This is a genomic window from Staphylococcus caeli, assembly GCF_900097965.1.
GTDB classification, from domain to species: domain Bacteria; phylum Bacillota; class Bacilli; order Staphylococcales; family Staphylococcaceae; genus Staphylococcus; species Staphylococcus caeli.
Genome location: NZ_FMPG01000006.1, coordinates 1 through 57,671, shown reverse-complemented (window position 1 = coordinate 57,671; position 57,671 = coordinate 1). Strand labels below are relative to the sequence as shown.

General features: G+C 33.2%; 54 protein-coding genes, 2 pseudogenes and 1 riboswitch (1 of these 57 running past the window's edge). Of the genes and pseudogenes, 10 read left to right on the top strand and 46 right to left on the bottom strand.

The window, feature by feature from the left end:
- On the top strand, positions 1-275 hold the 3' end of the coding sequence (gene recU, locus BJS11_RS08045) for a Holliday junction resolvase RecU (RefSeq protein WP_069996070.1). The gene continues 352 nt to the left of window position 1, outside the view; only the last 275 of its 627 coding nucleotides appear in the window; the start codon falls outside the window, past its left edge; the stop codon is at positions 273-275.
- Positions 272-2,401, top strand: coding sequence for a transglycosylase domain-containing protein (locus tag BJS11_RS08040; protein WP_069996069.1), 2,130 nt, complete (start codon positions 272-274; stop codon positions 2,399-2,401). Before recU ends, BJS11_RS08040 begins: the two co-directional genes overlap by 4 nt.
- A 339-nt stretch (positions 2,402-2,740) precedes the next feature.
- On the opposite strand, the gene BJS11_RS08035 is transcribed toward BJS11_RS08040, so the two are convergent.
- The 25 genes from BJS11_RS08035 to cmk all read right to left on the bottom strand — a co-directional run bounded on the left by BJS11_RS08035 (position 2,741) and on the right by cmk (position 27,745).
- Positions 2,741-3,070, bottom strand: coding sequence for a YpoC family protein (locus BJS11_RS08035; protein WP_069996079.1), 330 nt, complete (start codon positions 3,068-3,070; stop codon positions 2,741-2,743).
- Between the two features lie 6 nt (positions 3,071-3,076).
- Positions 3,077-3,736, bottom strand: a complete 660-nt coding sequence (gene nth, locus BJS11_RS08030) for an endonuclease III (RefSeq protein ID WP_069996068.1) — start codon at positions 3,734-3,736, stop codon at positions 3,077-3,079.
- On the bottom strand, positions 3,726-4,412 hold the full coding sequence (locus BJS11_RS08025) for a DnaD domain-containing protein (RefSeq protein ID WP_069996067.1): 687 nt from the start codon (positions 4,410-4,412) through the stop codon (positions 3,726-3,728). Before BJS11_RS08025 ends, nth begins: the two co-directional genes overlap by 11 nt.
- A 97-nt stretch (positions 4,413-4,509) precedes the next feature.
- The gene (gene asnS / locus BJS11_RS08020) at positions 4,510-5,802 is read right to left on the bottom strand and encodes an asparagine--tRNA ligase (RefSeq protein ID WP_069996066.1); all 1,293 of its coding nucleotides are present in this window, start codon (positions 5,800-5,802) and stop codon (positions 4,510-4,512) included.
- Positions 5,803-5,887: 85 nt separating this feature from the next.
- On the bottom strand, positions 5,888-8,596 hold the full coding sequence (locus BJS11_RS08015; RefSeq protein ID WP_069996065.1) for an ATP-dependent DNA helicase DinG, 3'-5' exoribonuclease type: 2,709 nt from the start codon (positions 8,594-8,596) through the stop codon (positions 5,888-5,890).
- A 27-nt stretch (positions 8,597-8,623) separates the two neighbouring features.
- Positions 8,624-9,595, bottom strand: coding sequence for a biotin--[acetyl-CoA-carboxylase] ligase (locus BJS11_RS08010; protein ID WP_069996064.1), 972 nt, complete (start codon positions 9,593-9,595; stop codon positions 8,624-8,626).
- The gene (locus tag BJS11_RS08005) at positions 9,582-10,787 is read right to left on the bottom strand and encodes a CCA tRNA nucleotidyltransferase (protein WP_069996063.1); all 1,206 of its coding nucleotides are present in this window, start codon (positions 10,785-10,787) and stop codon (positions 9,582-9,584) included. The genes BJS11_RS08010 and BJS11_RS08005 overlap by 14 nt, the downstream gene beginning before the upstream one ends.
- On the bottom strand, positions 10,780-11,928 hold the full coding sequence (gene bshA, locus BJS11_RS08000; protein ID WP_069996062.1) for an N-acetyl-alpha-D-glucosaminyl L-malate synthase BshA: 1,149 nt from the start codon (positions 11,926-11,928) through the stop codon (positions 10,780-10,782). The genes BJS11_RS08005 and bshA overlap by 8 nt, the downstream gene beginning before the upstream one ends.
- Positions 11,929-11,961: 33 nt before the next feature.
- The gene (locus BJS11_RS07995) at positions 11,962-12,279 is read right to left on the bottom strand and encodes a nucleotide pyrophosphohydrolase (protein WP_069996061.1); all 318 of its coding nucleotides are present in this window, start codon (positions 12,277-12,279) and stop codon (positions 11,962-11,964) included.
- A gap of 210 nt (positions 12,280-12,489) precedes the next feature.
- Entirely contained in the window at positions 12,490-13,185 is a 696-nt protein-coding gene (locus tag BJS11_RS07990) for a zinc metallopeptidase (RefSeq protein ID WP_069996060.1), read from the bottom strand.
- Between the two features lie 39 nt (positions 13,186-13,224).
- The gene (locus BJS11_RS07985) at positions 13,225-13,824 is read right to left on the bottom strand and encodes a DUF1405 domain-containing protein (protein ID WP_069996059.1); all 600 of its coding nucleotides are present in this window, start codon (positions 13,822-13,824) and stop codon (positions 13,225-13,227) included.
- Between the two features lie 4 nt (positions 13,825-13,828).
- Positions 13,829-14,389, bottom strand: a complete 561-nt coding sequence (locus tag BJS11_RS07980) for a YpiB family protein (protein ID WP_069996058.1) — start codon at positions 14,387-14,389, stop codon at positions 13,829-13,831.
- Positions 14,390-14,407: 18 nt separating this feature from the next.
- Positions 14,408-15,655: a tetratricopeptide repeat protein gene (locus BJS11_RS07975; protein ID WP_069996057.1), complete on the bottom strand. Its 1,248-nt coding sequence runs from the start codon at positions 15,653-15,655 to the stop codon at positions 14,408-14,410.
- Positions 15,656-15,659: 4 nt separating this feature from the next.
- Positions 15,660-16,958, bottom strand: a complete 1,299-nt coding sequence (gene aroA / locus BJS11_RS07970) for a 3-phosphoshikimate 1-carboxyvinyltransferase (RefSeq protein ID WP_069996056.1) — start codon at positions 16,956-16,958, stop codon at positions 15,660-15,662.
- A gap of 12 nt (positions 16,959-16,970) precedes the next feature.
- On the bottom strand, positions 16,971-18,038 hold the full coding sequence (gene aroB, locus BJS11_RS07965) for a 3-dehydroquinate synthase (protein WP_069996055.1): 1,068 nt from the start codon (positions 18,036-18,038) through the stop codon (positions 16,971-16,973).
- Positions 18,039-18,074: 36 nt separating this feature from the next.
- A complete protein-coding gene (aroC, locus tag BJS11_RS07960; RefSeq protein WP_069996054.1) occupies positions 18,075-19,241 on the bottom strand; it encodes a chorismate synthase in 1,167 nt (388 codons plus the stop codon).
- Between the two features lie 285 nt (positions 19,242-19,526).
- Complete coding sequence (gene ndk, locus BJS11_RS07955; RefSeq protein WP_069996053.1) at positions 19,527-19,976, bottom strand: nucleoside-diphosphate kinase; 450 nt, start codon at positions 19,974-19,976, stop codon at positions 19,527-19,529.
- A 153-nt stretch (positions 19,977-20,129) separates the two neighbouring features.
- Entirely contained in the window at positions 20,130-21,083 is a 954-nt protein-coding gene (locus BJS11_RS07950; RefSeq protein WP_180365221.1) for a polyprenyl synthetase family protein, read from the bottom strand.
- 25 nt (positions 21,084-21,108) lie between these two features.
- Positions 21,109-21,810 carry a demethylmenaquinone methyltransferase gene (locus BJS11_RS07945; RefSeq protein ID WP_069996051.1) on the bottom strand — a complete coding sequence of 234 codons (702 nt, stop codon included), beginning with the start codon at positions 21,808-21,810 and terminating at the stop codon, positions 21,109-21,111.
- Positions 21,800-22,384: a heptaprenyl pyrophosphate synthase subunit A gene (locus tag BJS11_RS07940; RefSeq protein WP_069996050.1), complete on the bottom strand. Its 585-nt coding sequence runs from the start codon at positions 22,382-22,384 to the stop codon at positions 21,800-21,802. The genes BJS11_RS07945 and BJS11_RS07940 overlap by 11 nt, the downstream gene beginning before the upstream one ends.
- A 291-nt stretch (positions 22,385-22,675) precedes the next feature.
- Positions 22,676-22,948 (bottom strand): non-specific DNA-binding protein Hbs, encoded by a 273-nt coding sequence (gene hbs / locus BJS11_RS07935; RefSeq protein ID WP_002483248.1) that lies wholly within the window; start codon positions 22,946-22,948, stop codon positions 22,676-22,678.
- A 167-nt stretch (positions 22,949-23,115) separates the two neighbouring features.
- On the bottom strand, positions 23,116-24,114 hold the full coding sequence (locus tag BJS11_RS07930) for an NAD(P)H-dependent glycerol-3-phosphate dehydrogenase (RefSeq protein WP_069996049.1): 999 nt from the start codon (positions 24,112-24,114) through the stop codon (positions 23,116-23,118).
- Positions 24,115-24,131: 17 nt separating this feature from the next.
- Complete coding sequence (der, locus tag BJS11_RS07925) at positions 24,132-25,442, bottom strand: ribosome biogenesis GTPase Der (RefSeq protein ID WP_069996048.1); 1,311 nt, start codon at positions 25,440-25,442, stop codon at positions 24,132-24,134.
- A gap of 180 nt (positions 25,443-25,622) precedes the next feature.
- The gene (gene rpsA, locus BJS11_RS07920) at positions 25,623-26,804 is read right to left on the bottom strand and encodes a 30S ribosomal protein S1 (protein WP_069996047.1); all 1,182 of its coding nucleotides are present in this window, start codon (positions 26,802-26,804) and stop codon (positions 25,623-25,625) included.
- A gap of 281 nt (positions 26,805-27,085) precedes the next feature.
- Positions 27,086-27,745, bottom strand: coding sequence for a (d)CMP kinase (gene cmk / locus BJS11_RS07915; RefSeq protein ID WP_069996046.1), 660 nt, complete (start codon positions 27,743-27,745; stop codon positions 27,086-27,088).
- Between the two features lie 78 nt (positions 27,746-27,823).
- Here cmk and BJS11_RS07910 point away from each other — a divergent pair.
- Positions 27,824-28,792 (top strand): annotated as a pseudogene (locus BJS11_RS07910) (asparaginase).
- A gap of 119 nt (positions 28,793-28,911) precedes the next feature.
- Here BJS11_RS07910 and ypdA read toward each other — a convergent pair.
- The 4 genes from ypdA to BJS11_RS07890 form a co-directional block, all read right to left on the bottom strand.
- Entirely contained in the window at positions 28,912-29,898 is a 987-nt protein-coding gene (gene ypdA, locus BJS11_RS07905; RefSeq protein WP_069996045.1) for a bacillithiol disulfide reductase YpdA, read from the bottom strand.
- A 201-nt stretch (positions 29,899-30,099) separates the two neighbouring features.
- Positions 30,100-31,617 carry an elastin-binding protein EbpS gene (gene ebpS / locus BJS11_RS07900; protein WP_245167113.1) on the bottom strand — a complete coding sequence of 506 codons (1,518 nt, stop codon included), beginning with the start codon at positions 31,615-31,617 and terminating at the stop codon, positions 30,100-30,102.
- Between the two features lie 144 nt (positions 31,618-31,761).
- Positions 31,762-33,141: a RecQ family ATP-dependent DNA helicase gene (locus BJS11_RS07895; RefSeq protein ID WP_069996044.1), complete on the bottom strand. Its 1,380-nt coding sequence runs from the start codon at positions 33,139-33,141 to the stop codon at positions 31,762-31,764.
- Entirely contained in the window at positions 33,128-34,099 is a 972-nt protein-coding gene (locus BJS11_RS07890) for a helix-turn-helix domain-containing protein (RefSeq protein WP_069996043.1), read from the bottom strand. Before BJS11_RS07890 ends, BJS11_RS07895 begins: the two co-directional genes overlap by 14 nt.
- Positions 34,100-34,208: 109 nt before the next feature.
- Here BJS11_RS07890 and BJS11_RS07885 point away from each other — a divergent pair, with 109 nt between their 5' ends.
- Entirely contained in the window at positions 34,209-34,457 is a 249-nt protein-coding gene (locus BJS11_RS07885) for a ferredoxin (protein ID WP_069996042.1), read from the top strand.
- A 61-nt stretch (positions 34,458-34,518) separates the two neighbouring features.
- Here BJS11_RS07885 and BJS11_RS07880 read toward each other — a convergent pair whose 3' ends face one another.
- The 6 genes from BJS11_RS07880 to BJS11_RS07855 all read right to left on the bottom strand — a co-directional run bounded on the left by BJS11_RS07880 (position 34,519) and on the right by BJS11_RS07855 (position 40,050).
- Positions 34,519-35,064, bottom strand: a complete 546-nt coding sequence (locus BJS11_RS07880; protein WP_069996041.1) for an ECF transporter S component — start codon at positions 35,062-35,064, stop codon at positions 34,519-34,521.
- Positions 35,065-35,129: 65 nt separating this feature from the next.
- Positions 35,130-35,265, bottom strand: a riboswitch (FMN riboswitch).
- Positions 35,266-35,458: 193 nt separating this feature from the next.
- Complete coding sequence (locus tag BJS11_RS07875) at positions 35,459-37,216, bottom strand: ATP-binding protein (protein WP_069996040.1); 1,758 nt, start codon at positions 37,214-37,216, stop codon at positions 35,459-35,461.
- On the bottom strand, positions 37,200-37,925 hold the full coding sequence (locus BJS11_RS07870) for a response regulator (RefSeq protein ID WP_069996039.1): 726 nt from the start codon (positions 37,923-37,925) through the stop codon (positions 37,200-37,202). The genes BJS11_RS07875 and BJS11_RS07870 overlap by 17 nt, the downstream gene beginning before the upstream one ends.
- A gap of 128 nt (positions 37,926-38,053) precedes the next feature.
- On the bottom strand, positions 38,054-38,791 hold the full coding sequence (locus BJS11_RS07865) for a pseudouridine synthase (protein ID WP_069996038.1): 738 nt from the start codon (positions 38,789-38,791) through the stop codon (positions 38,054-38,056).
- Positions 38,784-39,332, bottom strand: coding sequence for an SMC-Scp complex subunit ScpB (scpB, locus tag BJS11_RS07860; protein ID WP_069996037.1), 549 nt, complete (start codon positions 39,330-39,332; stop codon positions 38,784-38,786). The genes BJS11_RS07865 and scpB overlap by 8 nt, the downstream gene beginning before the upstream one ends.
- Positions 39,316-40,050, bottom strand: a complete 735-nt coding sequence (locus BJS11_RS07855) for a segregation and condensation protein A (protein WP_069996036.1) — start codon at positions 40,048-40,050, stop codon at positions 39,316-39,318. Before BJS11_RS07855 ends, scpB begins: the two co-directional genes overlap by 17 nt.
- Before the next feature lie 92 nt (positions 40,051-40,142).
- Between BJS11_RS07855 and BJS11_RS07850 the strand changes: the two genes are divergently transcribed.
- Positions 40,143-40,649: a DUF309 domain-containing protein gene (locus BJS11_RS07850; protein WP_069996035.1), complete on the top strand. Its 507-nt coding sequence runs from the start codon at positions 40,143-40,145 to the stop codon at positions 40,647-40,649.
- Positions 40,650-40,715: 66 nt separating this feature from the next.
- Here BJS11_RS07850 and xerD read toward each other — a convergent pair whose 3' ends face one another.
- From xerD to BJS11_RS07835, 3 genes are all read right to left on the bottom strand, one after another.
- Entirely contained in the window at positions 40,716-41,603 is an 888-nt protein-coding gene (gene xerD / locus BJS11_RS07845) for a site-specific tyrosine recombinase XerD (protein ID WP_069996034.1), read from the bottom strand.
- 42 nt (positions 41,604-41,645) lie between these two features.
- Positions 41,646-42,092 carry a ferric iron uptake transcriptional regulator gene (gene fur / locus BJS11_RS07840; RefSeq protein WP_069996033.1) on the bottom strand — a complete coding sequence of 149 codons (447 nt, stop codon included), beginning with the start codon at positions 42,090-42,092 and terminating at the stop codon, positions 41,646-41,648.
- Positions 42,093-42,195: 103 nt separating this feature from the next.
- A complete protein-coding gene (locus tag BJS11_RS07835; RefSeq protein ID WP_069996032.1) occupies positions 42,196-42,738 on the bottom strand; it encodes an NUDIX hydrolase in 543 nt (180 codons plus the stop codon).
- A gap of 159 nt (positions 42,739-42,897) precedes the next feature.
- On the opposite strand from BJS11_RS07835, the gene BJS11_RS07830 reads away from it, so the two are divergent.
- Entirely contained in the window at positions 42,898-43,812 is a 915-nt protein-coding gene (locus tag BJS11_RS07830) for an aldo/keto reductase (RefSeq protein ID WP_069996031.1), read from the top strand.
- A gap of 118 nt (positions 43,813-43,930) precedes the next feature.
- Here the strand turns inward: BJS11_RS07830 and BJS11_RS07825 are convergent, their stop codons facing one another.
- The gene (locus BJS11_RS07825; protein WP_069996030.1) at positions 43,931-44,689 is read right to left on the bottom strand and encodes an SDR family NAD(P)-dependent oxidoreductase; all 759 of its coding nucleotides are present in this window, start codon (positions 44,687-44,689) and stop codon (positions 43,931-43,933) included.
- Positions 44,690-44,854: 165 nt separating this feature from the next.
- Between BJS11_RS07825 and proC the strand changes: the two genes are divergently transcribed.
- The gene (gene proC, locus BJS11_RS07820; protein ID WP_070014071.1) at positions 44,855-45,670 is read left to right on the top strand and encodes a pyrroline-5-carboxylate reductase; all 816 of its coding nucleotides are present in this window, start codon (positions 44,855-44,857) and stop codon (positions 45,668-45,670) included.
- A 64-nt stretch (positions 45,671-45,734) separates the two neighbouring features.
- On the opposite strand, the gene rnz is transcribed toward proC, so the two are convergent.
- Positions 45,735-46,655: a ribonuclease Z gene (gene rnz, locus BJS11_RS07815; RefSeq protein ID WP_069996029.1), complete on the bottom strand. Its 921-nt coding sequence runs from the start codon at positions 46,653-46,655 to the stop codon at positions 45,735-45,737.
- 151 nt (positions 46,656-46,806) lie between these two features.
- Here rnz and zwf point away from each other — a divergent pair, with 151 nt between their 5' ends.
- Together zwf and BJS11_RS07805 are read left to right on the top strand one after the other, a co-directional pair.
- Complete coding sequence (zwf, locus tag BJS11_RS07810; RefSeq protein WP_069996028.1) at positions 46,807-48,291, top strand: glucose-6-phosphate dehydrogenase; 1,485 nt, start codon at positions 46,807-46,809, stop codon at positions 48,289-48,291.
- Between the two features lie 644 nt (positions 48,292-48,935).
- Positions 48,936-49,802, top strand: a complete 867-nt coding sequence (locus tag BJS11_RS07805) for an AraC family transcriptional regulator (RefSeq protein WP_069996027.1) — start codon at positions 48,936-48,938, stop codon at positions 49,800-49,802.
- 86 nt (positions 49,803-49,888) lie between these two features.
- Here the strand turns inward: BJS11_RS07805 and BJS11_RS07800 are convergent, their stop codons facing one another.
- The 4 genes from BJS11_RS07800 to BJS11_RS07785 all read right to left on the bottom strand — a co-directional run bounded on the left by BJS11_RS07800 (position 49,889) and on the right by BJS11_RS07785 (position 55,381).
- Positions 49,889-51,541, bottom strand: coding sequence for a glycoside hydrolase family 13 protein (locus BJS11_RS07800; RefSeq protein ID WP_069996026.1), 1,653 nt, complete (start codon positions 51,539-51,541; stop codon positions 49,889-49,891).
- A gap of 12 nt (positions 51,542-51,553) precedes the next feature.
- Positions 51,554-52,558 carry a LacI family DNA-binding transcriptional regulator gene (locus tag BJS11_RS07795; RefSeq protein ID WP_069996025.1) on the bottom strand — a complete coding sequence of 335 codons (1,005 nt, stop codon included), beginning with the start codon at positions 52,556-52,558 and terminating at the stop codon, positions 51,554-51,556.
- A 207-nt stretch (positions 52,559-52,765) separates the two neighbouring features.
- A complete protein-coding gene (gnd, locus tag BJS11_RS07790) occupies positions 52,766-54,175 on the bottom strand; it encodes an NADP-dependent phosphogluconate dehydrogenase (RefSeq protein WP_069996024.1) in 1,410 nt (469 codons plus the stop codon).
- Positions 54,176-54,244: 69 nt separating this feature from the next.
- A complete protein-coding gene (locus BJS11_RS07785; RefSeq protein ID WP_069996023.1) occupies positions 54,245-55,381 on the bottom strand; it encodes a M20/M25/M40 family metallo-hydrolase in 1,137 nt (378 codons plus the stop codon).
- 191 nt (positions 55,382-55,572) lie between these two features.
- Here BJS11_RS07785 and BJS11_RS13705 point away from each other — a divergent pair.
- Positions 55,573-55,662: pseudogene (locus BJS11_RS13705) on the top strand (hypothetical protein); the annotation flags it as partial.
- 134 nt (positions 55,663-55,796) lie between these two features.
- Here BJS11_RS13705 and BJS11_RS07780 read toward each other — a convergent pair.
- Positions 55,797-56,771, bottom strand: a complete 975-nt coding sequence (locus tag BJS11_RS07780) for an aromatic acid exporter family protein (protein WP_069996022.1) — start codon at positions 56,769-56,771, stop codon at positions 55,797-55,799.
- Positions 56,772-56,786: 15 nt separating this feature from the next.
- Positions 56,787-57,221, bottom strand: a complete 435-nt coding sequence (brxB, locus tag BJS11_RS07775; RefSeq protein ID WP_069996021.1) for a bacilliredoxin BrxB — start codon at positions 57,219-57,221, stop codon at positions 56,787-56,789.
- Positions 57,222-57,671: the final 450 nt, after the last annotated feature.

The window sequence follows — 57,671 nt, the reverse complement described above, 5'->3', positions numbered from 1 at the left end:
ATGAACATCAAGTAAAGCATATGGAAGCATGTTATCAACAACACGGCATTGTTTTTTTATTGATTCGCTTTAAAACACTCGATGAAGTGTACTTACTTCCCTATTCAAATTTTAAAAAATTCTGGGAAAGACACATTAAAGAGATTAAAAAGTCGATAACGGTTGAAGAAATGAGAAAAAATGGTTACTATATTCCTTATCAGTATCAACCACGATTGAATTACCTCAAAACAGTTGATAAGTTGATATTAGATGAAAGTGAGGACCGCGTATGACGGAAAAAAAGAAGACTTCCCAAGCGAAAAGCAATAATGGAAAGTCTGAACAAAAACAGAATAGGAATATAAAGCGAACGATAATTAAAATCTTTGGTTTTCTCATCATTGCATTTATCGTTCTAGCACTAATAGGTATTTTGTTATTTGCGTATTATGCATGGAAAGCTCCTGCATTTACGGAATCAAAATTACAAGACCCAATCCCAGCTAAGATTTATGATAAAGATGGTGATTTGGTTAAAACGCTAGATAATGGTCAACGTCGTGAACATGTCGATTTAAAAGACGTACCAAAAACAATGAGAGAAGCTGTATTAGCTACTGAAGATAATCGCTTCTATGATCACGGTGCGTTGGATTATAAACGTCTATTTGGTGCAGTTGCGAAGAACGTAACAGGTGGCTTTGGATCTCAAGGTGCATCTACATTAACACAACAAGTTGTTAAACGTTCATTCTTAACAGACCAGAAGTCAATTGCGCGTAAAGCACAAGAAGCATATCTATCATATAGATTAGAACAAGAGTACAGTAAAGATGAAATATTCGAAATGTACTTAAACAAAATCTATTATTCTGATGGTGTATATGGCGTAAAAGCCGCAGCTAAATATTACTTCGATAAAGATTTGAAGGACTTAAATTTAGCAGAATCTGCTTACCTTGCTGGTTTACCACAGGTTCCAAATACGTATAACATCTATGATCACCCTAAAGAAGCTGAATCTCGTAAAGATACTGTGCTTTATTTAATGGAATATCATAATAGAATTTCCAAAGCACAAAAAGAAGAGGCGCAAAAAACTTCATTAGAAGATAATTTAGTTCAACGTTCTTCTAAAGAGCGTGAAGTAAGTAAAGATAATTCAGGTGAAGAATATGATTCATATGTAAACTTTGTAAAATCTGAACTTATGAACAACAAAGCGTTTAAAAACGATGATTTAGGATCTGTTTTAAATAGCGGTATCAAGATTTATACAAATATGGATAAAGATGTTCAACAAACATTGCAAGATCGTGTGAATAATGGTAGCTATTATAAGAATGAAGATCAACAAGTTGGATCTTCAATTGTAGATAGTGAAAGTGGCGCCTTAGTCGCAATTTCTGGTGGTAGAAATTATAAAGACATCGTAGATAGAAACTTAGCTACAGATGTTCACCCTACCGGATCTTCATTAAAACCTTTCTTAGCGTATGGTCCAGCAATTGAGAATATGTCATGGGCAACTAATCATGCTATTCAAGATGAGTCAGCTTATCAAGTTGATGGTGTTACATTTAGAAACTATGATACGAAGAGTCATGGTACTGTAAAACTTTATGATGCTTTACGTCAAAGTTTCAATATTCCAGCACTTAAAGCTTGGGAATCTACAAGAGAATATGCTGGCAACGATGCACCGAAAGATTTTGCTGAAAATGTTGGATTAGATTATGACGGTGATATTGGACCTTCTGAAGTATTAGGTGGTTCAGCATCTGAATTCTCACCTACCCAATTAGCTTCAGCATTTGCTGCAATTGCTAATGGTGGTGAATACAACAATGCCCACTCTATTAAGAAAGTTGTTAAACAAGACGGCGAAACAATAGAGTATGATCACACAAGTAAAAAAGCTATGAAAGCTTCTACATCTTATATGTTAGCTGAAGTATTGAAAGGTACATTCGAAGCATATGGTTCTGCATATGGACATGGTGTTTCAGGTGTTAACCTTGCTGCTAAGACTGGTACAGGTACTTATGGTGAACAAACTTACCAACAATATGGCTTACCAGATAATGCGGCAAAAGATGTGTGGATTAATGGCTTTACACCGAAATACAGTATGTCTGTATGGATGGGCTTCAGTGAAGTTAAACAAGGTGGTGTTAATTCATTCGTCGGACATAGCGAACAAGAATATCCACAATATCTTTTAGAAGATGTAATGAGTAGTATTTCACCAAGAGATGGTCAAGACTTCTCTAAACCTGATTCGGTTTCTGGAAACTCTAAAGATAGTCTCTCAGTGAGTGGTCACCCAGATAACAATACAACAAGTAAGAGTCCACAAAATCAAGGTGGCGGAGATAGTTCTAGTGGCGCTAGTAGCCAACAAAGTTCATCTCGTTAATATTTAAAAGGTTTTAAATGCTGCATTTTACCCGGTATCCAGTAATGGATATCGGTTTTTTTGAGCCTGGGACACAAATAGATGCCTCAGGCTCTTCAAATTAAGCTAAGCAGTAGATGACTGAATTGAATCACTGCTTTAATTTATTAAGTTAGTGAGACTTATGCATGAGCTTCAGCTCAGGTAAACATTTTAACCTTAGTCATCCTTGCCGGGGTGGGACTACGAAATCTTTATTAGAGTAATGGATTTCTGTCCCACTCCCTTTTTTGCGCCCTTTCATATAAAAAAACTGAGAAGGCAAGATTTGCTTTCTCAGTTTCTAAAAGGAAATGGATATTAAAATTTATTTTTTTGCATAATTTGATAAGCAGCATTCATCTTAATGAGTTCAGTTTTAAGTGTTTTCATTTGACTGAATCCCATGAAATGATATTTACGTGCAACCATATATTCATATCGTTCTTCAAAATTCATAGGTACAACTGGATACGTTTCAAGCGCATTAAAATCTATCGTATCTATTTCATTGATTTGCTTAAAATATTGTTCGATTAATGAAAAATAATCATCTAGCAATTTTTTTGCTTCTTTGGTATTTAACTTTTTTGCCTTTGCATATTCATCAAGGTGCACTTCAATTCTTATAAAATCTTCTTTTACTATCATATTCATTTAAACCTCTTTTAACTTTGCTTTATATCGTTTCTGTCCTTCACGACAATCTTCGAATAAAGGGCATACATCACATTTTGGATTTCTAGCTAGACAGTGATAACGGCCGAAAAATATGAGTTGATGATGTGTTTTATTCCAGCGCTCTTTTGGAACGACGCGGCATAGCTTATCTTCAACTTGCCTAACATTATCTTTCCATCTACAAATCCCTAGTCGTTTAGAAATACGTTCGACATGTGTATCTACAGCTAAAGATGGTTCACCAAATGCAACGCTCATGACCACGTTAGCTGTTTTTCTACCTACACCTGCTAGGCTTTCCAATTCTGCATGTGTTTGCGGTATATGTCCATCAAATTTGTCTAAAAGAGATTGTGATAGCTTTTGTATATTTTTAGCCTTATTTCTATATAATCCAATAGTACGTATATCATTTTCGAGTTCTGAAAGATTAACATTCAAATAATCTTCAGGTGTTTTATATTTTTGAAATAACTTTTGGGTTAATTTATTAACTGAAATATCTGTAGTTTGTGCTGACAATAGAACGGCTATGGTTAATTCAAATGCATTATCGTGTTTCAATTCACATTCTGCATTTGGAAACATTTTGGCAATGACATCTACCATTTCTAATGCTTTCTTATTACTTATCATCTGGATTCTCCCCATTTAACCAGTCGAATTTTGGTACTTTTTTAATTGTATGTTTCATTTTTGGTTGATTAAATTGGCGACTAATTTTTTTAGAGTCATCAATCGTTTTCACGTTATTTTTTTTCCAATTCAATAAAATACGGTCCATATACTTGAAACTTAATTTGTTTTGGCTCATTGCCTCATCTAATGCTGCTTGAATAACGCTTAAATCATGTTTATCTATATCTAACCATTGATTAAGTGTTTCAATTTCAAAGGGTGATAGTGGCCGACCAAATGCTTGCTCAATTTTCTGAAATAAAGTATTGAAAGCCAATTCTGTATGTTGTTCATCTTGTTGTAGATCAATATTCTCTAAGATTTCACTTAATTTAATATAAAATTGATCAAGATTCATATATTCAGTAAACTTGCCTTCTTCGTCTTTATTAACTTTGAGCTCGAGTAAGTCATGTTGAATCAGGCTTTGAATAATTGTTGTAACGTCCCTCGAAGTTAGTGTCGTACCTTGTTGCAATGATTCTATCGTTGGCTGCTTATTGGAAATTTCAGAGGCATGTATGAGTTTAATTAATATGACTAATTCAGCTTCATTGATACCGAGTTGATTGTAATAATTCAATAATTCTTGTCGTATTACAACTGGTCGCATTTTTAGTTGCTTAAAATTCAATGTTAAACTCCCCTCTCTGTATGGTAAATAATGTGTTATAAAAACGTCCAGTCCTATATTTTAGACTGGACGTTTGATGAAATTGGTACTGTTAATATTATGGGTATAAACGATTTAAGAGACGTGGGAATGGCGCAGTTTCACGAACGTGTTCTACACCTGATAGCCATGCTACAGTTCTTTCTAATCCTAAGCCGAAACCACTGTGTGGCACACTACCATAACGGCGTAAGTCTAAATAATAACTATAGCTTTCAGCATCTAGTTCAAATTCGCCTAAACGTTGTTCTAATAAATCAAGGTCATTAATACGTTCAGAACCACCGATGATTTCACCATAACCTTCAGGTGCAATCAAGTCTGCACATAATACTGTGTCTTCATTTTCAGGATTTGGTTGCATATAGAATGGTTTAATCTTCGTTGGGTAGTTAGTAATAAATACTGGTAAGTCGTAATGATTAGCGATTGCTGTTTCGTGTGGTGCTCCGAAATCTTCGCCCCATTCAATATCATCAAAGCCTTGTTCTTTTAAGAATACTACTGCATCATCATAAGTAATGCGTGGGAATGGTGTTGATACCTTTTCAAGTTTAGTTGTATCTCTATCAAGCGCATTTAGTTCTAATTTACAGTTGTTTAAAACGGATTTTACAACATGAGTTACATATTGTTCTTGAACCTCTAAACTTTGTGCATGCTCACAAAATGCCATTTCTGGTTCAATCATCCAAAATTCGATTAAGTGACGGCGTGTCTTAGATTTTTCAGCACGGAAAGTAGGTCCAAATGAAAATACTCTACCATGAGCCATAGCAGCTGCTTCCATATAAAGTTGACCACTTTGAGATAAAAATGCATCTTGATCAAAGTATTTAGTATGGAATAATTCGCTTGTGCCTTCAGGAGCACTTGCTGTTAGGATTGGTGGATCAATTTTTGTGAATCCGTTATCGTTAAAGAATTCATATGTCGCACGAATGATTTCATTTCTTATTTTCATTACTGCGTGTTGCTTTTTAGAACGCAACCATAAATGACGGTGATCCATTAGGAATTCTGTTCCGTGATTTTTAGGTGTAATTGGATAATCATGCGCTTCTGAAATAATATCGATAGATTTAACTTGCATTTCGTAACCAATATCAGAACGATTATCTTCACTAATGATACCTGTAACGTAAAGTGATGATTCTTGAGTGATTTCTTTTGCTTTTTGGAATGTTTCCTCTGCAACTTCTGCTTTTGCAACAACACCTTGCATAAAGCCAGTACCATCTCTTAATTGCAAGAAAGCAATCTTACCACTTGAACGTTTGTTTGTTAACCAAGCACCTATTGTTACTTCTTGGCCAATATACTGTTTTGCTTGTTTTATCGTTATATTCATAACCAGTCTCCTATTTTATTGATGTCTTCTTTGCTTATCCTTATATATTTTAACAAAATACATATATAACTTCTAGTTGCATGTGCTATGTTTCTTTATTCTTAGTTTCGTCATTTTTAAGTTTTTTAAGAATTGAAGAAAATTGTTTGATATCTCCTTTATTTTGACGATAACTTTCCAATGATTGTTCAAAAAATTGTTTATAATTACTTCGGATAAGTCGATCATCAAAGGATACAATTATTCCCTTATCATTCTCACTACGTATCAATCGACCTAATCCTTGTCTAAAGCGTGTCACCGCATCAGGTAGTACGTAATCTTTAAATGTTGAACTGAATTCTGATTCCATAAGCCAATATTTAGTATTATTTTGATTCATAAATGGTAGTTTAGCAATCATGACACATTTAATCCCATTAGATTGAAAATCGAAACCTTCAAAAAATGTGCCTGTTCCTAGTAAAATAGCTTTATTAAAACTATTAAATTGCTGTACTATTTTGTAATTTTGATTTTGTTGTTGTGTTAATATCACATAATCTTCAAATTCAGGTAATTCATTGATTAATTCTTGAACCATATGCATCATTCTATAGCTTGTAAATAAAATAAGACACTTAGATTCAACGATAGAAACATATTCAATGACATAATTAACAATTGAAGTTACATAGTCGTTTATATTTTTATAATTATAAGATGCCACATCATTAGGGATAAACACTGTAGTTTGGTTTGGTGACATGACATGAGTATCAATTTCATAAGTATTAAAAGTGATATCTTTGTTAAACCATTGTTTGAAATTTTCAAAAGAATGATTAAACGTCAGCGTACCTGAAATAAATGTTAAGGATTTAAATTTATCCAATACTTGTTGCGTTAAAATTTCTTTAACATCATAATCTTTGACATTAAGTCTGATCGTTGATTTTTGATTAATATTTTTGATAGATAAATAACTAGTATGGTTATTTTTTAGGCTTTGTTCAATCTCTTTAAAACGATCATTAATGTATAAGAATTGTTTGCGCACAGATTTAATAGACTTATGACTCATTCCGTTGAAGAATTCTAATGTCATATTAAGTTTGTGAATCATCGCATGTAAATCATTTAAAATTGGCGTTGTGTCAAAATGGTAAACGAAATGTAGTTTGTGCACCTCATCATCTTGAACCTCAGACGATTGAATAATATTGAACATAGTAGTAAATAATTGTTCATTTAATTCATGTAATTCGTTCACTGTAGTTTTTAAACCAAAGACGTCGATTGGTGGTATATCTAATTTTTCCAGTATACGTTGTTGTTCGAGATGGTCAATGGATTTAAGTAGTTTTTCATTTTCAGTCTTACCAATTAACCCCAATTGATATTTAATATCTGAATAACTAAGTTCATTGGTTACTTGATTCAATGCATAGTCTGGCAAACGGTGTGCTTCGTCAATAATACAATCATCAAATAATTGATAAATTGCATTGTCATGTGCCGCACGAATGAGATGTGCGTGATTTGTGATACCGATTTGGATATTTTGTGCATTACGCTTAATGAAATTGAAATAGTTAATATCGTTGCGAACAGGGACATAAGTTTCTAACTTTTGTTCGAAATACATTTTTTGTCCGCCTTTTAAATCTAACTCCTGTATATCACCTGTATCTGTTTCTGTTACCCAAATCAGTAGTTGCATTTTCAAAATGCTCACTTCATAATTACTTGATTCCTCTTTTAAAATTTGACTGATTAAGCCTAAAGAGATGTAATCTTTTTTACTTTTAATTAGAGTGGCATTAATTTTAAAATCGAGCGCTTGTTTGAGTGCTGGAATATCTTTTTCCAGTAATTGATTTTGCAATAATTTAGTATTTGTTGAAATCATCACATGCTTGCCAGTTTCAATATTATACATGAGCGATGCTAGTAAATATGCAAATGATTTTCCACTGCCTAACGGTGCTTCAATCATTGCCTTCTCACTATGCATGAGTTGTTCTAATATGATTTCAGCTAAATAGAGTTGTTGTGGGCGAAACGTTAAATCAAGTGATTCAGTAACTTTGGTATATAAATCTTTTAAAGTGCCTTCAAAATTAACGGTAGGTGCTTTAAAATCAGTTTGTTTTTTATATATGATTTGTTCGAATTGGTCATAACAATCTTCTAACAATGCTTGGTCATGATTACGTACCATTTCAAAAATAATATCATGTAAATCATATTTAAGGTTTTTACTTAAGTAATAAAGTTGTTTAAGTGTATCTAAGGGTAAGGTTTCAAATTTTTTGAAAGCCATAATCATCAATTGTGCAGTTGTTGCTGCATCTTCATCAGCTCGGTGTGCATTATTTAAAACAATATCATGTGCTTCTGCGAGTTCGCTTAATTGATAACTTTTATCTGTGGGAAATGCTACTTTAAATAATTCAAGCGTATCCATTACCTTTTTAGGGCGATATTTGATATTGCAATTTTTAAATGATTTTTTTATGAAATTCAAATCAAAGGCAACGTTATGTGCAACAAAAATACAACCATCTATTTGTTTGTATATGTCTTCCGCAATTTCATGAAAATATGGTGCTTGTTGCAGCATATCTTCCTCTATTGATGTTAAGGCTTGAATAAAAGGAGGAATTTCTAGGTCGGTTTTAATCATTGAGTGATACGTACCTATAATTTTGTTCTCGCGGACAAACGTTATACCTATTTGAATAATTTCATCGTAATCTAGTTGATTACCAGTGGTTTCTAAATCCATCACTGCGTAACATGGTTTAGCCATTTGGATTCCTCCTTTCATTTAAAATTTTTAAATTTCTATATCGGCACTCATTAACTGATGCTGTTGATTATGCTCATCTCGAACGATTAAAAAGCCATTTTGGTCAATATCCATGGCCTCACCTTTAAATTGGATTCCATTTTCAGTGAATTTTAATTGTTTATGCCATATGTTTGATGCTGCTATATATTCTTCTCGAATCGCCGAGAAAGGTTCGTTTAGAAATTGTGCATAACGATATTCAATATGCTGTAACAATGTTTTTAAAAACGCATATCGATCAACTTTGTCATTGTTATGTATACGAATACTTGTTGCTTTTTCAGCTAATTCACCACTGAAATCTTTAGCTGTTTGATTCATATTGATACCAATACCACAGATTACGGCTTCTATGCCATCGCTATTGGCAACCATTTCAGTTAAAAAACCACAGACTTTACGTTGATTGATATAAATGTCATTTGGCCATTTAACGCAAACTGTTTCTTTACTAAAGGTTTGGATGGCATCACGTATACCTAATGCCATAAATAAATTGAATTTTGTAATCATATCAAATGGCACATTTGGACGTAAAACGAGAGACATCCATAACCCTTTGCCTTTGATTGATGACCAAGGTCTGTTAAATCGACCTTTTCCTTTAGTTTGCTCGTCACTAAGTATTAAAAAGCTGTCATTGTTGCCCACCAATTTTTGTTTGGCATGTAATTGTGTAGAATCAATATTTTCAAATACTTCGATGTGATCAAACAATTTCTGTGATTGGAGTGTTGGCAATACAATACCACTGTACCATTTATCTGGCAATTGAATTAAGCGATGTCCTTTATGGTTAATAGAATCGATTTGACACCCTTCAGTTTTGAGCTGATCAATCACTTTTTTGACCGCTGTTCTTGAAATAGAAAGTTGTTCCGCAATAAATTGACCAGATATATATTCTGGTTCATACTGGTACAACATATAAACTACTGCTTTACTATATTTGGACATGCGCCTTCACCCACTTTATCAAATCCGGTTTTAAGTTTTGAACATCACCAGCTATAATTGCACATTCAATAGCACGTAACGTATCTTTCAACCATGGTCCGCTTTTTTTATTTGTTATTTCTAATATGTCTTTACCGTTAATGTCCATTTCACCACGACTTGAAATGGGTAATTGATCTGCTATATTTGATATGGCTATTTCGTTTAAAATGAGTGGCGATAATTGAGCGATATTATTTTCAGCTAATGTTTGCGTATAAGATAACATATTTAATATATCTTTTTTACCGTAATCATAAACAAATAATTTTAATTGTGCTTTTGTATAGATTTGCTTGCTATCATTTATCAACTGTTCTAGAGTTACCACTTCTTTTTTATCACGATTACTTATTTTTAGTGCAGTTATTTTTGCATCAACATCTGGTTGTTGTACTTTTAACATTGCTATGAATAATGTAAATGTCATAGGTATATCAATTGAAAAAGAATCCAAATCATAATCTCTGAAAAATGGTATATGTTCAAATGCTTTCAATTGCTTTAAAGTTATGAAGGCCTCATCAACATAATTTCCAGCTATTAGTTTTTCCAACTCTACCACGACGCGTTCTATGGATAAATGTTTAATATCGGCTATATGCGTTAACATTGCTTTATATGTATGTGGCTCTAGTTGGAAGCCTAGTTGTGATTGAAAACGCAATCCTCTAATGATACGCAATGCATCCTCGTTAAAGCGCTCATCTGGTTGCCCGACTGTGCGAATGATTTTATGCGAAATATCATTTTGACCGTCAAAATAATCATGGATTTGATAATTATCGTCCATAGCAATGGCGTTCATAGTAAAATCTCTGCGTTTAACATCTTCATACAAGTCTCTGACAAAATAAACTTCATTTGGTCTTCTATGATCATCATACTCACCTTCAGCTCTAAAGGTCGTGACTTCATATTGATCATGTTGATAAACAACATTGATTGTGCCATGTTCTCTACCAATGGGAATCGTCTTTTCAAAAATTGATTCTATTTCATCGGGTGTGGCACTGGTTGTAATATCTATGTCGTGAATAGACTTATTCATTAAATAGTCACGCACTGAACCACCCACGAAGTATGCTTGAAAGCCATGTATCTGTAATGTTTGTATTATAGGCTTTGCCTTTTCAAATAATGAATTAGTCATTGTTACCCTCTAACATTTGTTTGTAGTAGTATTCATATTCATCAGTGATTAAGTCTGAAGCAAAACGTTCAGCTACGTCTTCGAGCATGCGCGCTTGCATTTGTTTGTAACGTTCTGGATTTGTTAATAATAGAATTGCATAGTCACTTGCAGCATGACTATCACCTATGTCTACAATATATCCTGTTTCTTCATGTTTGATAACTTCTTTGATTCCACCTGCAGTTGATCCGATTGGCACTACTCCGGATTTCATTGCTTCAAGTAAAGTTAATCCAAAACTTTCTTTTTCACTTAGTAATAATACTAAATCTGAAATTTGATAAAACGCACTAACCCAATTTTGTTTACCTAAAAATAGTACATGGTCTTCTAAATCTAGTTGACGAGCCTTTTCCTTCATTGCCATTAATTCTGGTCCATCACCAAGTAGGATTAGCTTAGAAGGAATCGATTGATGTACTTTAGCAAATGTATCAATGATAGTGTCTATACGTTTAACAGTTCTAAAGTTAGAAACGTGGATGAGTACCTTTTCATCAGCTTTAATACCATAACAATCTTTAAGTTGTTGATCACTTTGTGTAGGCACTTCTGGTTTCGTTGGAAATTCTTTTTCTCTTACAAAATTATAAATTGGAACTATGGGTTTGTCAGTTTCTATAATATCGTATGTTTGCTGTGCAAGTGACTGACTCACGCTTGTAACAACATCACTACCATCAATACCAAATTTAATGGCATTTTTTAATGAATGATCGTAACCAAGTACAGTAATGTCAGTACCGTGTAATGTAGTCATGATTTTTATATCTTTTTTTGACATATGTTTTGCTAAAATTCCACAAACTGCATGTGGCACAGCATAATGCATATGTAATAAATCTAAATCATATTCATTGATGACTTCTGCAATTTTTGTACTTAAAGTAATATCATATGGTGGGTATTGAAATACTGCATATTGATTTACTTCGACTTGATGGAAAGTCATATTTGGTAATGGTTTACGTATTCTAAAAGGGATATTGGAAGTGATAAAATGAATATCATGTCCACGTTCTGCTAATTTAATCCCTAGCTCAGTAGCTATAATACCTGATCCACCCATCGATGGATAACAAGTGATGCCTATTTTCATAAGGTAGAACATCCTTTCTCTATCTTAAATCTTCTATTTACGTTCAAATCGATGTTTATCCCTTGTATTAAATTTTTGCATAGTTTCATCAAAACTTTCAGTTAAATCAATATCTAGTGAATTCGCTATACACATTAATACAAATAAATTGTCACCTAATTCTGCTTTGATTGTATTTTCAGCTTCAGAAGCTTTTTTCTTCTTTTCTCCATGGTAATGATTAATCTCTCTTGAAAGTTCGCCCACTTCTTCAGTTAAGCGTGCCAAGTTTGCTAAAGGTGAAAAGTAACCTGCTTTAAACTGACCAATATAGTTATCCACTTCTATTTGCATCTCTTTCATAGACTTCATCATATACGCCTCTCATTCTTAACGTTTTCTAATATAGTATAGACTAATTTTAGGTTTCATGCATTATTCCTGCAACAGTTAAGGCTTATAGTTATAACTAAATAAACTAAAATTTTTAAAAAGTATTATCACTAAAATAATCGGAATAAGTATATGCTTAATATAAAGAAAAACCCAAACTTCTATAGGAAGTTTGGGTTTTACAAATAATTAATCACTTGATCTTGCGATAAGAATAAATCTTGCAAGTTCTGCTAATGCAACTGCAGTTGATGCAACATATGTCATTGCAGCAGCTGTTAAGACTTTTTTAGCGTGTCTGTATTCTTTTTCGTTAACAATATTTAAATTCTGGATCTGTTTCATTGCTCTACTACTTGCATTAAATTCTACAGGAAGTGTAACAATTGAGAATAGTACTGCGAATGACATAAATGCAATACCTATCCATAATGCTGTAGAACCTAAAGTACTTTGTAAGCTCGTTAATATGATACCAGCAAATACTGCTAAGTAACCAATTGAGCTACCAATGTTTGCAAGAGGTACTAATGATGTTCTGAATCTCAAGAAGAAATAGCCTTGTGCATGTTGAATCGCGTGACCTACTTCGTGAGCAGCAATTGCAGTTCCTGCAACTGATGGTCTACTAAAGTTAGCTGGTGATAATACGAGCACTTTCTTTCTAGGGTCATAATGGTCTGTTAAGAAACCTTGTCCTTCTACTACATCAACATCATAAATGCCGTTTGCATGGAGTATTTCTAAGGCAACTTCTTGACCAGTCTTACCACTTGTGGATCTAACCTGTGAATACTTTTCATAATTTGATTTAACTTTATGCTGTGCCCAAAGCGGTAACACCATTAAAATAACAAAGTATATAATCATATAAATAAAAGACAAAAACCTCACTCCTTTATAAACATTTTACTGTGTACATCATTAGTGGTCAAATATTTTAGCCTTTTTAAATTGAGTTAAACTTAAATAAAGAATTAACGGAATCACACTTAGCCAAAAAGCTAAATATGCCACACCTGCAAGATGACTAGCAATGAAATCATAATATGGATACTGCATAAAAATATAGTCAATCACATCATTATGGAATACCCAAATCATCGCAATGACAAAACCAACAATAGATATTTTAAATCTAGGATAGAATACGAAAGCTTCAATCGCCATAATGCCATGTGAGAGAATCAGCATGCATCCCGCAATTGTTATCTGGTCATACTCAATAAAGAGCAAGATATTCATAATAACGGCCCATACACCATATTTTATAAGCGTAACAAAAGCGAGCGCTTCTATAATAGGTATTTGCTTTCCTATAATATAGGAAAGTAGTGCAATACATAAAAACAATGAAGCAGTTGGACTATCGGGTACAAAAATTTTAAATTGTAAATCTGTTGCATCTAATTGGCTTCCATACCAAAGATATCCATAAATAGTACCTATTAAATTACAAATAAGTAAAAAATATAACATACCTTTATGGTGAATCATTAAATGCCAAAGTGTTTTTATATTCATATCGTCAATCCTTCGATGGTGAATTCATATTTCTTAACTCAAATGTATTTAGTATTTGACTGAGTTGATAAAATAATGCCCTATCTTGCATTTGCAAACTCAAATCAATATTATCGCGTAAATGTGCAACAATAGATGATTCACTTTGCTTAGATAATGGCATGCTATAAATATCGTGCATATAAACAGCGTAGTAAGGTGATTGAAGTAATTGTTGTATCAGTAAATCATCTAATTTAGGCTCTCTATCAAGTGTGGTATCAAAATAGATTTTTATATCAATTGCTTGGTGGTGTTGTGCAATATAATTAAATATTTTGTTACTATTCACGAGTTGGCTATCAGATAACGTCAATTTAATTGCGGGTTGTTCAGTATTTGACGTAGCTAATTCTAGGGTGTTGTGTTGTGCGATAGGCTCATCGATAAAATGGACTTGTTGTAATAAATCTGGCGAGGACTTTAGTAAATTCAAAATCCACACACTAATTCTAGATTTAAAAGTATAGCGAAACAATAAATATTCAATAAAGGTAGCTTTTGACTGAACTAACGTTTCAGACATGCCGTGCACCATCCTTCATTAGAAAGATTGTAATCTTTCTGTCTCATCGTGCCAAATTTCATTTGTTGGTTCTAAAGTTAATAATTGGTTCAAAATAGATTGAGCTTGTTGAATTTCACCAATTTCGACTAAATAGAAATAATAATCACTTAAAAAAGCGGCTTGAGATTGTAATGTAGTATAGGCGAGTTCAAAGAAATGCTGAGCTTCTTTATCACGTTCTTGTTGACCTAATGCAAATGCAAGATGCCACATGAATACAGGATCTAGATCTTCTTCATCTACATATTGTAACAATCCAATGAGTGCTTCATAGTCTTCTTCTTGTCTATAAAAATCACTTAGTATGAGTAACGGTTCTTGGTATGCATTGTCTACTTCGAGCGCTTGTAGCAATAATTGTACCCCTTCATTAGCGTCACCATGTTCGATTTGAATTGCGCCTGTTGAAGCCATAAGTTCTTTATAAAATTGTGTGAGTCTAAGTCCCTCTTTACCAATTTCAATGGCGTCTGCATGATTGTGCTCATTTTCATATAATTGCTGTAGATAAAAATAAGCTTGAAGAAAATCTGGATCTTTAGATAATAAAGTTTGTACTAATTTTATTGCTTCTTGAGTTAACTCATTTTTCTCATATGCAATAGCTTTTTTGAAATAATCCTCAGAATCCATTTCATCTTCGCTGATTTCATCAAACATTTTTATTGCATCGCTATAATTTCCACTTTGTAAACTACAGTCAGCTAAGCGTGAAAATAGATTTACACCATTGACTTCATATTCACCAGTTTCTAATACCGTTTCGTATTCAGACGTAGCACGTAAATATTGACCGTCGAAGTATAATAACTCTGCTAATGCATAGTGTATGATTGGATCATTTGGCTCAATATCAATGGCTTCATCGAGTTTACTAATTGCTACTTCAAGCATATTAAGTTGTTGATATAAATCCGCTTCTAACATTAAGCGTTCAGTTGATATTTCAACCTCACTTAAATATTCTAGTGCTTCATCGGTATGGTTTTCAGCCATAAGTCCTTCAATGAAATATATTAATAATTCACTTTCATCTGGATACTTATGGTAAAGCGTACGGAACACTTCTAAACCTTGAGGCATTAAACCATAGTTATATAATGTTTCACCTAAAATAAATAATGCATCATCTTTTGGAGAACTCAATGCATCATTTACACGTGTGTCTAGGTTATCTAATTTTTGTAAGTTGATATCATCTATTAGTTTATAGATATCTTCCATACCTTTATCCCTCTTTTTCTAATTGTTTTAACTTGGATAAAAATCCAGGGAATGAAACATTGACTGCGTCGAATTGTTCAATCGTTAATGTATCGTTAGTCAGTAATGATGCGATTGCAAGCATCATACCGATACGGTGATCTGTAAAGCTATTTACAGTAGCTGTTTGTTCTAATGCAGAAGGATGTATAATCAACCCATCATTCGTCGGTTGTAACGTAAATCCTAATAAATTCAACATGTTTGCTGTTGTATCTATACGATTTGTTTCTTTTACTTTTAATTCTTCTGCATCTTTAACAATACTAGTACCGTTGGCTTGTGTACACAAAAGTGCAATAATTGGAATCTCATCAATTGCTTTAGGTACCAAATCTCCGCCAATATGAATCGGTTTCATATTAGGTGAATATTGCACACGAACTGACGCAGTTGGTTCAGGACCATCTGTTTCATTAAAAATTGTAATGTGGCCTTCCATCTGTTTTACGATATCAATAATACCTGAACGAGTATGGTTGATGCCAACATTGTGTATTGTAATATCGCTGTTCGGCGTAATCAAGCCTCCAACTATAAAATATGCAGCTGAAGAGATATCGCCTGGTACATGGAAATCAGTTGGTTGAATATGTTCAATACCACGTTGAGGCATTTCAATGGACTGATTGGTTGTTGTTATAGGAATATTAAAATGTTTAAACATCGTTTCAGTATGATTTCTGGTTGTATCTAACTCTTTAATATAAGTCGGCTCATTTGCAAATAAGCTAGCAAATAAAATCGCACTCTTGACTTGTGCGCTTGCGACTTCCATTTCATAAGTTATTCCTTTTACTTGTGCGGGTCTAATGATTAATGGTGTGTAATTGTTATTGATTCCACTAATATCTGCTTGCATTTGTGTTAAAGGTTTCATGATTCTGTCCATAGGTCTTTTACCTATAGATTTATCTCCAGATAATACAGTTTCTATACCAAGTCCGCATAATAAGCCGGCAACCAATCGCGTAGTTGTGCCTGAATTACCTGTATAAAGTACTTGGTGTGGCGTTTGGAAGTGTTTATATCCCGGTGAATCAATTTCTATTTTGTCTTCATATACATGAATTTGTACGCCTAACAATCTGAATATTTCTACAGTGCGTAGACAGTCTTCACCTAATAGTGGCTTATAAATTGTTGACTTACCAGTTGCTAAAGAACTCAGCATGATTGCTCTATGTGTCATAGATTTGTCGCCAGGAACTTCTATTTCTCCGATTAATGGACCATGTATGTCGATTGTTTTACTGTTTACCATGAGATTAGACACCTACTTTTCAAAATATGTGATAAATATATCAAAAGCTTGGACTAATGTAGCTTTTGATATATGTTGGACAGTTGCTTTACCTATTTCTTCTAACAATACCATTTGCACGCCGTCTTGATCGTTCTTTTTGTCTTTTAACATTAATTGGTATAAGGATTCAAAATTAAATTTTTGCACCACATCAAAGGGGTAATTTAATGCTTTTAGATATGACGTATAATGATTGATATCATAATTCGTATCCAACGTTAAATTAGATACGATGAATTGAAAAATAATTCCTAGCATAACGGCGTGACCGTGAGGGATTTTAAATTGATATTCAACAGCGTGACCAAAAGTATGTCCTAAATTAAGGAATTTTCGAATATTTGATTCTTTTTCATCTTGAACAATAATATTTAATTTCGTTTCTATGCCTTTATATAAATAATATTCTATATCTGTTAAATGCTTGAGTGTTTTTTCATTTGAATAATGTGCTTCAATGTTTGTAACGGATGATGGACCGTTTAGCAACGCATGTTTATATACTTCTGCATAGCCACTCAATATTTCTGAATAAGGTAATGTTTTTAAAAAGTTCAAATCGTAAATCACAGCTTTTGGTCGATGAAATGCACCAATTAAATTCTTACCATGTTTCGAATTTATACCTACTTTGCCACCAACACTGGAATCATGCGCAAGTATTGTTGTAGGAACTTGAATGAAATCTACACCTCTTAACAATGTAGCTGCTAGAAAGCCAGTGAAATCACCAGTCGCACCACCACCAATTGATATCAAGCAAGTGTTACGTGTTAGCTGCTTACTAAGTAGCAATTCTATCGTTTCTTCATAGAAAGATAATGTTTTCGTGGTTTCACCTGATGGTATGATAAATTTATAAGCATCATGTTCAGAAGTAATGAAATCAATCGTTTCATGCCATATTTGATTCACCTGAGCATCGACAAAAAGTACGATATCTTGATAATGATTGATATATTGATGTAAATGGTCTAGAGCCTGATGTTCTACAATGATGGGATAGTTATTCGCCCTATAAGTTGTTTCTAATTTCATTTAATCACCTAGCTATTTATAAATTTAAAATTATATTTAGTATTCTATGTTCAATAAGCGGCGTTCTTTAATTTGCGCTTGAAGTTGTTCGATATGGTTACATTGGAATTCTTCAAGTAATGCTTTCGCTAACTCAAATGCAACTACATTTTCAACTACAACACTTGCAGCAGGTACAGCACAACTATCAGAACGCTCAATAGACGCTTTGAATGGTTCTTTAGTGTTGATATCGACTGAGTTTAAAGGTTTATAAAGTGTCGGGATTGGTTTCATTACGCCATTAACTACAATTGGCATACCATTCGACATACCACCTTCAAAACCACCTAAATGATTTGAACCTCTATAATATCCTTGAGTTGAGTCATATAGAATTTCGTCTTGTATTTCGCTACCTGGTTTTTCTGCTGCCTTGAAACCTTCACCAAAGCTCACACCTTTAAAGGCATTAATGCTGACTACACCTTGTGCAATTCTGCCATCGAGTTTACGATCATAATGAACATAACTGCCAATACCAACCGGTACGCCTTCTATAATTGTTTGTACAACGCCACCAATAGTATCGCCTGCCTTTTTAGCTTCATCAATCTTATCACGCATAGCTTGTGCGATTTCATCATTAACAACACGCACATCATTTTTATCTATATTAGATTTAATTGTTTCAAGGTCATATTCGATATCATCTTTGATACCACCAATTTCTACTACTCTACTATAAAATTCAATGTCTAATTGTTTTAGTAAAATTTTTGAAACAGCACCAACTGCTACACGTGCAGCAGTTTCTCTTGCAGATGAACGCTCTAAAACATTTCTTAAATCTCTATGATTATATTTCATGCCTCCGACTAAGTCGGCATGACCAGGACGTGGTTTTGTTATAACACGTTTCATATTTTCTTGATCTTCATCACTGATTGGATCTGCACCCATAATATTTTTCCAATGAGTAAAATCATCATTCGTAACAATCAATGTAATTGGGCTACCTAAAGTATAACCATTTCTAACTCCCGAAACGATTTCTACAGCATCTTTTTCGATTTGCATACGTCTACCACGACCATAACCACCTTGACGTTTAAACATTTCTTCGTTGATATCAGCGACGTTAATCTCTAAATTTGCCGGAACACCTTCTATTATTACTGTTAGTTGTGGTCCATGTGACTCACCAGAAGTTAAATATCTCATACTTTATCCGCTCCATTCTTTAGCACTTTAAATTAATATATGTTCTATATCTTAACATATTCAATTGTTCAAATTAACAGAAAATTTAAAAATGAGTTATATATCTATCATTTTATGTTAGTTTACTATTTTATCAGTGTAACATTTGTACTTTTTTTATTATATTAAACTATTCGTTTTAGTGCTAAAATTCTTCTGTTTATTTGTTAGGTAAATGGAATAAAGCTAAAAAGCCGATTGAATGATCATCATTCAATCGGCTTTTTAATTTGAGTTTTCATATTATTATTCGTATAACCAAGCTTCGCGTGATTCTTTATAATCACTTAATTCTTCTGGTTTGAACCAAAGATTGATTTCTTTTTCAGCAGAAGCTACTGAATCAGAACCGTGTATAATATTTCTTCCTACTGTTAAACCGAGATCGCCTCTAATTGTACCTGGCGTAGCCTCAGATGGATTTGTTTTACCAATGATATGACGAGACACATGAACTGCATCTTCACCTTCAACTACCATTGCAAATACTGGTGCCGAAGTAATAAAGCTAATTAAATGCTTATAAAAAGGTTTATCTGTATGTTCTGCATAATGTGCTTCAGCAAGTGATTGTGGTACAGTCATAAATTTACCGCCAACTAATTTAAGACCTTTTCTTTCGATACGTGAAATAATTTCTCCAATTAAATTTCTTTGTACCGCATCTGGTTTAATCATTAGAAATGTTCTTTCCATCTTGTGTAAATCCCCCTGTTTGTTATGTATCGATGTACTTACCTTTACATCAGCAGATAAGTAATCAATTAAGATTCATAATAAAAAATATGTTTTGAATTACATTAATATATTAACAGGTTATTAAAGCGCTTTCAATGTTTTTCACACAACTTACACATTTCTTTTCCCAACTTTTTTTATCAACTTTTTAAAGAGAGGTTTGGAGTCCTCATTTTCCAATTTATCAATCAAACGTAATGCTTTTTCAAGGTATCTATCACTTATTTCTTGTGATTGTTGTATTGATTCTGAATTTTGAATTTGTCGGATACAGGATTCAAATGATTCTCTACTACTATTTGGATTAAGTTGCTCTATTTGCTTTTTAAATGACTCATTTTGACGCATTTCTAAAAGTACAGGTAAAGTTAAGTGCCCATTCATTAAGTCACTACCGACTGGTTTACCTAGTTTCTTTTCAGTACTTGTAAAATCTAAAATATCATCAACAATTTGGAAACTCATACCAATGTAATGTCCTATCATCTTTAAATTATGTACTGTTTTAGCATCGGCACCAGATGTAATTGCACCAACTTCAGTTGATAATTGAATAAGTAAGGCTGTTTTACGATTAATTCTGCGCAAATAATTTGTGATCGTTTGCGCAGAATTAAATTGATCTTGAAATTGATATAGTTCGCCGCGACATACTTCAACAATTGCACTAGAAATGACAGAATGTACATGGTTTGCCTCGATATTTGATATATGTTCCAAACCACGTGCCAATAAAAAATTACCAGTGAGTATCGCGGTATGCTGATCCCACTTTTTCGCAATTGTTAAACGACCTCTGCGTTTATCACTTTTATCAATAACATCATCATGTACTAAGGTCGCCATATGAATTAATTCAAGGGCAACTGCAACTCGATAAACATCGTCATTCATAGATTTACCAAACTGACTACTTAATATTACAAAGGCTGGTCTAACGCGTTTACCACCTGAAGAAAATAAATGATATGAAGCAGCTTCAAGTACACTATCGTTACTTTTTATAGACTGCTCTAATTGTTTTTCAATTTTTTTGATTTCACTATTCATATTTAACTTTGCCACGCTAATCACCTTTGGTTGATTCATTTTATTTATAGCCAAGGTGCATTGCTGCAACGCCACCTGTAAAGCTACGTACTTTGATATTACTGAAACCAGCTTGAGTAAATAATCGTTTTAATTTTTCTTTGTCCGGAAAATCAAATGTTGATTGTTGTAACCATTCATATTCATCTTTTGATTTAGCAAATATTTTACCGAAAATTGGCATAACAAACTTAAAATAAAGTTTATAACATTGTTTGAAAACAGGTGTAGTTGGTTGACTTGTTTCAAGACAAACGACCATGCCTCCTGGTTTCAGTACCCTATTTAATTCTTTGAGTGTTGCAAGGTAATCAGGTACATTTCTTAATCCGAAACCAATCGTAACATAATCAAATTCATTGTCTTCAAAAGGTAAGTTCATTGCATCGCCATGAACAAGTTGTATGTTATGCATGTCTGATGTCTTTTGCTTTCCAACTTCTAACATATTTTCACTGAAGTCTATACCTATTACTTCGCCTGTAGATCCAACAGCTTTGCTAAGTGAAATTGTCCAATCTGCTGTACCACAACATACATCTAAAGCTTTACTACCAGGTTTAACGTTCATTTCTTTCATTACACGTTTTCTCCAAGTTTTATGTTGCTCAAAACTAATGATGTTATTTAATCTATCATATTTTCCTGAAATATTTTGGAAAACGTTATGTACTTGTTCTTTTTTTGCATTATTATCTGCCATGTTCATTACCTCTTTTTAAGTGTATTTCAGTATTAACTTTGTTTGAAAATGAATTCAATTTTTCGTTAGAATAGTGTTTCAAATATGCAGGATGGTGCTCAGTTATATTTTTCAATAATGTAGCATTAATTTCTGTTTGATTTGAAACAGATGCAAAATGATTAATTGTAATCAGTGGAAAGGTATTTTCGATTTTTAATATATATTCGTCTAGTTTATCATCACTTAAAACACCTTGATGAATAGATGATTTCATTTCATTGATTGTCACAATGGCTGAACTTATCAATTGTTGATAAACTGGATCATTTAATTTGGCCAAAATTGTATAAAAATGTGCGCTCAACAAGTCGCCAATTAAAATAGATTTCTTTGACGAAAGAGAAGTTGTAACTTCATCTAAATGTCGCATCGCAGTATCTATAGTGAGGCAAGCTAATTTAGCTTCTTGAGGAATATCATAAGAATCAAGAATTTGTGCTAGCGCTTTATTGATATATATTGATTCATAATAATCCACATCGTGGAGTCGATCTATTATTTGTGTTTCTAATATGCTAAATGTCGTTTCCATGTTCACACCTCACGTTATTATCCATATACATATTAACATTATATGAGGAAAATTAAAATCAACGAAAATCAATGTTCTAAATATTTATGTAAAATGACTAAAAACAATGGATTGTATCGTATATATATGAATATCATTATATTTGTATGTTATTTTAGCTTGAATGCACATTACGCAAGTTTGATACATTAAACCTAGCTTTGCATACAGCTAATTGTAAATATATGTTTATGTAAAGTTTTTTATAAAAAGAAAAAGCCCCTATAAAAGGGCTTTACTGTAAGTAAAGAATTATTTTACTGCATCTTTTAAAGCTTTACCAGCTTTGAATGCTGGAACTTTGCTTGCAGGGATATCAATTTCTTTACCAGTTTGAGGGTTACGGCCTTTACGAGCAGCACGTTCGCGTACTTCGAAGTTACCGAATCCAATTAATTGTACTTTTTCACCTTTAGAAAGTGATGATTGAATTGATTCGAATACTGCATCTACAGCTAAACCAGCTTCTTTTTTAGTTAAGTCAGCTTGCTCTGCAACAGCATTGATTAAATCTGTTTTGTTCATTATGAATTCACCTCCCCTAGGGTTTATAATGATACTTTATATCATTATGCTATGACTTTAACACAACGAATACTGCTACTGCAATGATTTATGTGCAAAAAACGTTGAAATAATAGGATTTTAATTACAAATTGTTATTATTTCTTTGAAAAGTGTAATACTTCCTACTATTCTGCTTTTTTGCCACGTCCCATTAAATCTTTAACGCTTTCATCAACAGGTCTATTTTCAAATAAAACTTTATAGAGTGCTGACGTAATTGGCATATCCACATCAACTTCTTTTGCTAAATGATAAACAGATTTAGTAGTATATACACCTTCAACAACCATATTCATTTCATTCAATGCAGTATCTAACGATTTACCTTCGCCAAGTTTAAATCCTAATGTGTAATTTCTTGAGTGCGTAGACGTACACGTTACAATTAAATCGCCAATACCACCTAAACCTAAAAATGTAATAGGATCTGCACCTAATTTTTCACCTAAGCGGCTAATTTCTGCCAAACCTCTAGTCATTAATGCAGCTTTAGCATTATCTCCAAAGCCCATACCTGAAATCACACCACTCGCTACAGCAATAATATTTTTGAGTGCACCACCTAATTCAACACCTACTAAATCTTCATTTGTGTAGACGCGCAAATAATCATTCATAAATAAATCCTGAGTTAATTTACGAACATCTGCTGATATAGATGAAGCTGCTACTGTTGTAGGTTGTTTGATAACTACTTCTTCAGCGTGACTTGGTCCTGATAACACGCCGATACCTGCATTATGTTCAGGTGAAATAGAATCCTCTAGTAATTCTGATACACGTTTATAGGTCTCGTTCTCGATACCTTTTGCAACATGTATAAACGTTTTCGGAGATGTTAGTAATGCATCGATAGATGTTGATACTTCGCGCATGGCTTTTGTTGGGAGAGCCATTAAATAGATATCTGAGAATCTAGCTGCATTTTCTAAATCGAGTGTAGCTTCTATTGAAGTATGCAAATGAGCGTCTTTTAAATATTTACTATTCATATGCTGTTCGTTAATTTCATTAATGGTTTGTTCGTTTTTACCCCACATTAAAACTTGATGCCCGTTTTCGGCTAATACATTTGCTAATGCCGTACCGAAACTACCTGTTCCAAAGACAGTTATTTTAGACATTGTATCCCCTCCGTTAATTAATTTCTTTTTCTTGCTATGATATGCACGGGTGTACCTTCAAAGCCAAATGCCGCTCTAATTTGATTTTCGAGATAACGTTTATAAGAAAAATGCATTAATTCAACATCATTTACAAAGACAATAAATGTTGGTGGTTCGATAGCCACTTGAGTTGCATAGAATACGTTAAGACGTCGTCCTTTATCAGTTGGAGTCGGGTTCATAGATATTGCATCAGTAATAACTTCGTTTAAAGTAGAACTTTGAACACGTTTTTTATGATTTTCACTCGCTTCTTTAATATATGGAAAAAGTGTTCTAAGTCGTTGTTTTTCTTTGGCAGAAACAAAGGCAATTTCAGCATAATCTAAGAATTGGAACTCTTTACGTACTTCATCTTTGAATTTCTTCATTGTATTTGTTTCTTTATCTACAGTATCCCATTTATTTACAACAATAACGATTGCTTTACCTTCTTCATGTGCATAACCTGCAACACGTTTATCTTGTTCTATAATACCTTGTTCAGCATCAATGACAACTAAAATAACATTAGATCTTTCTATCGCTTTTAATGCACGTAATACAGAGTATTTTTCAGTGTTTTCATAGACTTTCCCCTTTTTACGCATACCGGCAGTATCTATTAAGACATAATCTTGATCATCATAACTATATTCTGTATCTACTGCATCACGTGTTGTTCCTGCTACATTAGATACAATTACACGGTCTTCTCCCAAGATTGCATTGACCAAACTGGATTTCCCAACATTTGGACGTCCAATAATAGATAAACGAATAGTGTCTTCATCGTATGGGTCTGGTTCTTCGGCTTTAAAATGTTTTACAACTGCATCTAATAAATCACCAAGTCCTAAACCATGTGAGCCAGAAATAGGATAAGGATCTCCAAATCCTAATGCATAAAAATCATAAATTTCATTTCTCATTTCCGGATTATCAACTTTGTTTACTGCTAAAACAACAGGCTTCTTAGATTTGTATAACATTTGGGCAACCATTTCGTCGCTTTGTGTTAGCCCTTCTCTTACATTTACCATGAAAATAATCACATCAGCTTCGTCTATTGCGACTTCTGCCTGCGCTCTAATTTGTGTTTGAAATGGTGCATCTCCTACTTCTATGCCACCTGTATCAATAATATTAAAATCATGTGTTAACCATTCGCCGGATGAATAAATTCTGTCACGAGTCACACCTGGTGTATCTTCGACAATTGATACACGTTCACCTACGACTCTATTAAAAATTGTGGATTTGCCTACATTTGGCCTACCTACAATCGCTACTATAGGTTTAGTCATAACTAACTTCCTCTCTTATATAATCTCTATAATTCTATCATAAGGTGTAGATAAATAAAAAGAAATATTAAATCATTATAGAGTACGTTTAGCGTGTAGACATATTGCTACACAAAAAAAGAAATCCTGCCCTATTTGGAAATTAGGACAAGATTTAAATTTGAGTCACACTATTGCAAATTAGAATTTAAAGTCTTTAAGTTTATCTCCGAAGACATCGCCTAAAGTAGGATTATCTTCATCATCTGCACTATTATCTAAATATGATTGTGTTGTTTCACTATCACTTTCGATAACATTTTCATTAGGAATCGTTGCTTTGATTGATAATGAAATACGTTCGTTATCAACATCAACACCTAATACTTTCACACTGACTTTATCGCCAGGTGTCAATGCTTCACTTGGTGAACCAATATGTGAATGGCTGATTTCTGAAATGTGAACTAAACCTTGAACGCCTGGCTTAATTTCAACAAACGCACCGAAATTTGCAAGTCTAACAACTGTACCCTCGATGACATCACCTTCATTAAATTCACCTTTGATAGATTCAAAAGGACTTGGCAATGTATCTTTAATTGATAAAGAAATACGTTCAGTGTCTTTATCGACAGATTTAATTTTCACTTTCACGCTTTCACCAATTGTCACAACGTCTTCAGGTGATTTAACGTGCTCATGAGACAATTCAGAAACATGCACTAGTCCGTCAACACCACCAATATCAACAAATGCACCAAAGTTAGTCAAACGTGCAATTTTACCTTCAATTACATCTCCTTCATTAAGTGATGATAACAATTCCTCTTTTTTTGCAGCATTTTCTACTGCTTCTACAGCTTTACGGCTAAGAATGACACGATTGTTTGCAGGGTCTAATTCTTCAACTTTTAGTTTGAGAACTTGCCCTTCAAAATCAGAGAAATCTTCAATGAAATCTGTAGAAATTAATGAAGCTGGTACAAAACCTCTTTGACCAACGTCCACTACTAATCCGCCCTTAACGACTTCCGTCACTTTGGCTTCGATTGTTTGGTTATTATCTAATTGTTCTTGTAAAAACTCATATGATTTTTCAGTTTCAAGTTGACGTTTAGATAAAATATAAGCACCAGTCTCATTTTCTTCGTCATATTCAACTTTTGTTACATATGCACCAATCTCGTCACCAACTTTGACAGCATCACTTGGATTTTCGATATGATGCGTAGAAAGTTGACTAATAGGGATAATGCCGTTAAATTTTGCACCATTAACAGCAACAATTACTTGTTTATCTTCAATTGTTTGAACTTCACCAGTAACTTTATCCCCTTCTTTAATATCATTAATCATTGATTCGTTGAATTCTTCAGTCATCTTGTCTGCCTCCTTATTACACTACATACTAATAACATCTTATAATCTGACAGAATTGTCAAGAAATTCCACTTTAATATAGAAGTTCACATTTTAATTGTTAAAAAGTTGTAAAATAGGCATTTTTAACTAACAATAACTTTAAAATTTTAACCTGAATTTTACAATCTTCTATATTTTACTATGTTATAAAACGACCATATGTCATATACCCATTTAGTAGCTCATGTAATCATTTTACACAAAACGGGTTTAAAGGAATTGGTTGCGATTATACAAAACTATGAGATATCAGACACTAAAGATAATATTTCTTCAGTAACTTCTTCTATACTTTTACCAGTTGTATCAATTGTAACTGCATCATCCGCTTTTTTTAATGGCGAAATTTCACGATTCATGTCGTAATGATCCCTATCAGCGATTTCTTGCTTAAGTTGTTCAACATTGGACTCGATACCACGTTCTTCATTATCTTTTTGCCTTCTAATAGCACGTTCTTCAACTGAAGCAATCATATATACTTTTAAATCTGCATCAGGTAGTACTACAGTTCCAATATCTCTACCATCCATAACAATACCTTTTTGCGCTGCTAATTCTTTTTGTTTTTTTACAGCAAAGGTACGCACAGGTTCTTTCGAAGCAACATAAGAAACATTACTTGTTACGTTGTTTTCTCTTAGATAGTCCGTTACATCTTGGTTATCTAAAATTACTCTTTGACCTTTAGTTTCGTCATAAGTGAGTGATAGCTCTGATGTGTCGATTAATTGGTTAAAGTCTTCTGTTTTTTGCTTTTGTAAATATTTATAAGTAATTGCACGATACATTGCGCCAGTATCTACATATATCATAGATAATTTTGCGGCAATTAATTTTGCGATAGTACTTTTACCTGCTGCAGCAGGTCCATCTAGTGCGATATTAATTCGTTTCATTTTGGTAACCCTTCCTTGTTGTTTTATGAATAATATTTTATCATAAATATGTATATTATAAATAGGAGGAATGCATACATGAAAAATGTTCTCGTGATACATACCGGTGGAACGATTAGTATGTCACAAGATGAATCTAATAAAGTGGTTACGAATTAGGATAATCCGATATCTAACCATCAAGATGTAATTGCGCGATATGCAAACGTGACTGAAATGACACCTTTTAATGTACCATCGCCACATATGAATATAGAATATGTGGAAAAATTGAAAGCTATTATAGAAAATGCTGCCACTACATATGATGGTTTTGTCATTACACATGGTACAGACACTTTAGAGGAAACTGCGTATTTATTAGATTTGACTTTAAGTATATCAAAGCCTGTAACAATAACTGGCGCGATGCGTTCCTCAAATGAAATTGGTTCAGATGGTTTATATAATTTTATTTCAGCAATTAGAGTAGCTACAAGCGATGAATCAAAAGATATGGGTGTCATGGTCGTATTTAACGATGAGATACATACTGCACGTAATGTCACAAAGACACATACTTCAAATACAAATACGTTCCAAAGCCCAAACCATGGTCCACTTGGTGTTGTCACTAAAAATAGCGTTCAATTTCACCACAAGCCATATGAACACTTGATTTTGGATAAAATTGACCATAATTTAAACATTCCATTAATCAAAGCATATATGGGTATGAATAGTGATGTATTAGCTTTCCATAGTGAAAATAATGTAGATGGAATTATTATTGAAGCATTGGGTCAGGGTAACCTACCACCTACTTGTCTTGAAGGTTTAGAAAAATGTTTGGATAAAAAGATACCAATTGTATTAGTATCAAGATCGTTTAATGGTATTGTTGGACCAATATATGCGTATGAAGGTGGCGGTGTAACATTAGCAGAACAAGGTGTTATATTCTCAAATGGATTGAATGGACCTAAAGCAAGATTAAAATTATTAGTTGGATTGAGTAATCAACTTTCTTCTGAACGATTAAAAAATTATTTTGAAGCACAATTGTAGAACTATTAATGTTATAAAAATTTTAATTGAAAATATGCAAAAGCGGCTGCGACACGTTTGTGTTGCAGCCGCTTTTGAATTTTGAATGCATTGTTCGTTTGTTTAAAATAGCAATGGAATTAAGATTCTAATGGTGTTTGCTTTTTAGAAAGAATATTTTGCGTAATAATTCCGCCATGATATTTACCATTTTCAATAAATATTGTATTTGCATCATTACCAGCAGCAATGACACCGGCGATATAACAGTTTTCTATATTTGTTTCGTACGTTTCTTTATTGTGAACTGGTGCTGTACCAAATTCATTTTGATTTATCTCAATACCAATTGATTGTAAAAAATCATAGTCAGGATGATAGCCAATCATTGCAAATACATAGTCATTTGGAATCTCATGGGTTTCTCCATTTTGTTCATAGTATACACTGTCTTCAGTGATTTTTGTTACATTGGCATTAAATGCCATATTTATTTTTTCGTGTCTAACTAAAGATTCGAAATTGGGTAATATCCATGGTTTAATTGCTTTCGGATAATCACTACCACGGTAAATTACAGTTACGTTTGCACCGGCTTTTTCTAATTCTAAAGCAGCATCTACCGCTGAGTTCTTCCCGCCGATAATTGTGATATTTTGATCAAAATACGGGTGTGCTTCTTTAAAATAATGCATAACTTTTGGTAGTTCTGCTCCTTCCACTTCAAGGTTATTATGTTGGCCATAATATCCTGTTGCCACTGTTAAAAATCGACATTGATAGACATCTTTTGTTGTTGTAATCGTAAAACGATTATTAATTTTTTTAACTGTGAGGACTTCTTCAAAGGCATTTATACGTAATTGATGATGTTTTACGACTGCTCTATAATACACTAAGGCTTGGTTTCTGTGCGGTTTACTCTCTTCTACTATAAATGGAATATCCCCAATACTTAATTTATCACTAGATGAAAAAAATGTTTGATGTGTAGGATAGTTAAAAATGGCATCGACAACATTACCTTTTTCAATAACTAATGTATCTATTCCTTTTTTCTTCTGCTCAATGGCAGCACTTAATCCACAAGGACCGCCACCGATAATTATACTTTCAACTGTTTGCATGTTTACTTCGTCCTCCTTTTACCACTCATACATTATACCAATAGTTTTTCAAAAACCAAGTGAAAGAATTTGAAATATTTATTACAAATTATGCTAAATCGAATTGAATAGATCTACCTTAGTTTTATAAATTAAAAACGCCTCTATCCATGATGTGGACAAAGGCGTTTTTAGCGTTTGTTTTGATTAAAATATTAATGCTTATTGTGGAATTACAAGGCGTTGACCATTATGAATGTCGTTTCCTTGAATATTATTTGCTTTTCTAATTTTTTCAACGTTTTCAGGTGTACCTTCACCATAGTATTGAATCGCAATTCTATATAAATTTTGACCATTTACTACATGTGTTTGTTGACCTGAATTATTGTTTGTTGATTGACCATTTTGTTGATTATTATTTGTTGTACCTTGTGATTGATCGGCAGTACCATTCTGACTATTGGCTTGGTTGCCTTGTTGTGTTTGGGCATTTTGTTGGTTTTGAGCATTTTGATCTTGATTACTGCTTGATTGATCTTGCTCATCGCTGTTAGATTGTTCAGAGTTAGCATTGTCAGAATTACTGTTCTCATCTGAAGATTTATCTTTATCTTCGTCTTTAGCTTTATCTTCTTTAGATTTGTCATCCGCTGCTTTTTTATCTTTGTCTGAGTTTTTGTCTTTATTGTCAGCTACTTGTTTATCATCATTTTGTTTACTGTCGTCGTTGTTGCCAGTTAGTGCCATACCACCGAAGATACCGATAGCAGCTAAGATAAGCACAGCAGCGATGATTGGTAGTAATTTACCTAATAAGCCACCTTTTTTCTTATTATTATGTTCATCATCATGATTGTGATGATTATTTGAGTGATTACCGTTACTATTTACATTGCTACCACTTGATTTAGCGTGGGCAGCAGCGCCCGTTCCTGCTGCAGCGGCACCACCAGCTACGGCAGCACCTTTTTTCTTACTACCTTTATTGTCTTGATGTTTATCTTTTATATTGTCGTTGTTGTTAGCGTGATCATCGTGTTTGTTGTCTTTATGTTTACCAGCAGCATATGCACCTGCACCAGCTGCGGCAGCACCTCCAGCAATAGCAGCACCTTTTTTCTTAGAGCCATGCTTTTTGTCATCATCATTATTATGTTTTGATTCTTCATGTTGTGAATGCTTATCATCTTTTAAGTCTGAGTCTGTATGCGTTTGGTCTTTACTGTTATGTTTACCAGCAGCATAAGCACCAGCGCCTGCTGCGGCAGTACCACCTGCAATAGCAGCACCTTTTTTCTTATTGCCATTGTCATGTTTAGATTCATGCTCTACATTGCTTTGTTGTTCATATTTGTTAGTGTTTGATTTAGAACCATCATGATTTATATTATTATTTTGTGAAGGATCCTTAGAATCACTCGTCTGTTGTGAGTCTAAGTCTGAATTGTCGTTATGACGTGAATCATGATCTAGCGCGTCGTCCTCGTTTCTTTCTTGATGTTGCGTTTGATTTGATGTTTCGTCTTCTCTTTGGTTTGTTGCAGTATCTCTTCTACGTTGTCTACGCTGTGCATTTCTTGGTGGGAATTGTTCGTCTGTTTTATCAGATACTTCCTCTTTCACATTGTCAACTGAATCGTTAACTGAATCCTTGGTATTGTCTTGATGTTCTTTTGGATCAATGGATTGACGATTTTTCTCAAAATCATCTTTAAAATTGTTGTTAGACAAATTCATCATCCTTCCTTTTTTATTTAAGTATATACTGTTTTACCCTAAAAGAATGTAAATATGTATATTTTTTTGAGAGAAATTACTCTCAATCAACTGTATACATCGTATTATAGCTTGATTGAAAATATTTAGTAAAGTAATTGTCTATTATTTGAATAAATTTTGTATTTTTTCATTAAAATTCATTTTTCGTTTAACTTTCTTTCTATTTAATATATTTATTTCAATTAATTCAGAATCATTATCACAACATTGCTCAGGTTTTTCTAATAAATTTTCATTAAAAAACTCAATCATATAGGCGCGACGACATTGATCTAAATTCTTATAACCTAACATTCTAATGTAACCTAGTTGTTTGCGTTTATATGCAGTTTTAAATATATGATGCAGTTGTGTGATTGAATAATAACTATGCAATGTTTTTATAATTTCATTTTTGTCAGGTGGTAAAAATTCACCTAATTCAAAAGCAGTAACATCTTCAGTTGTTACAATATCGGTGAATAATAGTGTTTCTAACAAGTAACTGTCATCAGGTTGATATAAACTTATAGCTTGGCTTTGTGCACCATCGCGTCCGGCTCTTCCTATTTCTTGCATATAATTAGAAGGACTTGTAGATAAATGAAAATGAATAATAGTACGAATATCTTTTTTATTTATACCCATGCCAAATGCGCTCGTGGCAACAATGATTGGAATTTCATTGTTTATAAATTGATGTTGAACTGTATGACGTTCTTGATAAGATAAATCACCATGATAGATACCAGTAAGGAATCCATAATTATAAATTTGCTGTGCCAGATATAGACACATTTTCTTAGATGAAACATATATGATTGTTGATCCTGAATGTGTTAATTTGGGCAATAGCCACGCAAGTTTTTCGTCATCATTTGCAAAGTTCTTATGTGCTAGTGCAATATTATTTCGATTCATTGTGGTTTTCACAATATGAAAAGATTGATCTAACATGTGTTCTAGATCTTCTGTTAAATATGAAGGTGCAGTTGCTGTTAATGCCAATACAGTTGCTTTTTTAAAATGATTCACTATTTTACCTACAAGTGCATAATGCGGTCTGAAATCATAGCCCCATTCAGATAAACAGTGTGCTTCGTCTAATACAATTAAACCAATATTTAAATGTTGAAATAATTTAAAATTGTGCTTTTGTAATAAAAATTCAGGGCTTAAAAAAATAAAACGGCTTTGGTTGATTTGTTGAATGTTCTGAGTGCGCTCATTTTCATCCATTCCAGAATGGATACAACAAACATGACGTTCTCCATGTAATTTAAGCTGCATAACTTGGTCATCCATTAGTGAAATTAATGGTGATATAATTAATGTTGGCTGTTGATTTATATAAGTTGGCAATTGATAGCAAAGGCTTTTACCACTTCCTGTCGGTAAAATGCCTAAAGTATTTGTGTGGTTCAAGACATGGTTGATAATTTCTTCTTGACCTGGTTTAAATGTGTCGAAACCAAACCATTCTTTTAAGCTATCTTGTAACATGTAAATCACCTCTTTCTAAACCGACAATCATTAATTTAATTTCGAAATAACTGAAATCAGAAAATTTATCTTTGTAATTACGCAACCGTTCACTGCGATTATCTATATAATAGTTCAGAAAGTCTATATAATTTGTGTTTGATAAATAGTCTTCATAATTAGTTAAGTATCCTTTAATAAATAACTCTAAAATATGATCTTCTATTGTATTGGGTTTAACGTTTTGCTGTAGTGCCAAATGTTCGAAATCCATGCCTTGTTTGATTCCGAGTAATGTTTGTTCAGTCTTATTTAATAATGTTGGTAAGATAATTAATTTATTTAGCAATGGGAATTGTTGCTCGTCTTCTATCGCATACATCATAGATACCATATCTCGAAGTTCTAATTCGAATAACTCAGTTTGTGGAATTGCTTCTATTAAGCCTACTTGTTGTCTTGTATACATGCTTTCTTCGAATCCTTGTAAATAGTAATGTAAGTATACATTGTCGTTATGATGTGATAGCAATTTAAACAACGACGTAAGTTCATTGATGAAAGATTCTTGTAGGTTTTCAGTTGAAATGTACTGATATAATTGTTTGACACATTTCTGAACTGTATTGGATTGTGTTACTGGTACGAATTGGTGTACGCCATGTTGAATGTTGGATAAGGTTTGAGTTAATAATTGTATTGCATTGAACGTGTTGGCAAGGCTATCATATGTATGGCGTGGATGGCTAATCATTATATTTGACTGATTCGCCTCAGTTTCAGTGTTCATACTTTTAGAATATCGCTCGAATGACGGATATTTTAATTGAGGGATACTATGATACAATGACATAAGTTGTTGGCTACAAGCATCAAAAAAGGTTTGATGTGACTTTTTGCCTGTGATAATATTAAATATACTTTTTTCGGTTTTATATGTATGTGCCTTTGTGTAAGCGAATTGAATTATATTATACATGGTTGCTCCTTCATTCTTTAAATCGAAAACATTTGAAAAAACGATAAACAGTGATTACAATATTATTTGTGTAATTATTGTAGCATTTTTGTCAAAGGAGGCGAAGAAATTGGCTAAATATACAATAGTAGATATGGATACATGCATTGCATGTGGTGCTTGTGGTGCCGCTGCCCCTGATATATATGACTATGATGATGAAGGTATTGCATACGTTATTCTTGACGATAATCAAGGTACTGCTGAAGTACCAGAAGAATTATATGAAGATATGGAAGATGCTTTGGACGGTTGTCCTACTGACTCAATTAAAATTGAGGAAGAACCATTTGACGGAGACGCATTGAAGTTTGAATAGGTATATTATAGTTATAAAATAAAAACGATTCGGAAACATAAATAATGTTCCCGAATCGTTTTTATTTAGGTAAGACATTTTTTAAACGATTGTATAAAAGTATAAATATGACTGAAATAACGATACCTTTAATAATATTAAAAGGTATGACGCCTGATACAATGACTATTTTTACATTTTCAACCACATTGGATAAGTTCATAATCATTCCATATAACGGTAATAGTACAAAGTAATTCAATATACTTAATACGACCGTCATTACTAATGTTGCAATACTAAGTCCAATGATTTGTGATTTTAATGTGTGTTTATTTTTAATAATCCAATAGGCTGTAAGTAAAAAGCTTGAAGCTGCTAAGAAATTTGCAACTGGCCCGACTGGATCGCCTATGTTGAATAGAAAATTAAGCAAGTTTTTGATGAATTCTACAATTAGACCTGCTACAGGTCCTAGTGTAAATGTCGCTAGTAAAGCGGGTACATCACTAAAATCTAACGTTAAATATGGAGGTAAAAACGGTATTGGAAATTTGATAAACATCAAAATAAATGCCACCGCACTTAACATACTGATTGTAATGAGCCTTTTTGTTTGTTGTTGCATATTAAATTGTCTCCTTCCATTCATCTTGCATAGAATAGGAGGATTTAATTGCGCAACAAATAACCCTCCATCTTCTCCCATCCAGACTATACTGTCGGCTCTAGATTCACACTAGATCAGCCACTTCATACTAAAGTACAAAGCAGGTCGCAGGCTTGATTTACTGCCGGTTGGGAATTGCACCCTACCCCGAAGATGAATTTCTTAAATTTTATAAATATATCATAGCTTATTGCTCAGTTAAAAACAATAGTATTGCTTGTATAAAGTTTATGTCAGTAGATTTTGAAAATAAACTACTAATACAAATAGCAAAAGGAGCGGGACTACGAAATCTCTATTAGAAATTTTGATTTCTGTCCCACTTCCATAAATAGTTATATGATTAGTGTTTTCAGTCGGGCTTAGGAAGTGAAATGATAAATGTTGTACCTTGACCGATTTGACTTTTAACTTCTATATGTCCACCATGTTCATCTATAATCATACGGCATATGAATAGCCCTAATCCTGTACCCTGTTTGCCGCGTTTACGTGACGCATCTACTTTGTAAAAACGGTCAAAGACTTGTTGAAGATGCTCAGGGGCAATACCAGAACCAGTATCAGTGATGTAGAGTATTTGTTCCGAAGATGTCTCGTCAAAATCAATTGAAATAGCATCACCCGGTTCTGTATAACGTGATGCATTATCGATTAAGTTGGTTAACACTTGTTCCATTCTATCAGAATCATAACTCCATAGCTGTTGATGTGTATCAGGATTCAGATGGATATTTAGTCCTAAATCTTTAGCTTGTTTTTGATATTTAAGCTGCATTTTATCTAATAACGGCGCTATTGGTTGCACGACTTTTTCAACAGTTAGTCCTTCTGCATCCATACGTGCTACATTTAGCAATTCATTAACTAATCGATTTAATCGCTTCGTTTCATCTAAGACGATTGACAGTGATTCATGTATTTCTTCAGGTTCGGTTACAATACCGTCAACAATAGATTCAGTATAACCTTGAAGTAATGAAATAGGTGTTCGTAACTCATGGGATACGTTAGCAATAAAGTCTTTTTTCATTTGATCCATATTATGTTCATTGGTCATATCACGTATAATGGCTACGATGCCACTTCGTCCATCTGGCTGAATTTGATCAATATAGCTTGTGATGATAACAAAGTAACGCATATTTATTTCATAAACTTCAAATTGTGTTTTCTTATTTTTAAAAGTAAGTTCATTTTGTGCATCCAGTTTTTCTAAATCTTGTTCATCTAGCATTTGCAATGTAGTATTTGCAACTTTATTTGAAATAATGATTTCTTTCCTGTCATTAAATCCTAAAACACCTTCAACCATGGAATTGATTAAGCTATCTCTTATATTTTTGGATGAAGATAAAGCATCAATATGTTGTTGGATTTCTGAACTCATTGTATTAAAGGCCCGTGATAATTCACCTATTTCATCTCGAGAATTAACAGGAACGACTTGAGCATAATCTCCTTTTGACACTTTAAGCGCTTGTGTACGTAAATTTCGTAATGGCTTTGTTATTCGAGAAGATAAGAAGAATGCAAATACTGTTGTGATTGCTAAGAAAATAATTGCGATGATTAAAATAATAACTGTAATCACATTATTTGTATCTTCAATAGTTTTTAAATCTTGATAGATAAATACACCGCTATAATTATTCTTTTCCCCATCATTAGTAGGAACGGCTTTTGTCGGATAACCAATTAGTACATAAGTACGTTGGGTTCCATCAATATTTACTGTGACATGTTCTGATATCTGCTTACCTTTATCAAAAACACGGTTATAATCTTTATTATGCTTAATTTCATTGAACATTTGCTTTTTCGTCTGATCATTGTCATTACTATCCATATGTTTGTGATTCATTATAATAAGGCCAACTGGACCTTCTATAAGTTGTCTACTGTGTTCAATGGCAGTGGCACGATTATCAGAGCTTTCAACAAGTTGGCTGATACGTTTGGCATCTTTTAGTAATGATTCTTCTGTTTCTTGCGTAAAATAAGATTGGATAAACGTTATAAGAGCTGCACTTAATAAAATTAAAACTGTAGTTACTATAAATATTATAGTTAACCACAGTTTAATTACGACGCTATTGAGCTGGTTCATGATTTGATTTGACCTCAAATTTATAACCAACACCCCATACGGTTTGTATCATATGCGCAGCATCTTCTGATACGCGATTTAACTTTTCTCTTAAACGTTTTACATGAGTGTCTACAGTACGCAAGTCTCCATAGAACTCGTAATGCCATACTTCTTTTAATAAATGTTCGCGGTCAAAGACCTTGTTAGGAGTTTTTGCTAAGAAGATTAATAACTCATATTCTTTTGGAGTTAAATTAACTTGACTTCCATCTGCCAACACTCTATGTGCATCATTATCAATAACTAAGTGATCAAATTCAATTAAATCTCTTGCATGTGGTTCGCTTTGTTCCGTTGTTGAAACTTGTGTCCGTCTCAATAATGCTTTGATACGTAGAACCACTTCTCTAGGTGAAAATGGCTTCACGATGTAATCATCTGCACCAGATTCAAACCCTTCTACGCGATTCGTCTCTTCACCTTTAGCTGTTAACATAATAATAGGTGTTTCTTTATATTCTCTTAATTTAGAAGCGACAGTAATACCATCCATTTCCGGTAACATTAAATCTAATAAGATGCAGGCATAATCGTGTTCCATTGCCATCTTATAAGCTTCGTTGCCGTCACTCGCTTCGTGTATTTCAAAAGATTCTCTTTCAAGATAAAGTTTTAATAATCTTCTGATACGATCTTCGTCATCTACAATTAGTATTTCGTTTGACATACGTGTATACCTCCCACACTAGTAGCTTTCTAACTCATCCACATTATAGCACAGGTTTAACTTAAAAAGTGATGACGAGCTGAAAGTTTGTGAAAAAATTATCATGCGTGTAATCAGTCGTAAAAAATCTAGTTACCATGCTCTGCCAATTGGCGAATTACTTTGACTTCATGTGGTGTTAGTACACGACCCTCACCGGCATTTAATCCTTTTAAGTTAAGTGGCCCGAATTCAATGCGTTGCAATTTGGTAACTTGATGACCGAAATGTTCAAACATACGACGAACTTGACGGTTGCGTCCTTCAGTTATCGTGATTTCTACAAGTGTTGTGTTTTTGTCTTTGTCTTGGTTTTTTACTTTTACTGTTGCTGGTTGAGTCATGCCATCTTCTAACTGTATACCATGTTCCAATCCTTTGACTTCTTCGCGCATTAAATACCCTTTTAATTTCACGACGTATTTTTTCTTGATTTTATAACGTGGATGCGTCATGAGATTGGTGAATTCGCCATCATTCGTTAATAACAATAGACCTGACGTATCATAGTCTAAACGTCCAACAGGATATATTCTTGTTTTAATTTGTTTGAAATAATCAGTGACAACTTTGCGCCCCCGGTCATCAGAGACACTTGTGATTACTTGAGCTGGTTTATAAAATAAAATATATAACTTATCTTCTTGTTCAAGCTTAATCCCTTCGACTTCAATTGTATCGGAAGATTTCACTTTAGTACCTAGTTCTGTTGCTACTGTGCCATTAACTTTTACTTTACCCTCAGTTATCAATGTTTCGGCTTTACGACGTGATGTATAACCACTATTTGCTATGCGCTTTTGTAATCTTTCTGTCTCGTTATTCATTATTATCTCCTTTTTGATTAACTAAATTGCTGAAAAATGCTTCTATTTCTTCCTCTTCTTCGTCCGTTGTCGGTAATTCATCTAAATGTTCTATACCAAATACATTTAAAAAGAGTTCGGTAGTATATAATTGATGACTTCTTGAATCCGCTTCATCTTTTGCTTCTACTAATCCACGTGCTATAAGTGTTTTGACAGCGCCATCAGAATTAATACCTCTAATCATTTCAATATCGCTACGTGATAATGGTTGATTGTATGCAATAATTGATAGTGATTCCATTGCCGCTTGAGACAATTTCATTTTTGATTTTTGTTCAATTAATTTTTCAATGTAATCTGCAGCGTCTTTTTTTGTAGTTAGGACGTAAGTTTTCCCATAATGCTGGATTGTTAATCCTTCAGACTCATAATCATCAACCAGTTTAGAAAGTGTTGCTTGGTCGATGTCTAAAATTTCTAGTAATTGTTTTTCTTCTAAACCCTCATCACCGGCTGTGTATAATAGTGCTTCTAAGATTCCTTTATCTTGCAACGCCATAGTTTACCCCTCTTAATATATTGATATCATCGAAACTTTGTGGCTGTTCAATATTGACAATGCCAGATTTTGACATTTCTAGAATTGCTAGGAAATGCGTAACAACCATCTCAATTGGTTCAGTAAAATTAAATAAACTGAAAAAATTAAACGATTCATGTTTTTTTAAACGATCTGTAACTTGTGTTGTAGCCTGTTGAATCGTGAAGGTTTCTTTACGAATTTCAACAGTTTTAGGTGTTTGAAATTCGACGCGATTTTTAACTTTTTGGTAAGCAATAATCAGTTCTGTTAAATCAATTGTGTTATTCGAATCCCATGTTTCATTGGTTTCTAAATGTGTTAAATCTGTTGGATGTTTCGAGTAATAATATGCACGCTCAGCTTTGCGCTCATTTAAAAACTCTGTATATTCTTTGTAATTCTGATATTCAATTAAACGGCCTACTAAATCATCACGTGGATCTTCTTCAATTGCATCTTCCTCATCTGCTTGAGGCAGTAGCATTTTACTTTTAATCATCAACAACTCTGATGCCATTACTAAATATTCACTTGCAACATTTATCTCCAATTGATTCATTGTATGTATATATTGCATGTATTGTTCAGTGAGTGCTTTCATTGGAATATCATATATATCGATTTCAATTTTTTGTATCAGATGTAATAATAAATCTAATGGCCCATTAAAAGCATCTAATTTTACTTCATACATTTTATCTACCTCATATCGCAAGTTAAGTGCGTAATTCACTAAAGTATTATAGCATGTTTAACGTAAACATTTAAATTTGGAGAGAATTTTTTATGGAAAAAGCATTACAAGATTTTTATTATCAATTTCATACAAAGCAACATTATTTTTTGTGCCATGATATTTTAGAAGAAGCGTGGAAATCAAACGCATCTTTTAGCAAAGACGATGCAATTGTTAGTTTGGTTCTAATGGCAACTGGCTGCTATCATTTTCGCAGGGACAATCATCGCGGTGCAATAAAGTCTTTTAACAAAGCACTGAAAGTCATTGAGTTACATGATAACATCACACATTTAGGCATGGATATTGATGCCTATAAGTACATGCTTAAATCATTAATAGCGCATGTCGATAATGGAAAGCCCTTTGCCCCTATAGAATTACCTTTAACGAATAGCATGGTGAAACGTATTATGAGAGCATATCCACACTTTGTAATGACCACAGATATGGTGACAGAAAGTTATATTGTAAATCATCATTTAGAAAGAGACCGTTCAGAGGTTAACGAAGCACGGCAAAATGCACTGCGTCAAAAGCAACAACGTCGTTTATAGATAGCTATTTAATTTAATATACTAAAAAACACAGGCAAGTTCTTCAATCAATGAACGAGTCTGTGTTTATGCACGTGGATGAAATTCATTATACATTTTTCTAATTTGAGACTTAGATACATGCGTATATAATTGTGTTGTTGATATATCAGAATGCCCTAACATTTCCTGTACGGCACGTAAATCTGCACCATTTTCCAGTAAATGTGTGGCAAATGAATGCCTCAATGTATGTGGTGTTAAAGTCTTAGTAATATGCGCTTTGATACCGTTTTGTTTAATCATTTTCCAAATAGCTTGTCTTGATAAAGGTTTACCATGCATATTTAAAAATAAAGCGTTGGTAACAGTATGCTTTAATAATTGAGGGCGAACAGTCTCCACATATGTACTTAAGTAATTTATGACAGTATCACCTAAAGGAACGATACGTTCTTTATTCCCCTTACCAAATACTTTAACGAAGCCCATAATCAAATTGACGTCTTCCATTTCAATTTGTATAAGCTCAGAAACACGCATGCCAGTAGCGTATAGTAACTCAAGCATTGTTCGGTCTCTGTAACCGTTATTTTTCGATAAATCTGGTGTTTCGAGTAATGCAATCACTTCATCAACTTCTAAAACATCAGGTAACTTACGATCGTATTTAGGCGTTTCAATTAACACTGTAGGGTCCTTTGCAGCATATTTTTCTCTTAAAGCAAATTGATGGAAACTACGAACAGTAGAAATGAAACGTGCAAGAGATTTTGATGATGCGCCTTGATCGTGTAAATAGCCGAGACATAATTGAATAGAAGCCCGGTCTATAAAATCAATATGACTAATTTTTTGTGATTCTAAATATTCATGATATTTCTTCAAATCTCTACGGTATGCACCAATTGTGTTTTTACTTAAACCTTTTTCCAATTGGATAAATTTTAAATATTCTTCGATAATTGTTTCCAAGATAATCACCTCTAATGATGCAATTCAGAGCATTGCATCAGTTTATTTACCTTGGGCTTGGCAATCAGAACAAACGCCATGAAATGTCAAACGATGATCTAAAATTCTAAAGTTGAAATCATTTTCTACACGTTCTTCAACTTGTGGTAGTAAATCTTCTTCGATTTCATCAACTTTGCCGCATTCCATACATACAAGATGATGGTGGAAATGCTTTGCCCCTTCTTTACGTAAATCAAAGCGCGCAACACCATCGCCGAAATTAATTTTATCGACAACTTTTAACTCAGAAAGTAATTCCAGCGTTCTATATACCGTAGCTAATCCTATTTCAGGTGCTCTATCTTTTACTTTTAAATAGACATCTTCCGCACTAAGATGGTCTTTCTCATTTTCAATTAATACACGTAGCGTAGCTTCACGCTGAGGTGTTAGTTTATATGAAGATTGTTGTAATTGTTGCTTCACGCGATTTAAACGTTCTTCCACGGAAGCCTCACTCCCCTACTAATAATTATAATCATTTTAATGTGCATAATGATTTATATATAAAATACCAATAATTGATAAAATACGCAAGTACGTGCGTTTCTTATTTATAATCATTATAATTAAGCAATAAATGTTGTAATGCAATGATTGTTTTTGCATCTTCAAATTCATGATTGCGAATCATAGATTCAATTTCGCTTAGAGAGTAATATGAAACTTCAAGGAATTCATCATCATCCAATTGCATCTGACCTTCTTTTAAATCTTTTGCTAAATAAATAGTGATTTTTTCATTTGAAAATCCAGGAGAACCATACATTTCTGTAATTACTTCTAAATCTTCAGCAATATAACCTGTTTCTTCTTCTAATTCTCGTTTTGCTGCTAATTCGCGTGCTTCACCTTTTTCTAATTTACCAGCTGGGATTTCAAGTAATGGCTTTTCTGCAGGTTTACGAAATTGTTCAACGAGAATGACTTTTTGTTCAGGTGTCAATGCACATACTGCGACAGCACCATTATGATAAACGAGTTCGCGTTTAGATGTTTTACCATCGGGTAACTCTACATCATGTACTTCTAAATCAATAATCGTACCTTTATATATGGATGATTGATTTATTGTTTTTTCATAAAAATTCATTATAATCACGTTCCTTTAATTTGATTTCAGTTATTGTTAAGATGAATACGTTAGTATATGGGGGTTAAATAGATGGTTTGATAGTTAACCAACTGTAAGTCGCGCTATCATATTTAATCTGTTACCTACTATTTTAAGTGTATCGGAAGGAGAAAAGACATGCAAAAAAATGTTTTAAGAAGTGGAATAGAACTTTCAGAGTTAGGTTTGGGATGTATGAGTTTAGGTACAGACCAACAACATGCACAACCTATCATTGAGCGTGCGATAGAACACGGTATCACTTATTTTGATACAGCAGATATTTATGATAAAGGTGTAAACGAGAGCATTGTTGGAGCATCATTAAAAAAATATCAAAACCGAGATGAAATTGTCATTGGAACTAAAGTTGGCAATCATTTAGCTGAAGATGGTTCTACTTTTTGGGATCCTTCTAAAAAATATATTAAAGAAGCGGTTAAAGGTTCGTTACAACGATTAGGTTTGGATCACTTAGACTTATATCAACTACATGGTGGTACAATTGATGATCCGTTAGACGAAACAATTAGTGCATTTGATGAATTGAAACAAGAAGGTATTGTACGTGCTTACGGTATTTCTTCTATTCGTCCTAATGTTATCGATTATTATTTAAAGCATAGTGATATTGAAACATTAATGTCTCAATTTAATATTATTGATAATAGACCGGAAATGTTACTTGACGATGTACATGTAAAAAAAGTTAAAATGTTGGCACGTGGTCCAGTATTCAAAGGATTGTTGACGTCAGAAAGCAATAAAGTTTTAGATGATAAATTTTCAGAAGGTATATTTGATTATAATTACCAAACGCTTGGAGAAACCGTTGCGTCTATTAAAGAAATTGAAAATAATCTGACTGCACTAACATTTAATTATTTAACATCACATGACGCATTAGGTGCGATTATTGTTGGTGCTAGTAATGTGTCACAATTAGATGAAAATGTGAAAAACTATGAGTTATCTAAATCAATTAGTTTAGAAAAATTAAAGGCTGCTAAAGAACGTGTTAAAGACTTACAGTATACGCAGCATTTAAAATAAGTATATATAAATAAAACAAGCGTGTTTATTGTATGACATTAGAGTAAAGGTCAATATAACCTTTTTAGTCATTTCAGTAAACACGCTCATTTTTTATACGTTAAATATTACAAATGGATTAAGCTTTATTTTTAAATAAAAATGTGAAATATTTTTCTATAAGCCTAGGTGATAATTGATAAAAGCGCAATAAAACATGCATCCACTTAGGAGCATTAATCTCGGTTTTACCTGTAATCATGCCATCAATAATTTGTTTTGCTAAATAATCTGGGTCTAACATTAAGTGTTTATATTTTTTGGCGAATGATAACGAAGGATCTGCTTTTTCGTGAAATGGAGTTGCTATAGGACCAGTGTTTACAGTTAATACATGATAATGAGGGCGTTCAATGCGCAATGCATTTAACACTTGATTAAAAGCAGCTTTACTTGCGCCATAATGTGCAGCATAAGCTTGAGTTAAAAATGCAGATTGACTGCCGATTCCTATAATTTTACATTGGCTTACTAAAAAAGGTTGCAATGTATTAAGTAATAAATTGAAGTTAATAACATTTAATGTATAAGTTTCAAGCATTTCAGAATTGGTATGTTGATCAATGGCTTTAAAGTAACCTAGTCCAGCGCTATAAATGATGCCATCAATAGATTGGCCCTGAAAAGTATGCTTGAGATTCAATATTTCAGATTGTGATTGTAAATCACAGGTTACGATTGTTAATCGTGTTTTATCTAAATATTGATGAAGTGATTTTAATTTCTCTGGGTGTCGTACAAGTACTGTTACGTAGGCTTGTTTTTCTAATAATAAAGTTAGTATGGATTTGCCTAATCCACTGGTTGCACCTGTTAGGATGTAATGTTTTCCTATCATTGCTAATCCCTACCCTTCAATTGCTTATACATAGTATAAATGATGCAAGCATCGGATGTCATTTTGAACGTATATTAAAAGAAGATTTATTAAGTATATGCTGAAACTATGTTACTATAGGAACAGATAAGAAACATAAAAACTAAGAGGAAGTGAAATGTTCACATGAAGTTAGTATTTTATGGTGCTGGTAACATGGCACATGCAATTTTTACGGGGATTATAAATTCAAATATTATGGATTCGAATGACATTTATTTAACAAATCGTTCGAATGAAGAAGCGCTCAAAGCATATGCGGATGAGCTAGGCGTTAATTATAGTTATGATGATGCAGCATTACTTAAAGATGCAGATTATGTGTTCTTAGGTACAAAACCTTATGATTTTGAATCATTAGCAGAGAGAATTAAACCATTTGTATCAGATAGCAATAAATTTATTTCAATTATGGCTGGGTTGCCTATTAGCTATATTAGAGAAAAATTAGAAGCGGATAACCCTATTGCGCGTATTATGCCAAATACAAATGCTCACGTGGGTCATTCAGTTACAGGAATTAGTTTTTCAAGTAACTTTGGACCGAAGTCTAAAGACGAAGTTGATGATTTGATTAATGCTTTTGGTTCTGCAATAGAAGTATCAGAAGATAACTTACATCAGGTAACTGCGATTACAGGAAGCGGTCCAGCCTTTTTATATCATGTATTTGAACAATATGTGACTGCAGGTACGCGTTTAGGTCTGGAAAAATCGCAAGTCGAAGAATCTATTCGTAATTTAATTATTGGTACGAGTAAAATGATTGAACGTTCAGAATTAAGTATGGAACAGTTGAGAAAGAATATAACTTCTAAAGGTGGCACTACGCAAGCAGGGTTGAATGCATTGTCAAAACATGATTTAGAAAGCATATTTGAGGACTGTTTGAGAGCAGCCGTTGATCGAAGTGTGGAATTATCTAGTCAAGATGATGACTAAAGGATAAAATAAAAAGCTGAAATCTACTACTTTGTGAATGTAGTGGATTTCAGCTTTTTTAAATTTAAAACGACCAAGTATCAAAATCTTTTACAAATTTAAATGGTGGCGTGGTAGGCTGTGATTTTAGGTGATTGCTGATTGATTCTATTTCTTCCAGGGTATAGCGATTACTCATATGTGTAATTAAACTATACTCAACATTTGCAGCTTCAATAAGTTTAAACACATCCTCAATATGGCTGTGATGATAATTATTAGCCAACGACTTATCTCCTTCAATATACGTACTTTCATGTACCATAACGTCTGCATTTTTGGCGATTATCACTTCATTTGCACAAGGCATTGTATCACCAAATATTGCTACAACGGGTCCTTTGATTGCATCGCCTTTAAAATCATTAGAATTATAAATGATACCTTTATATTCAAATGTTTCATTGTTTTTGACGTCTTGATATTTGGGTCCAGGTTCTAAACCAATTTGTTTTAGTGCAGCGACATCTATTTTACCAGAAGTATATGGTGCTTCAATTCTATAACCAAATGAAGGTATACCATGGTTCAACATATGTGCTTCCAAACTAAAACCGTTACTTTGATATGATAAGTGATCTTCAATTTCAATATATGTAATTGGATAGTTTAATCTTGATTCAGATAAACGTAACACAGTTTCTATAAATGCTTTAATACCTTTGGGGCCAACTAAAGTCAAAGGTTTCCCTTCTCCACCTTGGAATGAACGACTTGTTAGCAACCCTGGCAAACCAAAAATATGATCCCCATGCATATGCGTAATAAAGATATGATCTACTTTGCCCAATTTAATGGAGTGATGTAGTATTTGATGTTGTGTACCTTCTCCTACATCAAAGAGCCAAATGCTATTTGAGTATGGCTCAAGATTTAATGCTATTGCTTGTGTATTTCGTTCTTTGGTTGGCAGACCAGCACTCGTACCAAAAAATGTGATTTCCATGCATATGCCTCCTCTTCTTGTACACATTTTATCATAGAAAAGAATAAAAAATATATTAAAATTTGATGCATTCAAGCAAAATTGTATGAACTAAGTGTATGATTGTTCTATAATAATATAGAGATTTATAAAAAGAATTGAGGTTTTGATCTTGAATACTAAAAACAAAGACATTCCATGCTTAATAACAATTTTTGGAGCAACAGGTGATTTAAGTCACAGAAAATTATTTCCATCACTATTCCATTTATATCAACAAGAAAACTTAAATGAACAAGTTGCAATCATTGGTATTGGAAGAAGAGATTTAACAAATGATGATTTTCGTAATCAAGTGAAATCATCAATTCAAGAACATGTTAAAGATACAAAGCATCTTGATAAATTTATGACACATGTCTTCTATCACAAGCATGATGTAAGTGACGAAGCGAGCTATCAATCATTGTTAGAGGTGAGTAATCAGTTAGATGATGAATTTAAGTTGCAAGGCAACCGATTATTCTATTTAGCTATGGCACCAAAATTCTTTGGTGTAATTTCTGATTATCTAAAATCATCTGGCTTAACAGATACTACTGGTTTCAAACGTTTAGTCATTGAAAAACCATTTGGCTCAGATTTAGAATCTGCGGAAAGTTTAAATGAGCAATTACGTCGTTCATTTAAAGAAGAAGAAATTTACCGTATTGATCATTATCTAGGTAAAGATATGGTGCAAAATATAGAAGTATTACGCTTTGCTAATGCAATGTTTGAACCACTATGGAACAATAAATATATTTCCAATATACAAGTTACATCTTCAGAAATTTTGGGTGTTGAAGATAGAGGTGGCTACTATGAATCAAGTGGTGCTATGAAAGATATGGTGCAAAATCATATGTTACAAATGGTTGCCCTTCTTGCTATGGAGGCGCCAATCAGTCTAAATAGTGAAGATATTAGAGCAGAAAAAGTTAAAGCATTAAAATCTTTACGTAAATTAGAACCTGAAGAAGTAAGTCAGAACTTTGTACGAGGCCAGTATGATGAAGGTATCATCAACGGTCAACAAGTTCCAAAGTACCGAGACGAAGATCGTGTTGCAGAAGATTCAACGACGCCGACATTCGTTGCTGGTAAATTGACAATAGACAACTTTAGATGGGCTGGTGTGCCTTTCTACATTAGAACTGGTAAACGAATGAAAAGTAAGTCAATTCAAGTCGTTGTTGAATTTAAAGAAGTACCTATGAATTTATATTACAAAACTGATAAAAAATTAGACTCAAACTTGTTAGTCATTAATATACAACCAAATGAAGGGGTATCCTTACATTTAAATGCGAAGAAAAATGTTCAAGGCATTGAAACTGAACCAGTACAACTTTCTTATGCTATGAGTGCGCAAGATAAGATGAATACAGTTGATGCATATGAAAATTTATTGTTTGATTGTTTAAATGGTGATGCAACAAACTTCACTCATTGGGAAGAATTAAAATCTACTTGGAAATTTGTAGATGCAATTCAAGAAGAATGGAATCAAAGTGAACCTGAGTTCCCTAATTATGCATCTGGTTCCAATGGGCCACTTGAAAGTGATTTATTATTAAGTCGTGATGGTTTCCATTGGTGGGATGATATTCATTAAATGAATGATAATTTATAATAGTGGACGGAGTGGGACAGAAATCCATTTCTCTAATAAAGATTTCGTATTCCCACCCCGGTAAGGATGACTAGAGTTGAAAAGTTTACCTGAGCTGAAGCTCATGCATAAGTCTCACTAACTTAATAAATTAAAGCAGTTAGACTTTATATTTTCAATTCAATCATCTACTGCCTAAAATGATAGAGAGCCTGAGACATCTATTTATGTCCCAAGCTCTCTATCATTTTATTGTGATCCTTGTCAGAGAGGACAACGAACTCTTTTAGTAAAATTACTCTGCTACCCACTCTCTTTTTTATTTGTTTGATTTTTGTGTTATTATTTTATCTGTTGAACACATTTTAAAAGTATAGCGTATCTTCTTTACATTTTACCCTATTTAATATTTTAAAGATGTAACCTTTTGCAAAATGATGTAGAATATACTTAATTGGTTATCGTATTAAAATATAAGTTGCTTATATTCATTATCGAAATGAAAGAATGGTATATTGAACACCTTTTAAATATATTGTTATGCGAAAGTGTTTTATTTTTCATATAGCATAAAGTATTTGTATATTTGATAGGATTTAAATTAAGAAAATGAGTATTTAGTGAATTGAAAATTAGGAGTGGAAGTTTTGGACGTTATCAAGCAAATACAACAGGCAATCGTATATATTGAAGATCATTTGCTAGAGCCTTTTCATTTGCAAGCACTAAGTGATTACGTTGGCCTTTCACCGTACCATCTAGATCAATCATTTAAAATGATTGTTGGTCAATCCCCTACTGAATATGCGAGATCACGTAAAATGACATTGGCAGCCAATGAAATTATTAGTGGATCGAGCCGTTTAGTAGATGTTGCTAAAAAGTATAATTATAATGATGCAAATACGTTTGCGAATGATTTTAGTGATTTTCATGGTGTATCACCAATCCAAGTAAATACAAAGCGCGATGATTTAAAAATGCAGCCACGACTATATATCAAATTAACGACAACTGACAAGCCACCTAATCAATATCGCTTAGAAGATACGCAGGGTATCTCATTGGTTGGATATGCAAAGTTTGTCGATGCTGATCATTTAGAAAACCCATTTAAAGTGCCAGATTTTCTTGAAGATTTAATGATAGATGGCAAAATAGAAGAATTGCAGCGCTATAATGATATTAGACCACATGAACTTTTTGTGGTGAATTGTCCATTAGATGAAGGTGTAGAAATTTTTGTTGGAGTTCCGAGCGAACGCTATCCAGCTCATTTAGAAAGTCGCTTCTTACCAGAAAGGCAATATGCGAAATTTAATCTGCAAGGCGAATTGGATTATGTGGTAAACGAGGCTTGGTATTATATTGAAACAAGCTTGCAGATGACATTACCATATGAACACAATAGTCTATATGTTGAGGTTTATCCATTTGATATTTCATTTGATGATCCATTTACAAAATTACAATTATGGATGCCTGTCGATCAAGAACAATATTTAGATTATTAAATTAAACACCACTAGTTACATTTGAGTTTTTGCTCAACTAGTTACTAGTGGTGTTTTGTTTGTTATTTTATTATTTTAAAATGAAATTACAGTTTTACAACATATGCTTCAAATGGGCGTAAGATGGATAAGTCATAATCTTGTTGTTGATAATTATGAAGTAATATATTTTCTGGTTGGATATTACTTATGTCGATATTTAACTTAGCTGTTTGATCTGTTAAGTTACCCACGATAAGGACTTGTTGACTATTTAAAGTTCTTGTATATGCGAAAATCTGAGTATTATCTTCATCTACTAAATCGAAAGTACCATAGGTAAAAACATCATCTGATTTTTTTAAAGCTATCAAATCTTTATAATAATTTAAAATAGAATTTGGATCGTTTTCTTGTTCAGCTACATTAATTTTATTATAATTTGGATTCACTGGGAACCATGGTTCATGATTCGAGAAACCAGCATTTTTTTCGTTATTCCATTGCATAGGTGTGCGAGAATTATCTCTGTTCTCCATTTTATGTTTTTCTAATAAAGCAGATACGTCTCCATTTTGAGATTTCACAATATTATATTCATTGACTACAGCTACGTCATTGAATGTTTCAACACTTTCAAATGGATAATTCGTCATACCTATTTCTTGGCCTTGGTATATAAACGGTGTACCCTGTTGTAAAAAATAAACCGTTGCGTGACTAGTAGCGGATTCGTACCAATATTGTTCATCATTGCCCCACGTAGATACACGTCTAGGTTGATCATGATTTTCAATAAATAAAGCATTCCAACCGACATTTTCTAATTTTTTCTGCCAGCGATTTAACACATTTTTATAAGATAAGACATCGAATTTTACATCGCCGGTATTCCATAAACCAAGATGTTCAAATTGGAAAATCATATTAAATTTACCATTCTTTTCCCCCACCCAGTCTTCGGCATTGTCGGGATTTACACCGTTTGCTTCACCAACAGTCATAATATCATAGTGTTTTAGCGACTCATCTTTCATTTCTTGTAACCAATTTTGAATACCAGGTTGGTTCATGTCTACGTCAAATGCAGGAGCATAAGTTTTACCTTCAGGTACAGGTAAATCACCAGCGTCAAATGATTTTTTGATATGCGTTATTGCATCTACTCTGAATCCATCGATACCTTTTTCAAACCACCAATTCATCATTTTGAAAATAGCTGCCCTAACTTCATCATTATCCCAATTTAAATCTGGTTGTTTTTTACTAAACAAATGGAAATAATATTCCTGTGTATGTGGGTCATATTCCCATGTAGAACCATTAAAAATACTTTCCCAATTGTTTGGTTCAGATCCGTCAGCTTTTGGTTGTTCCCAAATATACCAATCGCGCTTTGGATTATCTTTGCTAGATTTAGATTCAATAAACCAAGGGTGCTCGTCTGACGTATGATTGACTACTAAATCGAGAATAAGTTTCATATCACGTTGATGCACACCCTCTAACAATTGATTAAAATCTTCCATCGTTCCAAATTCATCCATGATATCAGTGTAGTCACTAATATCATAGCCATTATCATCATTAGGCGATTTGTACATTGGACTTAACCATATTACGTCTATGCCGAGTGATTTCAGATAATCTAATTTCTCAATTACACCTTGTAAATCACCAATTCCATCGTTATTTGAATCATTGAAACTTCTTGGATAAACTTGATATGCTACCGCTTCTTTCCACCATTGTTTTTGCATAGTATTGCCTCCCTATAATCTTTGTGTTGAAGTACGTGTTATGATATCTGTCTGAATAATATGGTTAACTTGTTCTATTTGTTCTTGATTTAGTAACTGCATTATAGCTTTACCAGCTGTTTCACCTAGTAATTGCGGATGTATATCAACAGTTGTTTGTGGTGGTGATGCAAATGCATTGATATATGAATCGTTAAATGTTGCGGTTTGTATATCTTTAGGTATATGTAATGATAATTCATACAATGTACTAAGCACCATATGATTAATCATAGTATCTGAAGTTATAATAATAGTTGGCAACCTATGCTCATAGTGTAATTGTTTTAGGTATTCAAATATAACCGCTTGATTCATTTGTAAATAGACAACATGTGGTATTAATTGAGCGTTTTTCAAGGTATCTTCATGCCCTTTTACACGATCTTTGACTACTTCAAAACGTTCTGATTCTGCAATGAACAAAAAATCAATATGACCAAGTTCTATTAAATATTGAGTCAATTGAGCTGAGGCAGTGATATTATCATTATCAACAGAAACGGTATTTTGAGCATGTATAGGTTTACCAATGACAACATATGGAATGGATTGTTTTTCTAAAATGTTAATAATTTCATCATTTTCTTTTGAATATAATAATATAAAACCATCAACAGAATGATAGAAAATCATCTCTTTTACTTCAGAAATGATATCAATTGGATCAGTTGCTGTAGTAGCGATAGTACCATAGCCATTAATTTTACAAACAAGAAAAACACCTGAAAGTACATCGATAATAAATGGATTTTGAAGCGTTGTAAATTCTCCGTTTTTATGAATGATACCAATTGTTTTTGATTTTTGTGTAACCAAAGTACGTGCTGCTTTATTTGGTTGATAGTCTAGTTCTGTCATGATTTTTTTGATTTTATTTTGTGTACTTAGACTAATACGTGAATTCCCGCTAATTACACGCGATACCGTTGAAGGTGATACATTTGCTAATTTTGCAATATCTTTAATTGTTGTCAATCTGTTAACTCCTTTATCCCAATTGCTAATAAAGCGCTTATTTTAACTAATATCAATGATAGCGAATTAAAATTTTAAAGTCAAAAGATTTATGCAATCGTTTGCACAAATTGTGTAACAAAAAGATTCCAAAGTACATAAGTAAATATATTGGAATCTTCATTGTTTGTTAATTTGTATATTTAGTTAGTTAGTACGGATTAAATATTAATCTTCAATCCATTGAGTGTGGAACACACCATCACGATCTTTACGCTCATAAGTATGTGCACCAAAGTAATCGCGTTGTGCTTGAATTAAATTGGCAGGTAGATTTTCTGAACGATAGCTATCGTAGTAGTTTATACTTGCAGAGAATCCTGGTGTAGGTACACCGTTTTGCACACCTGTAGCTACAACATCACGCAACGCATCTTGATAATTCGTTACGATATCTTTGAAGTATGGATCTAATAAAAGATTTTGGAGTGCTTTATCATTGTCATACGCTTCTTTAATTTTTTGTAAGAATTGCGCACGAATAATACAGCCTTCACGCCAAATCATAGCAAGTTCACCTAATTTTAAGTTCCACTCGTTATCTTCACTTGCTTTTCTCATTTGAGCAAAACCTTGTGCATATGAACAAATTTTACTCATATAAAGTGCTTTGCGGATTTTTTCTAGAAATTCATCTTTGTTTCCTTCAAATTTTGCATTAGGACCATTTAATTGTTTAGATGCATTCACACGCTCTTCTTTGATAGAAGAAATGAAACGCGCAAATACAGATTCTGTAATAATTGTTAATGGGATACCTAATTCTAATGCATTAATTGATGTCCATTTTCCTGTACCTTTTTGACCAGCAGTGTCCAAGATTTTTTCTACTAATGCATCATCTGTATCTTCGTCTAATTTAGTAAAGATATCACCAGTGATTTCAATAAGGTAACTTGATAATTCTCCTGCATTCCAATCTTTGAATGTTTGAGAAATTTCTTCATGAGACATGCCTAATAAATCTTTCATCATGGCATAACTTTCAGCAATTAATTGCATATCAGCATATTCAATCCCGTTATGAACCATTTTCACATAGTGTCCTGCGCCATTTGGACCGATGTAAGCTACACAAGCAGCTCCATCATCAGCTTTAGCAGAAATAGATTCTAAGATATGGCTTACTTTGTCAAAGGCTTCTTTTTGACCACCAGGCATAAGTGAAGGACCAGTTAAAGCACCTACTTCCCCACCAGAAACACCCATACCGATAAAGTTCACGCCACTTTCGGCAAGAGCTTTGTTACGTCTGATTGTATCTTGATAATTTGTGTTACCACCGTCAATTAAAATATCATCATTATCTAATAATGGTAATAAGCTATCAATTGTCGCATCCGTTGCAGGTCCAGCTTTAACCATTAACAGAATTTTACGGGGTTTTTCAAGAGAATTAACAAATTCCTCTATAGAGTAAGTCGGATGTATATTCTTTCCTTTAGATTCTTCAACCATTTCGTCAGTTTTCTCAGATGAACGGTTAAAAACGGAAACGCTATATCCACGTGATTCAATATTCCAAGCAAGGTTTTTACCCATTACGGCTAAACCTACTACACCTATTTGTTGTGTCATTTAACTAACCTCTCTTATATAAAGTTTTCTAGTATATTGTATCATAAAGACGTAATAATATTCACTTAATCAGTTTTCAGATTGTTGAGTAATTATTTCAACAATCTTTACAAGTTGTTCTGCTAATTTATTTAATGATTCAATTGGCATACGTTCTTCAGTAGTATGAATATTTTCATATCCGACGCCTAGAATTACAGTTGGAATACCTAATTGATTAATTATATTACCATCAGAGCCTCCACCAGCCATAACTGTGTGTGGTTTCAATCCTAATGCGACTGCACTTGCTTTTGCAATTTTTGTAACAGGTGCATCATCAGCAATCTTGAAACCAGGGTAACTTTTAATAATTGTTACAGACGCAGTACAACCGTATTTACCAGCCGTCTGTTCGAATACTGATTTCATGTGTTCGACTTGAGCTTGAATGCTCTCATCAGAATGTGAACGTGCTTCTGCTAATAATGTTACCTCATCTGCCACGATATTGGTTGCAGAGCCACCTTCAAAACGCCCAATATTCGCAGTTGTATATGGATCAATTTGTCCTAATTTCATTTCACTAATAGCTTTTGCAGCGATATTAATTGCGCTAATACCTTTATTAGGTGTACTTGCATGTGCTTTTTTACCATGAATTGTAGCATTGACTTTCATTTGTGTAGGTGCGTGTGTCACTGTGGTACCAACGTCGACACTTGCGTCAATGGCATAGCCAAATTGTGCATCTAATAAATTCGGATTCAAAGCCTTGGCACCTTCAAGACCAATTTCCTCACCCACCGTAATAACAAATTGTATTTGTCCGTGTGGTATGTTGTGTGTTTTCAAAGTGTGAAGCAATTCAAAAATAGCTGCTAAACCTGCTTTATCATCTGCGCCTAAAATTGTTGTTCCATCAGAGTATATATAACCATCTTCTTTGACTTGTGGTTTAATATTAAGTCCAGGAACTACGGTATCCATATGACTCGTAAAATAAATTTTATCGACATTTTCAAAGTTTGCTGAGGCAGGTAACGTACACACTAAATTGTTTGCACCTAAGCCCTCTCGTTCACTAGCAAAATCTTCTTCAACGATTACTCCTAAATTTTGAAATTGTTGTTTAAGGTGTGATTGAATGTGTTGTTCGTTGCCACTTTCTGAATTAATTTGAACTAATTCCAAAAATGTATTTATAAGCCGTTGTTTATTAATCATATTATAACTCCATCCTTAATAGTAACGTTATGATAAGTGTAACGAAATACGTGACTCAGTAAAACTAATATGACTCTGTGTTTTTAACGTTCGTATGCTATAATAATGCTATAAATATATTTTACGAGTGAATTTCATGAGAAAGATAATATAGAAACAATGTTGAGTTTGGAGGAATTATTTTGAACAATAATAAAGTATTAAGAGTAATTATTGTGGTTATGTTAGTAGCTGTAGTACTTGCTTTGATTTTAACAAGCATCGTACCTTTAGTGAACTAAGCGTGACGTGCTAGAAATTTGAAAAACGCTTTTATTATTATTTAAAAATTAACAAAGGTCGCAATCATAATTACTTATGGTTACGACCTTTGTTCTATATAGAACATTATATGAATGAAGTTAAACTTAGTTCCTTATTCGCTGTGCAATCTTAATGAACCAAATTGTGATTTTACAACTAAATAAGCTTCTAATTCATTTAATAATTGTAATAAACTTGCACGTGTGCGAAAAGAGGCATGTGAAGTCGGTAAATCAAGTTGATTAAGCTCAAGTCTGATTTCGTATAAGGCGTGTAATCTTAATGCCGTATAATCATTACTATTCACATTCGTAGCCACTTCTGAGAGCAAATCAGATATTTTTGATAACAAATAGTCCTTAGTTTCTATATTTTCAATAATTAATGCCATGCGTTGCAATAGTTCTAATTGTTCTTCTCGCATATCAAAATAGTGATAATAAGAGTTTTCATTTCGAACAAAGTGATTTTTAACGTCCCTAAAAGCTATGGATTTAGCTTTATTTATTGTGAGTTTTAGCTTTTTAAATGAAATATCAATCTCAGGATTAGGTGTTTGACACATCCTGCTAAACGTTTCAAATATGGATGTAAATTGTTGTTCAATTTGTTGTTTATATTGTTTTAAATTGCTATCTAAACTAGGCATAATCATATTCATTAAAAATGCAATGCCAAGTCCCACTATTAATAATAGTATTTCATTAAAGAATAAATCTATATCTATTGTCTTAGCATTAAATACATGTAGTAAGATAACACAACTTGTCACAACACCCTCTTGTACTTTAAATACAACTGTTAATGGAATGAAGAATAGTACAATTAGACCTAAGACAATTGCATGTTGTCCAAGTAAACTAAATGCTATAGAACCGAGTATGAGTACCATAAGACACGATACAAAACGAGATACAATTGCTTGTAATGAATGTACCTTTGTATGCTTAATACATAACACTACTAAAATGGCACTTGATGCAAAATTATCAAGTCCGATTAATTTCGCTATTATAATTGCAAGTGCCATTCCAACTGCGGTTTTGATCGTTCTAAATCCGATTTTGTATGGATTTAACTGCGTCATTTTTTGAGTCCTCTATTATTCGTCACAGTATTTGTCGAAAAGATCTTGTAATTGTGTAATCACATTCATTACATCATGACCTTCAATTTGATGTCTTTCAATCATTTCAGTAATTTTGCCATCTTTGATTAAAGCAAATGATGGACTTGAAGGTGCATAGCCTTCAAAATAAGTTCTTGCCTGTTGTGTAGCTTCTTTGTCTTGACCTGCAAATACAGTTACAAGTCGAGTTGGTAATTTATCATAGTGAAGCGCATGTGTTGCAGCTGGTCTTGCAATTCCACCAGCGCAGCCACAAACTGAATTAACCATTACAAGTGTAGTTCCATCTTGTTTAAGAACATTATCCACTTCATTTGCAGTTGTTAATTGTTCATATCCTGCCTCTTCCATTTCATTTCGTGCTTGATTAACTACATCTGTCATATATAAATCAAAATTTAAATCCATAATAAACGTCACCCTTCATATCTAATTAATACTTTTATTCTACTAATATATAGACAATACTTCAACAGGTCTGATTAGAGAAGTATAATCTTTTAAAACATGTGTGATCATTTTAAGACAATTAGTAAAATGATCAGCTCCTACTAATGATGAACAACGTTTCGAAATGAGCAATGTTGATTTCACAAAGAATTGACAATTATATATAAACGTAACTCTCTTCAACATTTATCCATTTAATAATTAAATGAATTCAATGTGGACCTTCGCTTCTAAAGAGCCAATATTAAAGGCCGAAACATTCAATATGTTCGGCTGTACACTTTTAACGGTTGGTGAGTAAAATCATCAATCGTTTTTTTTATGTTTGAATACAAAAAAAGCACAAATATCTCTATAATTATAAGCGACGAAACCATAATTAAGGAGAGATATCTGTGCCGTATACTT

Coding starts and splice junctions, on each gene's coding strand:
- BJS11_RS08040 (WP_069996069.1), top strand. CDS start 272: ATGACGGAAAAAAAGAAGACTTCCCAAGCGAAAAGCAATAATGGAAAG.
- BJS11_RS08035 (WP_069996079.1), bottom strand. CDS start 3,070: ATGATAGTAAAAGAAGATTTTATAAGAATTGAAGTGCACCTTGATGAA.
- nth (WP_069996068.1), bottom strand. CDS start 3,736: ATGATAAGTAATAAGAAAGCATTAGAAATGGTAGATGTCATTGCCAAA.
- asnS (WP_069996066.1), bottom strand. CDS start 5,802: ATGAATATAACGATAAAACAAGCAAAACAGTATATTGGCCAAGAAGTA.
- BJS11_RS08015 (WP_069996065.1), bottom strand. CDS start 8,596: ATGGCTAAACCATGTTACGCAGTGATGGATTTAGAAACCACTGGTAAT.
- BJS11_RS08010 (WP_069996064.1), bottom strand. CDS start 9,595: ATGTCCAAATATAGTAAAGCAGTAGTTTATATGTTGTACCAGTATGAA.
- BJS11_RS08005 (WP_069996063.1), bottom strand. CDS start 10,787: ATGACTAATTCATTATTTGAAAAGGCAAAGCCTATAATACAAACATTA.
- bshA (WP_069996062.1), bottom strand. CDS start 11,928: ATGAAAATAGGCATCACTTGTTATCCATCGATGGGTGGATCAGGTATT.
- BJS11_RS07995 (WP_069996061.1), bottom strand. CDS start 12,279: ATGAAGTCTATGAAAGAGATGCAAATAGAAGTGGATAACTATATTGGT.
- BJS11_RS07985 (WP_069996059.1), bottom strand. CDS start 13,824: ATGAATATAAAAACACTTTGGCATTTAATGATTCACCATAAAGGTATG.
- BJS11_RS07980 (WP_069996058.1), bottom strand. CDS start 14,389: ATGTCTGAAACGTTAGTTCAGTCAAAAGCTACCTTTATTGAATATTTA.
- BJS11_RS07975 (WP_069996057.1), bottom strand. CDS start 15,655: ATGGAAGATATCTATAAACTAATAGATGATATCAACTTACAAAAATTA.
- aroA (WP_069996056.1), bottom strand. CDS start 16,958: ATGGTAAACAGTAAAACAATCGACATACATGGTCCATTAATCGGAGAA.
- aroB (WP_069996055.1), bottom strand. CDS start 18,038: ATGAAATTAGAAACAACTTATAGGGCGAATAACTATCCCATCATTGTA.
- aroC (WP_069996054.1), bottom strand. CDS start 19,241: ATGAGATATTTAACTTCTGGTGAGTCACATGGACCACAACTAACAGTA.
- ndk (WP_069996053.1), bottom strand. CDS start 19,976: ATGGAAAGAACATTTCTAATGATTAAACCAGATGCGGTACAAAGAAAT.
- BJS11_RS07945 (WP_069996051.1), bottom strand. CDS start 21,810: ATGGCAGATAATAATGCAAAAAAAGAACAAGTACATAACGTTTTCCAA.
- BJS11_RS07940 (WP_069996050.1), bottom strand. CDS start 22,384: ATGGAAACGACATTTAGCATATTAGAAACACAAATAATAGATCGACTC.
- hbs (WP_002483248.1), bottom strand. CDS start 22,948: ATGAACAAAACAGATTTAATCAATGCTGTTGCAGAGCAAGCTGACTTA.
- BJS11_RS07930 (WP_069996049.1), bottom strand. CDS start 24,114: ATGTCTAAAATAACTGTCTTTGGAACAGGTAGTTTCGGTACGGCATTA.
- der (WP_069996048.1), bottom strand. CDS start 25,442: ATGACTAAACCTATAGTAGCGATTGTAGGTAGGCCAAATGTAGGCAAA.
- rpsA (WP_069996047.1), bottom strand. CDS start 26,804: ATGACTGAAGAATTCAACGAATCAATGATTAATGATATTAAAGAAGGG.
- cmk (WP_069996046.1), bottom strand. CDS start 27,745: ATGAAACGAATTAATATCGCACTAGATGGACCTGCTGCAGCAGGTAAA.
- ypdA (WP_069996045.1), bottom strand. CDS start 29,898: ATGCAAACAGTTGAAAGTATAATTATCGGTGGCGGTCCTTGTGGATTA.
- ebpS (WP_245167113.1), bottom strand. CDS start 31,617: ATGAATTTGTCTAACAACAATTTTAAAGATGATTTTGAGAAAAATCGT.
- BJS11_RS07895 (WP_069996044.1), bottom strand. CDS start 33,141: ATGTTACAAGATAGCTTAAAAGAATGGTTTGGTTTCGACACATTTAAA.
- BJS11_RS07890 (WP_069996043.1), bottom strand. CDS start 34,099: ATGTATAATATAATTCAATTCGCTTACACAAAGGCACATACATATAAA.
- BJS11_RS07880 (WP_069996041.1), bottom strand. CDS start 35,064: ATGCAACAACAAACAAAAAGGCTCATTACAATCAGTATGTTAAGTGCG.
- BJS11_RS07875 (WP_069996040.1), bottom strand. CDS start 37,216: ATGAACCAGCTCAATAGCGTCGTAATTAAACTGTGGTTAACTATAATA.
- BJS11_RS07870 (WP_069996039.1), bottom strand. CDS start 37,925: ATGTCAAACGAAATACTAATTGTAGATGACGAAGATCGTATCAGAAGA.
- BJS11_RS07865 (WP_069996038.1), bottom strand. CDS start 38,791: ATGAATAACGAGACAGAAAGATTACAAAAGCGCATAGCAAATAGTGGT.
- scpB (WP_069996037.1), bottom strand. CDS start 39,332: ATGGCGTTGCAAGATAAAGGAATCTTAGAAGCACTATTATACACAGCC.
- BJS11_RS07855 (WP_069996036.1), bottom strand. CDS start 40,050: ATGTATGAAGTAAAATTAGATGCTTTTAATGGGCCATTAGATTTATTA.
- BJS11_RS07850 (WP_069996035.1), top strand. CDS start 40,143: ATGGAAAAAGCATTACAAGATTTTTATTATCAATTTCATACAAAGCAA.
- BJS11_RS07835 (WP_069996032.1), bottom strand. CDS start 42,738: ATGAATTTTTATGAAAAAACAATAAATCAATCATCCATATATAAAGGT.
- BJS11_RS07830 (WP_069996031.1), top strand. CDS start 42,898: ATGCAAAAAAATGTTTTAAGAAGTGGAATAGAACTTTCAGAGTTAGGT.
- BJS11_RS07825 (WP_069996030.1), bottom strand. CDS start 44,689: ATGATAGGAAAACATTACATCCTAACAGGTGCAACCAGTGGATTAGGC.
- proC (WP_070014071.1), top strand. CDS start 44,855: ATGAAGTTAGTATTTTATGGTGCTGGTAACATGGCACATGCAATTTTT.
- rnz (WP_069996029.1), bottom strand. CDS start 46,655: ATGGAAATCACATTTTTTGGTACGAGTGCTGGTCTGCCAACCAAAGAA.
- BJS11_RS07800 (WP_069996026.1), bottom strand. CDS start 51,541: ATGCAAAAACAATGGTGGAAAGAAGCGGTAGCATATCAAGTTTATCCA.
- gnd (WP_069996024.1), bottom strand. CDS start 54,175: ATGACACAACAAATAGGTGTAGTAGGTTTAGCCGTAATGGGTAAAAAC.
- BJS11_RS07785 (WP_069996023.1), bottom strand. CDS start 55,381: ATGATTAATAAACAACGGCTTATAAATACATTTTTGGAATTAGTTCAA.
- BJS11_RS07780 (WP_069996022.1), bottom strand. CDS start 56,771: ATGACGCAGTTAAATCCATACAAAATCGGATTTAGAACGATCAAAACC.
- brxB (WP_069996021.1), bottom strand. CDS start 57,221: ATGGATTTAAATTTTGATTTATATATGACAGATGTAGTTAATCAAGCA.